Source organism: Paenibacillus sp. PK3_47, assembly GCF_023520895.1.
In the GTDB taxonomy this organism is placed as follows: Bacteria; Bacillota; Bacilli; order Paenibacillales; family Paenibacillaceae; genus Paenibacillus_AQ.
Map to the genome: position 1 here is coordinate 2,362,898 of NZ_CP026029.1, position 57,671 is coordinate 2,420,568.

Sequence of the window (57,671 nt, forward strand, 5' to 3'; positions counted from 1 at the left end):
AGCGCTTACCGAGGTATATGACGTAAAGGTCAGCATCGCCGTAGCCGATATCGCAGTCCGCGAAGAAGCGGAGCGGGCTGTAGTCTCGCTGCAGAATGACCTCGGGGCATTCGATGCGCTGATCAACAATGCCGGAATTGCCAAGTTCGGCACTCTGGTCGAAATGGACCCGGCGGAATGGGAACGCCATATGCAGGTCAACCTGTTCGGGACTTATTATGTGACCCGTGCCGCTCTGCCGGCGATGATCGAACGCAGCAGCGGGAATATCATCAATATCTCTTCCACCGCCGGAGAACGCGGCTTTGCCACCGGTTCGGCTTACTGCGCTTCCAAGTTCGCCCTGATGGGCATGACCGAAGCGCTGGCCCAGGAAGTGCGCAAGCACAACATCCGTGTCGTTGCACTGACGCCAAGCACGGTCAACACGGGACTGGCCGAGAATGCAGGGCTGAAAATCGGTGATGAAGACCGGATGATGCAGCCTGAGGATGTGGCAGAGCTGACACTGGCGGCACTCAAGCTGCCTGACCGTGTATTCCTGAAGACGGCAGGAATCTGGACGACCAACCCGCAATAACCTTAACTTTAATCCAGGGAGGGCACAGCATGCTGGTTGTTACCAACACCATCAGGGTCAAGGAAGGCCATGGCGAAGCCTTGGCCGGGCGTTTTGCAGGGGCCGGCGGCGTTCAGGACATGCCTGGCTTTGTACGTATGGAGGTCTGGCACGGCGAGGCCAAGGACGGCGCGGAAGAGCTGAAGATCTGTACGGTATGGGAGAACGAAGAGGCGTTCAAGGGCTGGACCGCCAGCCCTTCCTTCCGTGAATCGCACCGGGGAGCCGGCGGGAATGAGGCTATTCTCGGCGCTTCCCTCGACAAGTACCGGCTGCTGGTCAGCCGTACGCCGGGAGAATAATTGTATTTCATCACAAAAGGGACGTTCCTTTAAGCCATGCGGCTTAGAGGAACGTCCCTTCTTTTGCTGATATGCGCGCCGCCTAATGCTCTTCAGCAGCCTGCGGCTGAGACACTTCATGGTGCTTGCCGGGCCAGAAAGACCAGCGGCCGAGCAGCAGCGTTATCGCAGGCACCAGGAACGGGCGGACGACAAAGGTGTCAAGCAGCACACCGATTGCCGTAATAATCCCGAACTGCACCAGCACCTGAATCGGCAGAGTGGCCAGTACGGCAAAGGTTCCGGCCAGAATGAGGCCTGCGGACGTGATTACCGATCCGGTCTCATTCACCCCTTCGGCAATGGCCTGTTTCAGCGGCATCACCTTACGTTTTTTCCAGATGTTCGAGATCATAAAGATGTTGTAGTCCTCGCCCAGCGCAACCAGGAAGACGAAGGAATACAGCGGGATCGCACCCTGGATGGCGTCTGCACCAAGCACATAATGGATAATGATCCAGCCCAGCCCCAGCGCAGAGAAGAAGGACAGGATTACTGTTGCCACCAGATAGACGGTAGCGACCAGTGACCGCAGATAGATCAGCAGCAGCAGGGAAATCAGCCCGATTACCACCGGTATGATGAGATCCGTATCCCGCTCCCCGAGCTCTTTGGTATCATACTGGGTGGCAGTCTGTCCGCTGATCCAGACCCGTTCCTGCGGATTATCCAGACCTGCATCGGTCAACGCCTGCTCCACCGTGTTCTGAAGCGCCGGTATATGGCTCATCGCTTCAAGCGAATACGGATTATCCTTAAACTCGATATCGAATCCGATAATATCCTTGTTAACCGCCCCGGTCTGCGGATCAGAGACTGTATCCACGTAAGACAAGCCTCCGAGCACCACTTTGAAATCCCCGCCGTCAGCCTGGCCGCCGGTGTCGATCATCAGCTTGGCCGGTGCCAGCTCCCCGGGCGAGAACTGCGTACCGATCAGGTCAAAACCCTGCCGGGATTCCATATCCTCCGGGAAGGAGGACAGCAGGTCATAGGTGAACCTGATGCCGCTGGAGAAGGAAGCAAGTACACCCAACAATACAACCGTTACGCCCACAATGGCCCACGGGCGCGAAACGACGAATCCGCCGATGCCCTTTTTACGTGAAACCTTAACCTCAGGTACAGGCTTGCCCTTGGCTTTGGCCCGCTCGGCTTCCATTTGCGGCGTGCGCGGAATGAACGGAAAGAACGATTTACGGCCAAAGATCGCCAGCAGTGCCGGTACCAATGTCAGACTGGCAATACCCATAATGAGAATCGAAACGCTGAACGGAACCGCAAAGCGGTGATAAGCCCCGTACTTCGCCAGTAGCAGTGCGAACAAGGCCAGGACTACTGTAAATCCGCTCATTGCTATCGCGCCGGAGGAGTGGCTTATGGCGCTCAACAGCGCGCGGCCCTTGTTCTCTTCCACCTTCAGCATTTGTCTGAAGCGGGAGATCAGGAACAGGCAGTAATCCGTTCCGGCACCGAACAGCAGCACAGTCATAATTGAGATGGCCTGGGAATCCACCGTGATCCAGCCCTCCTGTGCCATTTTCCCGAGCAGCGGACTTGTTAATCCATAAGCGAATCCTACCGCCACCAGCGGGATTAAGGCCAGCACAGGAGAACGGTAAATCAGCAGCAGGAACACCAGCACGAGAATGACTGTCGCAATCAGCAGAGATACGTCCGCATCCTCAAATAGTCCTGTGGCATCGATTGAAATACCTACAGGTCCCGATACCCTCAGGCTCAGTTCGCTGCTCTCCACCTCAGCCGCCGCCGGGTCGGCTCCGGTCTCTGCGCTTACAAGCGCCTTCAGCTGCGTTACCGCTTCACCTAACTGGTCGCTGTCAGCCGTTTTCTCGAACAGCACCGGTGTAACCAGTGTGCTGCGGTCTTCCGACAGCGAGGCCTGCAGCGCCTGAGGCGGCAGCTGCCCCAGCGGCGGCACAAAGTTCTGGTGCTCCAGAGGCTGCTGCTCCAGCTTGCCGTACACGGCGATAATATGTATCAGATCTTCTTCGGACAACCCGCCCTCCCTGTGCCATACCAGCAGTGCCGGTGTGCCGCTGCCGCCCGGAAACTCCTGCTCTGCCACGGCCGCCGCCCGTACGGATTGGGCATCATCGGGGAGATTCTGCGCATTATTAAGCACCTGCGAATTTACAGAGGGCCAGACAAGCGTTAGCACACCTACAGCCACAATCCAGACCAGAAGTGTGATCCACTTCGTTTTGCGGCCTGCCACCCATTTTCCGTAGCCTGACATTTCTTTCATCCTCTCCTCATTAACGGCATTCATCCAAAAATGAGCCGCGGGTCATTTTCTATCCATATCATATATACCCTGAAATTTTTAATCAAATCTTTTTCTTATTATGGGTCCATACAAAATTTTCCGTTTACAGCTATTCCTCCGCTTCAGCGCAAAAAAACGCCTCTCTGTCCGCAGTATTACCTAGCTGCTGTAACAGAGAAGCGCTGAACTATTCTAGTATTCTTTTTACAAAGTTATTACTGCTCAGCCGACATCCGGCAGATCATCCCCCGAAAATTGGCTGTTATAGAGGTCGGCATAGAATCCGCCTTGCTCCAGCAATTCTACATGGGTCCCCTTCTCGATTACGGTACCCTGGTTCATGACCAGGATCAGATCCGCGTCACGGATGGTCGACAGACGGTGGGCAATGACAAAGCTGGTCCGGCCGGTCATCAGCGTGTTCATAGCCTTCTGGATCTGCACTTCGGTCCGGGTATCGACGCTGCTTGTCGCTTCATCCAGAATGAGAATGGAAGGATCAGCCAGAATGGCCCGGGCAATCGTAAGCAGCTGCTTCTGCCCCTGGGAGATATTCGAAGCTTCCTCATTCAGAATCGTGTCGTAACCGAGCGGAAGCGTCCGGATAAAGTGGTCGGCATGTGCAGCCTTCGCGGCGCGCACCACATCCGCTTCTGTGGATCCTTCGCGGCCGTAAGCGATATTATCGCGGATGGTGCCGTTGAAGAGCCAGGTATCCTGCAGCACCATGCCGAACTTGCTGCGCAGCTCGCTGCGCTTCATGCGGGTAATATCCACACCGTCAATCCGGATTTCACCGCCGTTAAGCTCGTAAAACCGCATGAGCAGGTTGATCAGTGTAGTCTTGCCGGCACCGGTTGGTCCAACGATGGCGATGGTCTGCCCCGGGCTGACTTCAATATTCATGTCTTCGATCAGGATGGCATCCTCTTTATAGCCGAATTTCACGTGACGGAATTCAACCGCACCCTCTTCAGCGCCAACTGCAGGTCTGAACTGGGAATCAGCAACTTCGGGAACTTCTTCCTCTTCATCCAGCAGCTCAAATACGCGCTCCGCAGAGGCAATGGTAGACTGGATAATGTTCGCAATATTGGCCGTCTGCGTGATCGGCATGGTGAACTGGCGCGAATATTGGATAAAGGCCTGGATGTCCCCGACCTCAATCGCTTTGCGGGTTACAAAAATCCCCCCGACCACACAGACAAGCACATACCCCAGGTTACCGATGAACATCATCAGCGGCATAATCATCCCGGACATGAACTGGGCACGCCAGCCGGAATTGTACAGATCCTCATTAATTTTGTTGAAGTCGCTGAGCGACTGCTTTTCCCGGCCGAAAGCCTTGATAATCCGGTGGCCGGTGTACATTTCCTCTACATGGCCGTTCAGCTCGCCCAGAGATTTCTGCTGCCCGATGAAATGGGACTGTGACCGTTTGGAAATTGCAATAATAACGACAAAGCTCAGCGGCAGCGTAGTGATCGTAATCAAGGTCAGCCAAGGGCTGATCGTTAGCATCATAATAATGACACCGATAATGGTTACGATCGACGTAATCAGCTGGGTCAAGCTCTGCTGCAGCGTGGTGCTGATATTATCCACATCATTGGTTGCCCGGCTGAGAATTTCCCCGTGTGTCCGGGAATCGAAATACTTCAGCGGCAGGCGCTCCAGCTTGCTGTTGATCTGCTCACGCATATCAAAGACAACCTTCTGGGCCACATCCGCCATCACGTACTGCTGTATATAACTGAACAGGGAGCTGAGCAGATAAAGGCCGGCCAGAATGAGCAGAATATTATTTACATATTGAAAATCGATTGCCGCTCCCTCAACCCCCGTGAGTATGCCGTAAGCACCTTCAAACAGCTTGGTCGTTGCTTTACCCATAACCTTCGGGCTGAAAATGCTGAACACTGTGCTGGCTATCGCCATAATGAAGACAATCAGCAGCTGGGTCTGACGCGGGCGCAAATACCGGATCAGCCGGCGGAGCGTGCCTTTGAAATCCTTGGCCTTCTGCACCGGCATACTCATTCCGGGCGGCCCGCCGGGTCCGCGGTGACCGCGCGGAGGCTTGGGCATTCTGTTCGTCTTGTTCATGTCACTCATGCTATCTCCTCCTCTGACAACTGCGAGGATACGATCTCGCGGTACACTTCACTGTTCTCCAGCAGCTCGCGGTGATTGCCGATTCCGGCAATCCGGCCTTCATCCAGCACAATAATCCGGTCAGCATCCATAACGGTGCTGACCCGCTGGGCGACAATGAGCACCGTCGACTCGGTGGTCTCCTCTTTGAGCGCAGCACGCAGCCTGGCATCGGTTTTGAAGTCGAGGGCCGAGAAGCTGTCATCGAACAGGTAGACTTCCGGCTTCCGGACCAGTGCGCGGGCGATCGACAGGCGCTGCTTCTGGCCGCCGGAGACATTGTTCCCGCCCTGGGCGATCCCGGAATTGAAGCCCTCTTTCATCGCGGAGACGAAGTCATAAGCCTGTGCCACCTTGGCCGCGTGGATAATCTCCTCATCCGTTGCATCCTCTTTGCCGTAGCGGATATTATCGTTGATCGTACCGGTGAACAACACGGCTTTTTGCGGGATATAACCGATCTTGCTCCGCAGTTCCTCCTGCGTCATGTCGCGCACATCCACGCCGTCTACCCGCACAGCGCCTTCCACAACATCATAGAATCTTGGGATCATGCTTAGGAGTGTGGATTTACCCGAGCCGGTACCGCCGATGATGGCAGTGACCTCACCGGGACGTGCGCTGAAGCTTATTCCCGACAGGGCGGGCTGCTCCGCTCCAGGATAAGAGAAGGAGACATTCTCGAATTCCACGAACCCGCGCATCGTGTCACGGCCGTCCCCACGGGTAGCTTCTGCAGTATTATGCAGCTCAGTGGGACCGGGATCCTTGATCTCAGGCTGCATATCCAGCACTTCATTGATCCGGACAGCAGAGGCAGAAGCCCGGGGAATCAGCACGAACATCATGGACACCATAATCAGGGAGAACATAATCTGCATGGCGTACTGGATAAAGGCCATCAGTGAACCTACCTGAAGATCGCCGTCGCCGATCCGGATGCCCCCGTAATACAGAATGGCTATCATTGAAAAGTTCATGACTAGCATCATCAGCGGCATCAGGCCGGCCATGATTTTATTGACCTTAATTGCTGTTGCCGTCAGATCTGTATTCGCTTCGGTGAACCGTCTGTTCTCATGCTCGATCCGGTTGAACGAACGGATAACCCGGATACCGGTTAAATGCTCACGCAGCACGCGGTTCAGGGTATCGAGCTTGACCTGGATCGCTTTGAACAGCGGAAGGCCTTTCATCCCGATAAGCAGAATAGCGCCCACAAGCACCGGAATCACGACCACAAAAATAAGGGACAGCTTGGCGTCCTCCGACACCGCCATAATAATCCCCCCGATCATCATCATCGGAGCGCTGATCATCATGCGCAGCATCATTGTCAGTACGGTCTGTACTTGCGTAATATCATTGGTGGTCCGTGTAATGAGCGAAGCTGTACCCAGCTTGTCAAACTCATGCAGCGTGAAGTTCTCAACATGATTGAACATCCGCGAGCGGACATTTTTGCCGAAGCCTGCAGCAACCTTAGCCGACAAATAGCTGGCAACGACGGAGAACAACGCTCCAAGGCCCGCAACCAGCAGCATGAAGCCGCCGATTTTCCAGATGTAGCTGCGGTCAGCCTGAACGATCCCTTTATCCACGATGTCGGACATAAGAGTAGGAAGATACAGGTCGCCCATGGACTGCAGAAACACAAGAATCAGTATCATGGCTACCGCCAGCTTGAAGGGCTTCAGTTCTTTCAATAATTTAATCAAGGTCATCATCTCCGTTCTTTTGTAACCGGTCCAGGTTAGGCGGGGGATTGTCTTCTATAAACGTATGCACCTTCAAAAGGAGCTCGGCAAGCCGGCTGCTGTCCTCTTCGCCCAGATAGTCTACCAGTTTGTTCAGGGAAGCATCCATGTGGGCCTTGGCTTTGCGCGTAATCGCCACCCCCTGCTCTGTCAGCTTGACCCGCACCACCCTCCGGTCAGAGGGATCCGCCTGTCTTACAACCATGTCCTTGGCTTCAAGGCTGTTGATAAGCTGGGTCACAGTCGGCGGCGTAATCTGCAGGCGGCGGCTGATCTCCGATACCTTAAGCCCCTCCTCTGAGGAATGAGCATGTTTGGCCAGACATATTAATAAAGTCATCTCACTTGGCTTATGGCCCTCCACGGTTTGCCTCAAATGGGCCCGCCGAAGCTGCCGGATCGCGGCAAAAAGCCTGTGACCGACTGGATTGTCATCATCTATCCCAATATCGTCCACCTCTTTTAGTTAGGCATGCAAATAATTAAACACAATATTAATTAGGCTCACTAATTATATTTTTGCTGCACCGATTTGTCAATTATTGAAAATCCGGACAAACTCAAAAAAGAAGAGCAGTCTGCTCTCCTTGGGTGTACATATCTGTTCTCTGGTACCGGCGGCTTATTGTCTCAGGGCTGCCTTGGTCCGCACTCTCTGAATCTTGGAGCCGTTACTGTAGACTGCAGCTCCGTTCTTGCGGCTGCGCATGCTCTCCATCATCTTGTTCTGGGCCATGACAATATAGCCGTCCAGCCGCTGGCTGAGCTCCACCACTCTGTCATCGCTGAGGCTGCGCTCCTGTGCCACCTCCAGCAGTTCGCTTCTAAGACTCTCTATAGTTATGAATAAGTCATCTTCTCTGTAATCTCTTCTATTCTCATGGGAAGTCCGGGAAAGGTTCACAATTAGTCACCTGCTCTCTATCAAGTTCCTCCCTATCATAAATCATGATGCCAAAAAAACATATTTTGAAAAAAAAGATAAATTTGGAGTGTAAATTTACACGGTTTCATCCCGGCCATCCTGTCCCGGCAAAACATAACGCTCTCCCAGCACGCTCATCGCAAAGGATATCCATTCACGTGCTGCAAAGGACAGATAGCGGTCCCGGCGCCAAATCATCCCGAGCTGCCATGGAATCACGGGCTCGGTCAATGGAATGACAGCAATTCTGGAACGGTCTATATCCCGGCAGATCGTCTGCGGCAGAAGCGCAATGCCCATGCCCGCCCCGACCATCTGGCTGATCAGATCCCATTGCGAGCTCTCATATACAACCTTGGGCTGGAAGCCCGCCTTAATGCATTCCGTGATAATCCGGTCATGCAGGGCAAAGTCCTCGCGGAACAGGACAAACTCCTCCTCTTCAAGCTCTTTAAGCACAACAGACTCCGCAACCGCCAGCCGGTGTGAAGCGGGCACCAGAAGCTCCAGCCGTTCCTCCACGAAGGTAAAGCAATGAAATTTGTCTGTACTTACAGGCAGCACGATCGCCCCGATATCGAGCAGGCCGGATTCCACATCATCCTCCACCTTTTTGGACCCGTCTTCGTGCAGGCGGATGGTGACCTCGGGATACCGCCTGTGGAATTCCCCGATGACAGCCGGAAAGAAGCTTGCCCCTACCATGGGCGGCAGCCCGATGCGGATATGGCCGCGCTGCAGATTGCGCAGGCTGTCCAGCTCCGAGGAGAGGCTGGCGAAGGACTCTACAATATTTTGCGCCTTGGACAGCAGAATCTCCCCCGCATCGGTCAGCCGGATGCTTTTGCCTTCCCGGTAAAAAAGGGCCGCTCCAAGCTCCTCCTCCAGATTGCGGATCATTTTGCTGATGGTGGGCTGGGTGATATAGAGCGATTCAGCCGCTTTGGAGAAGCTGTTCATTCTTGCCACCTGGACAAAATACTGCAGCTGACGGATATCCACGGACCACGCCTCCTATGTATAGATAAATGGAATGTCACTTATTCAATCTATTCATTTTACCTATGAAAATAATCGTTGTAAAATTTCATTACAATGAAAGGAGCGAAGCCTTATGAAAAAACTGACTGTAGGCTTGCTGCAGATTGCCGGTCTTACCTTGTTCGCCATGCTGGTTAATTTCCTGACCTCACTAATACATCTTCCTATTCCCGGAAGCATTATCGGGATGATTCTATTATTTCTGCTGCTGGAAACCGGCGCCGTCCGCCTGAACTGGGTCGAAGTCGGGGCATCCTGGCTGCTTGCCGAGCTGCTGCTGTTCTTTATCCCCTCTGCTATTGGCGTAATGAAATACTCCACTATGCTTGAAGCTGACGGACTTCAGGTGCTGGGCGTGGTCATTGTGGGCACCTTTGCCGTCATGGCCGGCTCGGGACTGCTTACCGGAGCCATTTATAAAGTAAAGGAGCGTAAAAACTCATGACTACAGGATTAGTACTGCTGGTGCTTACCCTCCTTGTCTATATGCTGTCCAAACGTATCTATGCCGCGAGCGGCAAGGTGTATGCTTCCCCGCTCATCGTCACACCGCTCGTTATGATCTGTGTTCTCCTTATAACAGGAATTCCTTATGAATCCTACAATGCGGGAGGCAAATGGCTTACGGATCTGCTGCAGCCGGCAACCGTCGCCTTTGCGATCCCACTTCATAAAAACTTCAAGGTGCTCAAAAAGCACGCCGCCGAAATTGCGGCAGGCGTGCTCTCCGGTACGGTCATTGCCGTGATGTCCTCCATGCTGCTGGCCAGATGGATGCATCTGAGCGGCGATCTGGCCACCAGCCTGGTCCCCCGCTCGGTGACCACACCGATAGCCATGAGCATCTCACAGAGCATTGGCGGCATCCCGAGCATTACGGCCGTATTCGTCATCCTCACCGGTATCCTCGGTACGATGATGGGCCCGTCCGTGCTGCGCCTCTTCCGCATTGACAATGAAATTGCGCGCGGTGTATCGCTGGGAACCGCAGCGCACGGTACGGGCACTTCCAAAGCCTTTGAGCTGAGTTCGCTGACCGGCACCATCTCCAGTATCGCGATGATTTTGACGGCCCTGTTCTCGTTGGGACTTGCGCCGGCGCTGCTCGCGGTTTTCCTCCACTAGGCCGTCCCGGCTTGGGCCGCAGACCTGCACATCCTTTCCTTGGATGCTTCAGGTCTTTTTTTATAGGCATACAGTACTGCAGCAGTTACAGCTTCACAGGCAATCCGCGCTGTGCTGACTCATAAGCCGCGCAGGTTACCTTCAGTGTCCTGTAGCCGTCCTCGTAATCACTGAGAATCCGCGAACGGTCACCTGTCCGTACGGCGTGCAGGAATGCTTCACTCTCTGTAACATACGGATTCCCCGTATTTGCGTATTCTTTAGTATCGCCGCTGCGCAGCTCAAGCAAACGCTCAGGGTTCCAGTCCAGCATGCCTTTATCATTATAGAAGCTGATTCCGGAACAGCCTACCCCGCCGGGCAGTACACAGGTATTGGAAATGTTCGCAATGATCCCGCTCTCGAGCTTCAGGGATACCGTTCCCACATCCGCCACCGTCACACCTTCATGCTTCTCGTGCATAACCCGGTTGCCGAACAGGCCGTAGACCTCGGTAACCTCACCAGCCAGATATCTGAGCAGATCAACGATATGGGTGGTTTGTTCCGTGAACTGGCCCCCGGACTGCTCCTGATTGCGCCACCAGGCCGCGCCCGGCATATCCCCCATCCACTGGCCGACAACCATGCCGATCTTGTCCCCGCTGAGCGCCTGCTTCAGCCGCTGGATATTCTCCTGGTAGCGGAAATGATACCCTACGGAAGTCAGCAGGTTATGCTCTTTGATATCCTGCAGCAGGCTTGCCGGAATTTCGGTGCTTGCGCCAAGCGGCTTTTCGATAAAAAAGGGAATATCCCGCCTGATCAGCGCGCGCTCGATCGCACCATGCGACTGCGGGGGTACGCAGATATAGACGGCATCCAGCTTCTGGCTGTCCAGCATTTCCGTGATCTCCCCGTAGCCCTCGGCTCCGTAAGGACGGGCCATATCCTCGCCCTTCTGCTTACTGCTGCCGCAGACTGCCTTAAGGGTGACATCCTCCATTCCCGCCAGCAAATCCGCATGCACTTTGGAGAACCAGCCGGTTCCTACAATTCCGATATTGAGTGCCATATTATTTCCCTCCTGTAGATTTCAATTGAATGCCTTTTCATAGAGTATACCCTGTCAGCCCATGACAAGGTAGTCCCGCCATTCATCCGGGAGCAGCCCCTGATACGGATACTGCAGGAAGCGGTCATCTGCCAGTACAATCCTTCCGCTGTCGCTTTCGCTGCGGATCAGCCTTCCGCCCGCCTGCAGCACCTTGCACATGCCCGGGTAGACATAGGCGTAATCAAAGCCGTTTTTGCCCCGGGACTGAAAATAACCCCGCAGCAGATTACGCTCCAGCCCGACCTGCGGCAGGCCGACACCTACCACCATTACACCGTTCAGCCGGTCCCCGGGCAGATCCACACCTTCCGAGAAGATCCCTCCGAGTACAGCGAAGCCTAGCAGCGTCCTTGGATTATCCGGCTGAAACGCAGCAAGAAACTCCACCCGCTCCGGCTCACTCATCCCGCTGCTCTGGACGATGGTCGGCACCTCCGGGTACTTCTCTGCAAACCGCTCATACACGTTCGCCAAATACACATAGGAAGGAAAGAAGACCAGATAGTTACCTTTCCGCGACGTCATGCCTTTGAGTGCATCCGTCAGCGGAAGCAGCGAATCTTCACGGTCACGGTAACGGGTGGATACAGGCAGCACAGATACCTGCCACTGCTCTTTATGAAAAGGCGACGGTACGCTGAGGCTGTAGTCCTCCTCCCCTGCGCCGATCATATCCCGGTAGTAAGAGAGCGGCGACAGTGTTGCGGAGAACAGAATCTGGCTGCGGAAGCTCCGGCCCATCTGCTGAAGCAGGTGGGAGGGGTCCAGATTGAACAGCTTCAGGAAGACATCACCGCGCTGAACCTCCGCGTAGGTGATATAGCGTTCGTCATAGGTTTTGAAGGTGCGTATCATACCCTGTACGGCATAATACGTATCAAGCAGGCTCTCCCCCTCTTCCTCACCTGCCGGAAGGATAACGGACGGTGGGCCCAGCAATTCCAGCTCTGCCTCCTGCACAAAATTCTCCAGCAGCGCCGGCAGCTCCTCCGGATAGTGCGCCCATTGTCCGTTTCCGTCTTCACCGCAGCTTTTGCGCAGGGCGATAAAAAAGGCATTCACTGCTTTGGCGGCGGCACTCAGATTCTTGTTCGCCGTCTTATATTGACGCTGCAGGGAGAGGAAAGGCGACTTTTTCAGGGCTGCCGAATACATTTCCCTTCCCCGGTCAACCAGATTATGCGCCTCATCGACCAGCAGCACCGTGCGCTTCTTCCGTTCTTCCGGCAGGCGTTTGAGGCTGATCCGGGGATCGTAAATATAATTGTAATCGCAGATGACGGCATCGCAGGCATAAGCAGCATCCAGCGAGAACTCGAAGGGACACACCTCATGCTTCCGGGCATACCGGGCAATGACCTCCTGCGTCATCAGTGTCTCATGCTCCAGCATGTCCAGCATTGCGGCATTGACCTTATCATAGTAGCCTTCGGTAAAGGGGCAGAACTCTTTGCTGCACAGCCCTTCTTCACGGAAGCAGGCCTTATCCTTGGCTGTAATCGTGATGGCATGCAGATGAAGCCCGCTTTGCAGCAGCATGGCTACCGCCTCCTGGGCTGCGATCCGGTTAACCGTTTTGGCGGTCAAATAGAACAGCCCTGCAGCTTTTCCCGCTTCCAGCGCTTTCAGCGCCGGGAACAGGGTGGACATCGTTTTGCCGATGCCGGTCGGTGCCTGGGCGAACAGGTTCACCCCTTCGGATACCGACTTATACACCGCTGCCGCAAAATGCCTCTGTCCCTGCCGGTAGGCCGGAAAAGGAAATTCCAGCCCCTGGATGCTGCTCATTTTCCGCGCCTCATGCCGCACCATCAGCTCCGCATAGGGGGCATACCGGGCCACCGTTTCAGCCGCAAACTGCTCCAGCTCACCGGAGGTTACCTGCCTGTACAGGCTCCGCTGCTCTCCGCTGCCCCTGTGGACATAGGTAAGCTTCACCTCTATACCGGACAGCTGATGGTCCAGTGACAGGATATAAGCGTACATCAATGCCTGGGCCCAGTGTACTTCACGGCCCTCAAAATCACTTTCCAGGTGGCCGCCCGTAGATTTAATCTCCTCCACGGTGAGGCTTCCGTCTTCGCCGAGAAGAAGCCCGTCACAGCGCCCGTCAATGACAAAAAGAAGGTCCCCGCACGGAATTTCCGTTTTGAGGTAGACCTCTTTGCGGTCCCCTTCCTTATACTGCTTCTGGATCTGCTGGTGAATCCGGGTACCCTCCGCCAATGCTGCTCCGCTGCGGAAGCCGGGCTCGATACTGCCGCTGCTGTAGGCGTATTCTACAAGGGCTCTGACCGACAGCGAGATCTGTGCCTTGTCCATGTTATGTCCACCTCCACCCGTTTCCGGGCCTATTTTTAACACCGGCTGTCATATTCGTAATTTTTTCACGATATAATCCCCTCTGGCGGCAATTATAAGTGATTCATTCAGGTTCCTATGGCTTTACTTATTCCAATAAAGGTATACGGCATTTCTGGTTTTTGACAATCTGCTGCCAGCGCTGCATAATAAGTTCTGTTAACATAGGATTCTCTTGTCTTGACGCTGTCTCCTCCCAGCCGGGAAATAGCGCTTTATCATGTGGAAAGAGGGCGAAGCTGTGTCATTCTTTAATGTAAAAAAGTGGTTAATCAAGCCATTTGTATTCTTTTCGATTATTTTTATCCTTAAAAGCACCTTGGCCTGGGGTGTAATCTTTGAGGACCCGCAGCCGCTAAAATCCGTTCTGACGGAAATCCCGTTTGTCTGGGCGCTCTTTTGCCTGATTGAACGGTTTGCCTCCAAACGGAAGCTCGGCTATTACATGACCGTCAATCTTATTGTCACCGCCATCTTTTTTGCCGCGATTATGTACTTCAAGTACTACGGAGTTATTGTCACTTACCATGCCGCCGAGCAGGTGAATCAGGTTACCGCTGTGAGCAACAGTGTATTTTCACTGATGGACCCGTATTATCTGCTGATCTTTGGCGATATTATTATTCTTGGCATTTATTTCTTCTTTAACAAGAAGGGACGCAGCTATAAAAAAATCAATATCAATCTCCGTAACGGAAGACCCGTCTACATCGTCCTGTTCGCGGTATCGCTCGGGCTCTGCCTGTTTAATATCCTGCCTAACAAAGCCAGCATGAATGAAATCAAAAAGGCACAGGAAATGGGCATTCTCAATTATGAAGCTTACACCATCTTTGCCGACAACAGACCGGAGCAGGTCAATGCCAGTGAAATTACCCAGGATGTGATCAATGAACTGAAGGGAATTGACACAACCGCCGTCTCCCCTGTCCAGGGAATTGCCAAAGGCAAAAATCTGATTATCATTCAGCTGGAATCTTTTCAGAGCTTTCTCCTCGGGCTCAATGTTGACGGACAGGAAATTACGCCTAACCTCAACCGGCTGATGGAGGATAGCCTGTACTTTAATAACTTCTACCAAATGGTCGGCCAGGGTAACACATCAGATGCCGAATTTGTTGTGAACTCATCTTACTATATTCCGCCGCAGGGTGCGGCAACAATGTCTTATGTCGACAAGGTGCTGCCAAGCCTTCCGCGCCTCCTGAAGGAGAACGGTTATCAGACAGCCACCTTCCACACGAATGTCGTGGAGTTCTGGAACCGCGGAGAGCTGTACAGCTCCCTGGGCTTTGACCACTATTACGACCAGAAATTTTTCGGAGATGAGGATGCCTTCTTCTTCGGGCCTTCGGACGAAACACTCTACCGCAAGACTTCCGAAAAGCTGAAGGAAATGGATGAGGACAGCAAACCGTTCTATGCTCAGGTCATTTCGATGTCTGCGCACCATCCGTTCACCATTCCGGCCGAGAAATACAAGATGAAGCTGCCGGAGCGTTATGAAGGCACCTTCGTCGGTGACTATATCCGCTCCCAGAATTACGCCGACTATGCCTTCGGACAATTTGTCGATGAGCTTAAGGCTAACGGGGTATGGGACAACAGCCTGATCATGGTGTACGGAGACCACATGGGGCTGCCGATCTATTCCCTGGACCATGATGATAAAGAACTGATGAGCGAAATCTACGGTCATGATTATGAATATGCGCACATGCTCAATATTCCGCTGATTATCCACCAGGGCGGCAGCCTGAAGCCGCAGACGCTGGAGCAGGTCGGCGGGGAAGTCGATATTATGCCGACCGCAGCCAGCCTCCTGGGCATCTCCATGGATAACAATATCCACTTCGGCCAGGATCTGCTGAGCCAGACCTACAATCTGCTGCCGCAGCGCTACTATCTGCCGACCGGATCCTTCATATCAAGCTCCGGACTGCTGATCCCGGGCAACAGCTTCGAGGACAACACGCAGTATAATCTGGCCTCCGGCGGAAAGGCTCCAGCCGGAACGGAAGAGGAGTATAACCGGGCGCTGCGATTGCGCCAGCTGTCGGACAGCTATGTTACACAGCTGCCTGACAAGAACCCTGCAGCAGAATAAGCTGCCGCTTTATACAAACAGCCGCACTTCCGGAAATCGGAATGCGGCTGTTTTTTTAACATAGCAGAACACATATATTTGGTCCCCCGCAAAGTACCTGAATACGCATCGGGGCAAAGCCCCACCTTGCGGGGATATGTTATATCCAGGCAAATGTGCTTAACGCTCCTGTTTCTCGAGCATCATGTAGTATTCAGCGAATTTCTGCAGTTCCTCCGGCTTAAGTATGGCCAGGTGTTCGGTAAGGAGCAGCAAAGACCGGTACTGGGCTTCGGCGAGCACGCCTTTGCCTTTCTCGGTAATCGTTACGATCACGGCTCTGCGGTCATTCTCGTCAGGCTCCCGTTTGCTGAGGCCCAGCAGCTCCAGGCGGTCCAGCATCACCGTAACTGCACTGGACTTCACCTCCATCTTGTCTGCCAGCTGAATCACCCTTGATTCCTGCTCCTGGGCAATCATCCGCAGCAGCCCGAATTGGGGAACCGTCAGCCCAATCTCTTTGGGCAATGACATTTGCGACATAATTTTACGCTGTACTCTCCACATCGATAATCCCAAAGCTTCTACTAACGGATCGATTTGTTGCGACATTTCCTTTCAGCTCCCAGTCCGTTTGTCCTGCTTCAAGCGTACCATTTTATCAGAGGTTGATTCAATGATTATCTCGCTTGAACATGATCAGAGTCATTGAAATCGTGATTTTTTTTAGAAATTTCTGCAAATTTCGACACAGAAAAACTATATTCTAGCTAATGATCTGTGTTCAGCGATGCGCTATAATCGTAGCAGTGATAAGGAATCACGGAAAACAACAGTCAGGGCTGGTGATGCTAAACATGAAATTGGCAACAAAATTAACTTGGATGATGCTCGTTGTTTTACTGCTCGTCGGATCATCCATCGGGTTCTTCGGATACCGGGCCGCCTTCAAGCAGGTAGATGAAGCTGCCGGTATTGAACTGGTCGGCTGTGCCAACATTACGACCGGCCTCATAGACCCCGCTGACATAGCGGCACTGGCTGCAGGGGATAACAGCAAGCTGGCTGCCATTGAAGACCGGATCGGCTGGATTATCGGACATAAGCCTGTGTTTAAGGAAGCGTTCATTCTCTCGCTGGACGGCAAGGTACTCGCCGCAGACGCAAGCTTCAAAGCAAGGGGTTATGCAGCAGGAGACCCCTTTTATTTCAATGAAGAAGATAAAGACATGATTACTACCATGAAGCATTCCGCATACTCGAAAGTTTATACATACGATGGTACCTCCCTCAAAACCGGTTACGGCCCCATTTACCAGGATCATGACCCCACCAAACCGATTGTCGCACTTATGGCTATCAGCTTTGACGGCCCCCTAATCCAGGAACGGACGATGGACATTATTGTTCAGCCTTTCATTATCAGTGCTATGATTCTGATTGTGGCAATTATTGGCGCCTATCTGCTCATCCGGCGTATGGTAAGCCCGCTAACCAAGCTGTCAGGTTCCGTTAACAACGTGGCTAAGGGAGATCTTACACATAAACCGCTGCTGCTCAGCAGCAAAGACGAAATCGGCACGCTGGCCCGTGACTTTAACGAGATGACGGCAAGTCTGAGTCACCTGATTACCCAGGTCAACGAGACATCCATGCTTGTGGCCTCCTCCTCCCAGGAGCTGTCCGCCAGCGCACAGGAGACGAACCGTGCAGGGGAGCATAGTGTCAATGTCACTCTTGAGCTTGCCGACGGCGCACATACCCAGCTGCAGAACCTGGAGGGCAGTTACAAGTCCGTTCAGGACATGTCCCGGTTTATCACCGAGATTGCCGGCAATGCGGACAACGCAATGGATACAGCAGCCAGTAATGCCCTAAAAGCCCGCAGCGGCCGGGAATCCATGGATTCTACCACCAGACAGATGGAGGTAGTGGGCAGCAGTATTTCCGATCTCTCCGGCATTATTGATGCGCTGGGCAGCCATTCCAAGGAAATCGAGAACATCGTCGGCACGATTTCCAGCATTGCCGAAGAGACTAACCTGCTGTCTCTGAATGCAGCGATAGAAGCCGCCCGTGCCGGTGAAGAAGGGCGCGGGTTCGCAGTGGTTGCCGGCTCCGTGCGCAAGCTGGCGGAGCGTTCGGCGGGCTCAGCCGCTCAGATCGGCGAGCTGGTCAGTCTGATTGTGAGCCAGATGGATATGGCCGGGGAAACGATGCGGCGTTCGACCGGGGAAATGCTGCATGGCCGGGAGATGATCGTGTCAGCAGGCCAGGCCTTCTCCGAGATCGAAACCTCTGTCTCCGATATGTCTGCCCAGAGCCAGCAGATTTCGGCAACCGTCCGTGAACTGGCGCTAATCTCCGGCAGTCTGGTCGAAGCGATTCAGAACATTGTCGCGGTATCCAATCAGACGGTGGAAGGTGCAGAGACCCTCTCCGCCTCCTCACAGCAGCAGCTTGCCGCAATGGAGGAGGTCGAGGCTTCGGCGGCGTTCTTGTCTTCTTTGGCGGAGAAGCTGCATATAATGGTGGAGCGGTTTAAAATTTAATATTTTTATGATATTACTCAAAAAACTGTTATCAGGCAGTGGCCGCAACTCCGGTGAACGTTGGACTTCCGGCCGCTGTTGTCCCCAGATTTCTTTAATTAATCCGCTCTGCGCGGTTGAAATCCGGGGACAAAGGCGGACGCTGACGCTCCTACAGTTCCAAACTTCCCCTCCGTTACTTTTACCTTTGATTTTTTAGGTTAAATTACATAAAGATCTTTCCCTATAAACCTTTGGGGAGCAGGACAACAAAGCAGCCAAGTCCCGGAAACGGACTTGGCTGCTGTTGTAACAAATGAAGAGGCTGACCTGCCGTGGGATGCTCACGGACAGGACAGCCTCTTGTAATTACGCTGTACGTCAACGTATGGATACAACTTGTGATTTTGCAGAAGCGGACAAATGATGGCGACGAGCCAGAGTTTTTGAGCATTAGCTCCGGCAGGAAGGGGCTATGGCGTTCTAATGTATTTTGTGCAGCAGAATATCCTAAAAACCGTCATAAAGTTGAATCTAATGCAGTGGGTACAGCAGAATCACCAAGTTCCGGTTGTGTTTGGCATGAATTCTGTTGCACAATGTACACTCACGACACATCACTTCTTAGCTTGCCGGCGATCAGGGACTGATATTTTAAGATCGGTATATGCTAGTTGGAATTTGTCCATCTAAATCCACGATTTATTATAATTTGCAGACGTTAGGCGGATTTTCTCCACTTATTCCGGTTCATTTATCACTTTGGCGCTGAAATCCAGGGGATTAGATGGAGATTTTCCAGCTAGTCTCCGGATGCTCCGGTTGGGGAGCAAATCAGCTGGAGAAATTCCACTTGAGTGCATGATGACACTGACACAGCGCATACTGCAAACCGTCTCCCCGACAGAAGGCTCACCAAGCCAAAATGGGCTGCAGCATACTTGTTATGTATGAATTAAGCAGTATTTTCATTAAGCAGTATTCTCTATAAACCATTGGCCCAGTTCATTCACCGGCATCGGCCGGCCGTAATAAAAGCCCTGCATCACCCGGCAGCCCAGGGACTGCAGCAGTTCGATCTGCTCCGGGGTCTCTACCCCTTCGGCGACAACCTCCATATTGAGATTGCTGGCGATCGCAATGATATTGCTGATAATGGCTTTCTTGGAATGCATCTTGCTCTTGCGGATGAATACCTGGTCAATCTTTAGCGTATTTACCGGAATTTCATCCAGGTTACCCAATGAAGAAAAGCCTGTACCGAAGTCATCCAGCGATACCCGTACCCCCAGATTCCGCAGCTTGGAGAGCTGTGCCACCGTCTCTTCCATGTTGTTCATGGCAATAGACTCTGTAATTTCAAGCTCCAGGAAATGCGGTTCCAGTCCGGAACGCGTTAACGCCTCTTCCACTACATCGTACAGATTGCTGCCCTCGAACATCCGGGCTGACATATTGATCGATACAGGAACATTCGCCACTCCTGTCTTATGCCAGAGCACATTCTGTCCGCATACATCATGCAGCATCCAGTAGGTTATCGGAACAATTAATCCCGTCTCTTCGGCGATCGGAATGAACTCCGCCGGAGAGATGATTCCGTGTTCAGGATGCCTCCACCGCAGCAGTGCTTCAAGCCCTACCGTAACGTTCATTAACGAATCCCATTTAGGCTGGTAGACTACCATGAACTCGGAACGGGCCAGCGCCTTGCGCAGATCCTTCTCAAGCGACATCCGCCGCAGCTGCTGGCGGTTCATCTCCTGGTCGTACACACTGTATTTGTTCTTCCCTGAATCCTTGGAAGTGTACAGGGCAGTATCTGCTGCCCTCATCAGCGCAGACCGGTCGGTTCCATGCGCCGGAGCCATACTGATTCCGACACTTGCCGTCACATACAGCTCGTTACCCTCAATGCTGTAATATCTCTTAAGCTCCCGTAGTATGTACTGTGCCGTTTCCTGGGCATCCTCTACACTGCATTCCGGCAGGGCTATTAAAAATTCGTCACCGCCCAGCCTGAAGACTTTACCTTTACTGCCCACACAGTGCTTTAATCTGTCTGCTACCTCCTGCAGCAGCAAATCCCCGATATCATGCCCGAGCGTGTCGTTGATCGACTTGAACCGGTCCAGATCCACAAAGAACACTGCGCCGGAGGCCAGTTCAAAGAACTCCTCCTTGAAGTATCTTTCCAGTCCATGGCGGTTCGGCAGATCCGTTAACGGATCATTATAGGCCATACGCTCCAGAACATGCCGGTCCAGAAAAACAGCCCCTCCGGAAATAGCGAGCATAAACAGGGTCACCAGCGAAACCCCTGTCAGCAGAATAACATCCGTTCCCATTAGAACAGAATCTGCCCCGGCTACACTGGCGGATTCCAAATGGCTTGGTCTAAGACTGGTATAATGCATCCCGGTAACTGCGAAACCGATAAACAGCGAAGAGTAAAGCTTCCAGCGGCTGTATCCGGTATGATCCCTGAATTTGCGGAACAGAAACACACCGATATAGGATGCCAGCAGGGCAACAATAATGGAGAGTCCTTGAGCCATCGGCTGGTATGCGATCCGCCCTTCGATGTCCATGGAAGCCATCCCGGCATAATGCATTGCTGAAATTCCGCCGCCCAGAATCATGCTGCTCATAAAGAGATCGCGGAACCTTTGCCGGGTTGATACCGCAATCCACAGGGCCAGATAGCTTGCAGCAATGCTGATCAGGAGCGACAGAACTGCCAAGCCCAGGTGATATCCTGCGCGGAACGACCATTCACTGGCCATAATCCCGACAAAATGCATTGCCCACATGCCGCTGCCCAGCACACATGCTCCGGATAAAAGCCACAGCCTGCGGATTCGGCCGGAGGCCTGCCCGGCATGAGAAATCAGATTGAGCGCTGAATACGCCGCCGCCGCCGCGAGCGCAAAAGATAGTAAAACAATCCAAGTATTATAGTGGACTCCCATTTGATCCATAGTTGACCTCTTCACCGGTTATATTATCATTATCGCTTCCGTGCATTCTCAAGTTATAAATAATTACGAATATCAGATAAAGCGAAGAGATATGTGTGAGATTCATAGGTATCCCCGAGAAATAACTTTAGGTGTATTCTACCTTGTATTTAGCAGCCTGTCTAAGTAAATACTGGAACTTGCACCCTTTTTTAATACATGGCAAAAAATGTACATATTTGTCGGTATTTTCAGACGTCCAGCGCCGGACTTTTCCCGTCCCGCCGGGATGTCCGGGGGAAGGATACACGCCAATACCAGACATTTGCAATTACCAGAACTGCCAGACAGATGTAAATCCCTCCAGGGAACAGGGTGAAGACAAAATGCAGACCGCCCATTCCCCCTAAAATAAACAGAAGCATAAATGAAAAGCCCTTGAATTCAGACTGCTTTGCCGCTTCATATTTCTCCGAGAACGGCAGCATCCGCGGCATCGTGCGGAAGCATATAACGGCATACAGCAGCAGAGAGGTCAGCACCACGGCGAGGTCCGGCATAATACGCATACCGAAGAGCCAGACGAACACTGCAGCTTCCAGAACAAACAAGGGAAGCATCAGTCTCAGCAGCACCGCTTTCAGCATACCGGAATACACATCAGACTCGTTCGGTAATGGAATCGCTTTATAGATCCAGGCTCCTTTGTAGCTTGCCGAGTAACGCAGCATCTGCACAACAGTCATCAGCAGCATTCCACAGAAATAAATGAGCAGATAGGCCTTGGAGTTCCTCATGCTTTCCAAATCGCCGCTCCAGACTTGGTTAAACATAAAAATAAACGGAAAGACCAGCGACAGGCCGATGGACGGGTACACCTTCAGCTTGAAGTCCCGTTCGTTCTTCATCATGGACCAGGTGAACCGGAAGAACATGCCCTCTTCACTGCTCCGGCAAAAAATTCCCGCAAGCCGTCGTGCCAGCCGGCCGCTGTCTTTTCCCGCCGCCTCCTGCGACGCCAGCTTCTGCAGACTCCGTTCAAACGCAGGCATCAGCATCACATAAGCTGCAAGCAGCACCAGCGGAACAACAAACGCAAGTATGGAAAGCACAACCAGGCGGGTGTCCCGCGCGCCGCCGATCAGCACATCAAACGGGGCTGCGAACCAGACCGGCGCAATGAGAAAATTCCACCAGTCTGCGCTAAAGGTAATTCCCCATTCACTGATGTTGAAGAGGCGGGAAACCAGCTGGGAACCGATCACTACCCCCACGGACAGAATAATCTGTACATAGTTAATCATGTCCTTCAGCTTTTCGCCGTCAAAAAACTTGAGGATCAGCAAATATAGCAGCGCGGTAACGACAAGTATGAAGCAGTCCATGAGGACGATCTCCGCCGCATACACAAGGAAGAACACCAACCCGTGCCTGAACAGGGAGAAGATAAGCGACGGGCCTGTAAAGGTCAGCGTTACTGTAATCAGATAAATGAGGATATGTATGCTCTTGGCCATATTCAGGGTCCGGCGGTTCACCGGCCTGACGAACAGGATGCTTTTATCCCTTAAATCCAGCATGACTGAAGAAAAGTCGGAGATCAGCGTAGTCGTAATCATGAACATCACCACACTGAACAGCAGGCTCATCATCAGCATATGATTGTCCTTGGGGAACACAAGCGCGATCATCATCAGTCCAAAAATCAAATACAGCCACTGCACCTGAAGCGGTGAACCCTCATTATTCTTCTGAGCGTTCCGTCCCCCTGAGAGCACAGTAGGTGTTCTTCTCCCGTCCATGGTGAGCTTGACCTGAAGAATAGTGCGCAGCAGCTCATAGTCTACACCGATTTTAACGAATCCGCCCCGGAAAAAATCCAGCAGTCTCAGCACATAGAAATTATTCATGCGCCCCACCTTCTTCAATGACAGCCACGAACTCCCCTGCAATATCCCGGTACTTGTCAAAGCCCGTCAGCCGGTTAAAAATTTCTTCAAGCGAGCCTTCCCGGCTTCTCTCTTTCAGTTCAACAAAGCTTCCGTCCGCAACGATATCTCCGCCGTCGATCAGAATGATCCGGCTGCTGATTTTCTCGACGACATCCATAATATGCGAGGAATAAAAAATCGTCTTGCCCCTTGCCGCCAGGGAAGCAAAAATCTCCTTCACCACCATGACGCTGTTCGCATCCAGCCCGCTGAGCGGCTCATCCAGGAACAGGATATCGGGATCATGCAGCATGCTGGAAATGAGCAGCACCTTCTGCTTCATCCCTTTGGAAAAGGAGGCGATCCGCATGTCGTAAGCATGCTCCAGATTCAGCAGCCTCATCAGCCGTTCGGCTTTGATGCCGGCATCACTCTGCTTCATGCCGTACAGCTCGCCGATAAAGGTCAGATATTCGCGGGCTGTCAGACTGTCATACAGCTCGGCAACCTCCGGCACATAGCCGATCCGCCGCTTGTATGCGGTATCTCCATCCGCAATATCTTTGCCGAAAATTTTCACCGTACCGTTATATCCCTCCACCAGACCAAGCATGATCTTAACCGTCGTACTCTTGCCTGCCCCGTTGGGGCCGATGTATCCGATAATCTGCCCCCTGTGCACCTCGAGATCAATCCCGCGCAAAACCATCCTGTCACTGTAATTCATCCATAAGCCTGAAATCGATATTACCGGCTCTCCTGCCGAACCCATAGTTACATTCCCCTTTCGGACCAAATAGTAAATGTATCCATCTGCGAAATGATTTCCAGTACAATTCCTATTCTATCAAATTTTAGAACTGTCCTCCTGTGAGTAATCGCATCACCCCCCGCTGCACAATGTCCAGCCGCAAGGAAAAAGAGGCGGCTGAGAGGGCCGCCCCTTTTGTGCAGAGTATTCTTTACAGTTCAATTCTTACCCGCCGGCGGGCAGAATCAAGACAAGTTTCAATCAGAGTCATATTTAGCACCGGGTCATCCCCGGCCATTAAAGGTTTGCCCCCAAAGACAGCAGCGGCAAAATTATCGGCCTGACAGACATACGGATTGGCACCGGTAGCCTCGAACTGCTTCGCTTCACCACCCTTATGCACAATAAACCCGGCATCCTCAAATCTGGCATTGAACGGCATCGGGACTTCGATCATGCCTTCAGTGCCCAGGATCTCCAGCAGCTGGCGGTTGTAGGCCCACATACCGCAGTCGAAGATCAGGCTTGTCCCGCCCGGAAATTCCACCAGCCCGGAAGCCATCATATCCACATTGTCATGCTCCGGCGAGAAAATCGCCTGCACCGTCACAGCCTCCGGTTCTGCACCGAACAAAAGCCGCGCTGCACTGAGCGGATAACAGCCTACATCGTACAGCGAGCCGCCTCCCCAGGCCGACTTGAAGCGTATATTGGAGGTGTCTGCGGCATCATTATATGTAAAGGTTCCACGGATCGAGCGGAGCTCACCGATTTCTCCCCTTGCAATAATGTCCTGCAGCTCGGCAATCCTCGGGTGGTGCCGGTACATATACGCCTCGGCAAAATGCACGCCCGCCTTCCTGCAGGCCTCCACCATTTCCGCTGTCTCACGGCTGTTCAGTGCAACCGGCTTTTCGCACAGCACATGTTTGCCTGCTTCGGCTGCCCGGATCACCCATTCTCGGTGAAGATGATTGGGAAGCGGGATATACACAGCGTCGATATCCTTATCCTCCAGCAGCTCTTCATAGCTTCCGTAAGCCTTGCCTATGCCGAATTCTTCCGCTACGGCGCTGCTTTTATCCAGCCCCCGGCTCGCCACCGCTCCGATCACACCGGATTCTGATTCCTGAATGGCCGGCATTACCGAATTTGTCGCAATCTGTGCGCAGCCCATAATTCCCCAACGAAGCTTCTCTGCCATAGATGCACATCCTCCTTGTACTCTATTGTCCACTGCTATACAAATGATACCTAAGGACACCTTATCACAGAATCATAGATATCTCTAAGGACTTATTAAGCTGGTCCGGCAAAAAAGAAGCAGCACCCGCGGATATCATCCGGCAGGTGCCGCTTGTAGAAAGCTCATAACCTTACAAAATATTCAATGACTCCAGCAGTACAGCCAGCCCCAACACAGCAACCCGTGCCAGGCTTATCAGCACGAAATTTTTGACCGACAAAATAAAGGTCGTCGCCTTCTCCTGCTTCTCCTGAAACAGCGCAATGTTGTGCCGCAGTGGAACCAGAGTGATCAGCAGCAGCACGACCAGCACCGGATTCACACCAAGCAGCAGCAGCACAATCAGATCCAGATAAGAGACATAATAGAGCAGCTTGAACAGCAAAAGGGCATTCTTGCGTCCGATATATACGGGAAGTGTATACCGGCGGTTCTCCACGTCATCTTCAATGTCACAGATGTTATTGGCCAGCATAATTCCGGCAATGCCGAGAATCGCCGGTACCGAGAACCAGAAGAGATACAGCACCTCAAGGATATTGATATGAAGATCAATCCAGCCGTTCTGCAGCAGGAGCGTCACGACACTCTGGTCGGAGTGGATATAGGCCGAGATGAAGATGATCACAAAGCCCATAAACAGTCCGGAGAACAGCTCGCCGAGCGGCATCCGCGAGATCGGGATCGGACCGAAAGAATAAAGAATCCCAATCAGGAACGACAGGCCTCCGAGCAAAAAAACAAGCAAGCCGACCTGTGTGACCAGGGCAATTCCGCCGCCCGCCGCCAGCAGCAGCAGAATAATGATCGTCGCCACCACAGTGGTTTCCTTAAGCTTGTAGTGGACGATGGCATTATGCGTCTCGTAGCCGTAGCCATGCGTTTTGGATGCTTTTTTGTAATCATAATAATTGTTGATCGCCGTTGTGGCCATGTCGAAGCTTAGCAGGGACACGAACATAAGTGCAAAGCGCAGAATATAAAAATCCTCGAACCGGTACAGGGCATACAGTGAACCCATCAGGAACGGAATTACACTGGCTACCTTCGTCGGCAGCTCTACAAATCTCAGAAAGCTTCTTACATTCAAGGCGCTCCATCCTTATCTCTATTAATTAGGCATATTATTGTTCGGATGTAGTGATGGTCAGCGGAGACCATTCTGCAATAACCGTCTGGCCGTGCGCAGATACGCTGCCCTCCGGTGTCAGATCCTTCTCTGTCATAATGCCCAGCGCGACCGTAAAGCTGTTCAGCTTGACCGGCACATTCCGTTCGCGGCGCACCTCTTTGCCGTTCACATAGAAGACAGCCTCATCGTTACCGCGGTGGTAAGTGATTTTGTACGTATTGAATTCACGCGGCTTGAAGTCGGTATCTTCTGTAAAAATGCAGAAATATTTCGTACCGCCGGTATCCGGAACCTTAACACCCGGGAAGGGAAGCACACCGTAAACACTGGCATATTTGTCGTTGCCTGCAAAAAAATCAAGCGCCGCACCGGTTGTGAAATCGAGCAGGTTCAGCGAGACATAGCCATCGTACAGATCGTTCGGTGCAGTCCCTTGCGTGCGTGCCCGGATCTGCAACTCAAAGCTGATCTCTCCGTTCTCCGGTACTTCTACCGGCTGGGCCGAATAATACATATGCTTCGCATTGTCGAGGATCTGCACCTGGTTGTTCTGGCGGCTGATTTGTGCCCGCACATACAGAATGCCGTTCCGTACAATGACTACAGCTTCAGGTTCCCGGTAAGCCCAAAAGGTACCGTCAGGCAGCGTAAAGCCGCCGGTCTTCCAGACCTTTCCCTCTTCCAGTATCGTATGGAAATCACCCAGCACCGTCTGCTTGACGGATGCGGCCTTTGTCTCTTCACCGGGAGTTGTATGTTTGTCCATGGGATCACTCTCTTTCCGCAAAGTATGATTTGAAATCCAGCAGTGTTACATAAAGCTTTGAATCAGCAGAGCAGCAGCCATAATGGCGCCGCAGCGTACAGAAGCCTGCTGTGAAGCGCCCATCAGCGGCAGATAAGCGGCTGGCGCATTCAGCGGCTGCAGGCCGCGGTAGATATGCACAGGTGCGGCTGCGGTAAGCAGCGCAAGCAGCGCGTAAACCGGAAGCACGCCGGACAGCACACAGATGACCAGGGACGCGTAAGAAACGTAGAGCAGTATGCGGGAGAAGACCAGTGCACGGCGTTCCCCCCACACAACAACCAGCGTACGCTTGCCGGCCTGCTTGTCTGCCTTCCAGTGCAGGAAGTGATGATTGAACAGCAGCAGAGTCGTCAACAGGCCGACCGGCAGCGACAGCAGCACCGGCTTCAGGCTGAATCCGCCGGTCTGTACGAAATAGGAGCCCAGCACCGGCATAATGCCGAAGGCCGCAAAGATGGCAAATTCACTGTAGCCTTTTCCCCGGTACCCGAAACGCAGCGGGGGTGCAACATAGAAATAAGCGATCAGGGCCCCGGCAAGCACAAACCAGAGAATCTGCCAGCCGCTATAAATGCTGAGCACCGCCCCGCAGATGACAGCTACCGCAAGCAGGCCCCAGGTCATCGCCCCAAACAGCGATTCAGACATCAGCCCGCGTGACAAAAACCCCGAGTTCGTAGAAATCATCTCCGGATTATTGTGTGCCTCCGTATCGGTCCCGTTGCGGAAATCCCATAAATCATTAATCATGTTGGAGAACAGATGAGCGCTAACCGCCCCAACAATCGTTATAACAAATAAAAACGGATGGAATTCCCCCTCCCATACGTACGCCCCGATGCTTCCCAGGACAACAGGTATGAGCATTACCGGAAAAGTTCCAAACCGTGTAGCCTTCTTAAATAATGTCCATCTGTTCATGCCATAATTTATCTCCTTCAATATATTATTTGATGATAATGATTATCGATAATATTATACATCAAATTTCGACACTTTGGGGATAAAAGCTCTGCAAAATATTCCCCCGCCATGGTACACTGTATTAGTTGGCACATATTACCTTTTAAGTCTAAATATAAAAGGAGAACACCATGAAGCTCCGCAAAAAAATAGTGATCTTCATTTGTACGATTGCCCTCCTGGGCCTGGGCAGCACTTACCTGTTCCTGCATCTTCTGCTGCTGAACCGGTTTGAGCGTCTTGACGAAACGGCATTGCAGGCCATTTCAGTATTCCGGGTCACTTTTTTCGCCATTACAATCCTGATGTGCCTCGCCAGCCTGGTCTTTATCAACCGTTTTCTGCTTGGACCGATGTCCTCCCTGATCCGGAATATCCGGAATATCGGCAACAGCAAAGATTTGTCCATCCGGATCAAAAGCTCCAGCAGGGATGAATTCAGTGAAGTTGAATTTGAGTTCAACCGGATGATCGATTCCCTGGAACAGGCCCAGGAGGAGCTGCGCCAGCAGGCAATGCTTGACCCGCTGACCCAGCTGCCTAACCGCTCGCTTTTTTTTGCAAAGCTTAATGAAGCCATTGCTTCCGCCAAAGGCACCAGCCGGCAGATTGTCCTCGTATTTATCGACCTGGATCATTTCAAGACCGTGAATGACACCCTCGGACATGACTTCGGGGATGACATACTTAGGGATATCGCCTCCCGTTTGTCCCAGGTTATCGGCGGCAATGATGTAATTTCCCGTCTCGGCGGGGATGAATTCACCATTCTGCTGTCGGACATTACCGATTCCGGCAGTATTGAGGCACAGCTCAAAAAGATTCAGGAGGTCCTGACCGAGCCGCATCTGATCCAGGGGCATCTCCTTTATAATACCGCCAGCATCGGCGTCAGCATCTATCCCCAGAACGGAGAAGACGCAGACTACCTGGTCAAACAAGCCGATCTGGCCATGCTTCATGTGAAAGAGACCGGCCGCAATAATATCTTCCAATATTCAGAAGTCCTTGAAGAGAGTATCCGCCGCAAAAAGATTCTGTCCCAACAGCTGCTGTCCGCCGCAGCCAATCAGGAATTTGAAATCCATTATCAGCCGATCCTAAGCTCGGGCAGCCTGCAGGTATCCAAGCTTGAAGCTCTGCTGCGCTGGACCAGCCCGACCTACGGGCCGGTCTCTCCCGGTGAATTCATCCCGCTTGCCGAAAGCAGCGGAGCCATCATCCACATAGGCAGCTGGGTGCTGCGCCAGGTCTGCTCCGATCTGTGCAGCTTCCGGGAGAGCGGCCTGCAGCTGTCTGCGGCAGTCAATATATCCGCCATGCAGCTGATGCAGCCCGGCCTCCAGGAGCTCCTTCTGGGACTGCTGGATGAATACGAACTGGCCAGCACAAGCATTGAGCTCGAAATTACAGAGAGTGTCCTCGCTTCCGGTGACATCATCTCCGGCTCTGTGCGCCAGCTCCGGGAGCACGGATTCCGCATATCCCTGGATGACTTCGGGACAGGCTTTTCTTCCCTCAGCTACCTCCGCCGCTTTCCTGTGGACGTGGTCAAGATTGACCGTTCCTTCGTAGCCGAGATGACTCCGGATTCGCAGGGGGATATCCTGGTCAAGGCCATCATTGATTTGAGCCACAACCTCGGCCTGCGGGTAGTCTCCGAAGGGGTAGAGCTGAAGGAGCAGTTTGATCTGCTGCGCCAATTGGGCAGTGATGAGCTGCAGGGATACTTTATCAGCCGGCCGGTCCAGGCTTCGGCGGTATATTCCTTTTTAACCAAAGAAAACCCTGGATTTGACAAGAAATGAGCATTTATGTTATAGGCAAGCCCTTGGCGATATGATATGATAGGCAAGCTGATAACAGCACCCGGTCCGGGTGCTGTTATCCTATGCGAACAATTATGAAAACTGGAGGCTTTAATTGTTATGTCAGCGCAACCGCAGTCAACCCAATCTGTCAAAATCGTCACCGCCGACCCCAGCGCCATCGGCCTGTTCGGATTGGCTATCGTCACCCTGGTCGCTTCTTCACAAAAACTCGAAATTACAACAGGCCTGAGCTACTGTATTCCGTGGGCTATCTTCCTCGGTGCTTTCGCCCAGCTGTTCGCTTCCATCCAGGATGCCAAGCACAACAATACCTTCGGCATGACCGCTTTTGGCGCCTACGCTTTTTTCTGGTTCGGCATGGCCGGAAGCTGGCTGATCAAACTCGGCGTCTTTGGAGCAACACTGGCAGAAGGGGTAGATCCCAAGCAGCTCGGTTTTGTTTTCCTCGGATATCTGGTCTTTACTTTATTCATGACCATCGGCGCAGTTGAAGCCAACAGAGTTCTGCTGATCATCTTCATCCTGATCGACTTCCTGTTCCTTGGACTGACCATGGATTCCTTCGGAATTGCCGCCGAGTTCTTCCACAAGATGGCTGCCGTTGCCGAACTGGCTATCGGTATCGTATCCCTGTACGGCTGCGGCGCAGCTGTGCTGAATGCCCATTTCGGCCGCACCTTCCTTCCAGTCGGCGCACCGCTCGGCATCTTCAAGAAATAGACAGCGGAATCTGCATAATTTCAGTTAATACAATAATGTCTTAAGCAACGGATAAGTACATTGACCCGCAGGGGCAGCGTATTTATCCGTTTTAGTTTGTTATGAATCATCCTGTCTGAATTCCGCTGTTTGAAGCCTGCAAGTAAACGGTCCATGTCTATTAGGTTTTTAGTTGCACTAAGCGGATAAAAATGACATGCTATAGTGACACCTACGACATATCTCGACATTTTTCCGCGGCCCGGGCCGGTTCTAGTGAATCATATTAATAAATGTTGAATTTTTTCAATATCGGAGGCACGTCATGGCTTTCATCAATAAAAAGCCTTTAACGATCATCCTCGGCTTCTTAGTCGTACTGCAGCTCTCTCTCTTCTATTACTACACTTTGTCGGTCAACCGGGAATACCGTGCTGAAACAGCCGATCTGTCCTCACTCGCAGTTATGCTGACCTCGAACATTGAAGAGAAGGTCTCGATTGTCAAAGGCGTAAGTTCGTTTATCCAAACTGTCGGCTTTGATGCCGATCCAGCCGTTATCAATCAATATTTAAGGCAAGCCTATAACAATTCCGGCAAGGTTACGAATATAATTGTTGCTCCTGACGGACTGATCCGCTATCTCTATCCGCTCCGCGGCAACACCACAATTATGGGCAAAAGCCTTCTGCTCGATCCCGGCCTGTCCACGCCCGGTCTGGTCGAGGAGGCAATCCGCTCCCGCAGCATTACGATAGACGGTCCGCGCACACTCGCCCAGGGAGACTACGGACTGGTGATCAGGCAGGCCATCTATAGCGGCAATACATTCAAAGGCATCGTCTCCGTAACCCTGCTCATTGACGATGTTGTGGACCATCTGCTTCAGGATGACTCCCCTGCCTTTGTAACCGCACAGGATAATGCTTTTCTGTTCGGGCATCCGGCAGATCAATCAGAAGAGCAGATCTCTGTACCGATTCAGATTTATAATCAGCAGTGGCAGATGAAGACCCCCTTCTCATCACACAAAAAATGGGGAATTTTGCGCAGCATCATCTGGATTGATATCGCCTTTTTGCTTGTGGCCCTGTTTGCCCTGTATATTTTTTGGCATCAGAACCGGTTCAACCGTGAACTGGAACGTGTGGTCAGCATCCGCACCCGCGATCTCCGTGTATCCAAACGGCTGTACGAAAAGCTGGCTCATTACGACAGTCTTACCGGGATTCCCAACCGCCGTTACTTTATGGATGAATTTGAACGGCTGCTGCAGTCTGCAGAACCGACGGATACATATACCCTGTTCTTTTTTGACTTGAACAAATTTAAGGAAATCAACGACACGCTCGGCCATTCCACAGGCGACCAGGTCATTAAGACGCTGGCGAACCGTCTGCGGAGCGGAAATCTTCCTTACAAGCTGTTCGCACGTACCGGAGGCGACGAGTTTGTAATGATTTTCGCCAGCCTGCCGCAGGAGCAAATCCCTGTAATAGCGCAGCGGATCAGCCTGCTGATTTCCGGCAATCTGTCCATTGCAGGTGCACTTTTGAGCTTGTCGACGAGCATCGGCATCTCTCTGTATCCGGAGCATTCACTGGCTAAAGAGGATCTGCTGGTCTTCGCCGATATGTCGATGTACCAGGCCAAGTCGCAGGACAACTGCAATTACTGTGTGTTCGACTGGGCGCTGCGCGAGAAGCTGGAGCAGAAAACAATGATCGCAAAATATCTCCACTCCGCACTGCAGAATGAGGAATTTGTACTGCATTACCAGCCTCAGATCAATGCTGCTACCGGACAAATGGTCGGTATGGAGGCGCTGATCCGCTGGAACCATCCGGAAAAGGGACTGATCGGGCCGGGCACTTTCATCACCGCCGTGGAGGAAGCCGGGCTGATGATCCAGCTCACCGACTGGGTACTGCGTGAAGTATGCCGTCAGCTCTGCGAGTGGCAGAAGCAGGGGATGCCTCTGCTGCGTACATCGATCAACATCTCCAGCAGCTGGTTTTACAACCGCAATCTGATGGAGAATCTGTTAGCGGTTCTTGAAGAATACGGCCTGGAGAGCAAGGTGCTGGAATTTGAAATTACCGAGAGCACCGCTCTGCTGGAAGAGCATTATCCGCTGCTGCAGCAGATGCGTGATCACGGCATTATGGTTTCGATAGACGATTTCGGCACAAAGTATTCCTCACTCAATTATTTGAAGCATTTTCCTGTGAACAAAATCAAAATCGACCGCACCTTCATAACAGGCATTGGCGTAAGCTCCATTGATGAAACCATCATTAAATCGATCGTGTATGTGGCCTCGCAGCTCGGCTATGACCTGATAGCAGAAGGGGTGGAGACACCGGAGCAGGCCGAGTTTCTGATTCAGCATAACTGCCCTTATATTCAGGGATTTCTGTATTTCCCTCCGCTGCCTGCCGCGGAAATCCTTAAGCTCGCTTCCTGAAAAGTGCATCCTCTCCCGGGGGTGTACTTTTTGTGTTTCTGTGACAAGAGGCATACTTCTCCTTCCGGCAACCATACTAATGACATTCTTGGCTATGACGGAGGTATGCTGAAATGGATAAAAAAATAAATCTGCTGATGTTCAGCGGAGAGTATGACAAGGCAATGGCCGGACTGATCCTGGCCAATACTGCACGTGATATTGATGTGGAGGTTACGATGTTTTTTGCTTTCTGGGGATTGTTTCTCGTCCGTGATCCCGAGAAAATGACCTTGGAGGATAAAACCGTCTACGAAAAGCTGATGGATGTGCTGACGCCTAAGGGCCCGCAGCATCTGCCGCTCTCCCGGATGAATTTCAGCGGCCTGGGACGGATGATGCTCGAGGAGATGATGGAGGATCAGGGTGCGCCGAAGCTGATTCATTTCCTGAAAGGTGCCCGCAAAAAAAACATCAAGTTCTACGCCTGCAAGCTCTCTGTGGAAATTATGGGCTTCAAGCCGGAGGAATTCCTGCCCGAGGTGGAGATCATTGATGCCGCCGCCTATCTGAAGGATGCACTGGAGAGCGATATGCAGCTCTTTATATAAACCTGTAGGTATAGGCATTAACCTATCTGCCCTGCACGGCATATACTGAGCCCAGAAGTGACGGCTTCAGGATGGCTGGCCAGAGCGGGCTTCACACGCCGGATTCAGGACCTCCAATGCCCGTCATACTGGATATTACCGGGCTGGGGGGATTGTCTGTGCTGAGCATCAACCACGCTTCTTCTGCGGAAGAGCCTGCTTCACTGCAAGAGCATTTTGCAACATTCCGGGAGCATACAATCGGCATACGCCACCATATAACAACTCCGTACGGCCGGCAGCCGCTGCTGTATGCCGACTGGACTGCCAGCGGACGGCTGTATGAGCCGATTGAACGGAAAGTGCAGGAAGTGTTTGGCCCCTATGTCAGCAATCCGCATACCGAATCGAATACAACCGGACTTACGATGACACTGGCTTATGCCGAAGCGAGAAATATCATCAAGCGGCACGTGAATGCCGGACCGGAAGATGTCCTGCTCTTCTGCGGCAACGGTACAACCGGTGCCATTAACAAGCTGCTGCGGATGATGGGCATGAGGCTTCCGGAATGGCTGCGGAAGGATCAATTCTTCAGTCCGGAGGAACGGCCTGTCATCTTCATCAGCCATATGGAACATCACTCCAATATCCTCCCTTGGCAGGAAGGAATCGGCGATGTAGTCACTGTTCCGGCGGATGCGGAGGGGAACATTGATCCCCGCCAGCTGGAGGAGCTGCTGAGGCGGTACCGGAACCGGCGCTGGAAAATCGGTTCATTCACCGCCTGCTCTAACGTTACCGGAATTCAGACTCCTTACCATAAACTCGCTGCTGTTATGCACCGTTACGGGGGCGTATGCTTCGTTGATTTTGCCGCGAATGCACCATACGAAGCTATAAATATGCACCCTGCTGCAGCTGCCGAGAAGCTGGATGCCATTTTCTTCTCCCCCCATAAATTTCTGGGGGGGCCGGGCACAGGCGGTGTGCTTGTTTTCGATGCCGCGCTGTGCGGAGGTGCTCTGCCTGACGAGCCGGGCGGCGGCACGGTCGTCTGGGTAAATCCCTGGGGGGAACGCCGTTACATAGATGCCTTGGAAATCCGCGAGGATGGCGGCACACCAGGATTCCTGCAGGCTTTCCGGACGGCGCTGTGCCTCAAGCTGAAGGAGCAGATGAATGGCGGCGGGCAGCGGATGATTCTCAGGGAGCAGGAGCTGTGCGGACAGCTCTTAAGCGGACTCCGCACCATACTCGGATGCTCCGTTCTGGCCGGCAGTCATACTCTTCGGCACGGCATTGTCTCTTTCACACTTAAGGATATTCATTATAATTTGGCTGTCCAGCTTCTGAATGACCGTTATGGTATCCAGGCCCGCGGAGGCTGCTCTTGCGCCGGACCCTACGGCCACTATCTGCTTGATCTTGACGCAAGCCTCTCCCATCAATTCATACAGGCGATCAATACCGGCGACCAGTCACTGAAACCGGGCTGGATCCGTGTCTCCCTCCATCCCATCATGACCGGCGGCGAAGTGGAACGCATCGTCTCCGCCGTGCGGAGCATCGTCAGCCATATTACAGCGTGGAGTGCGGATTACCGCTACAACCCTTCTACGAACAGCTGGCATCATATCAGCGGAAAAGACGGAGGACCCGCCGTCAGCAGCCTATTTACCCTGTAACGGCCCTTCCGGCGCAAGCCGCTCCTCCCGTTCGCGTGCTGCCCGGGCAAACCGGGCTTCAATCGCCTTTACACACCATAAAGACACTCCGATGAAGACCGCCACATAAATCAGTTCCGCCGGACGGCGGATAAACCGTTCCACATCATTGCCGATGTACGACACCGCAAACACCATAATAGCTTTGCCTGCGCACACTGCAAGCAGAAAAGATCGCAGCCGCATACCGGCAAGCCCGGCAGCCATGTTAATGACCACGAACGGCCCGACCGGAAACAGGCTGAGCAGGAAGACATAACTGAATCCGCTTTGACGGACCCATTTCATGCTTCTCGCCACTTTTGGCCGCCGGGCCCATTTCTGCAGATGGCGCTGTGAGGCAATCTTGCGGATAATCAGAAACGTAACCAGGCAACCGCCGACAAGTCCGATCCAGGAATACAAAAAGCCCAGCCATAAACCGTAAACCGCCCCGTTTAAGCCCACAATACCTATCGTCGGCAGCGGCGGCACAAAGGATTTCATAAAGCTGAGCAGGATCCCCGGCAGGGGACCCAGCGAGCGGTACTGCTCCAGCAGGAGCAGCAGACGCTCCTCTGTCAGCCAAGACATAATGTCCAGTGGATACATATAATTAAGCTCTCCTCCACTCAAATTGAGGCAACTGCGCCTCAATTATACAACACTTTGTTCTATTTAAATTCAAAATGAAGCATGGCTCACGGAATGTTCACGGGTTGCTCCCGCTTTGGCTGGACAAGCCGAAGCTGCTGCGGCTATGATAAATTGATATGAGTTTGGCCTAAAGTGAGGATTACATGAAACCATTTGATTATAGACTGCTGGTCAAGAGAGCCTTGGGTCTGCTGTGCATCTTCCTCCTCGCGGCTGCCGCGCTGGTCCCGCTGCTGGACAGCCCCGATGCCCCCTGTGCCCGGCAGAATGCCGGTATTGCCGATTTATCCTCCTGCACCTTTGACGGGGAATCCACCTTCGAGCTTGATGGTAAATGGCAGTTCTACTGGAACCGGCTCCTGGAACCGCAGACTCCGCCAGCCGGGAAAGACGGCCAGCAGAAGTTCATTTCAGTACCCTCTGACTGGACACCTCCGCTTCGGGGCACGGAATATGAACGTTACGGGTTTGCCACTTACCGGTTAACCCTGATATTGCCGGAGAATATCCCTGCTTTTGCGCTCAAAGTGAATAATATACGCAATGCCAGCACGCTGTACATTAACGGCCGGATAGCCGGTTCAAGCGGGCTCACCGGCACAGACAAGCAGAGCAGTGAGCCGCGCAATCAGCCTTATTCGGTGTCCTTCAGCAGCAGCCACGGAAGGGCTGAGCTCCTGATTCATGTCTCCAATTTCAGCTATGCCAGCGGCGGGATTGCCGAGCCCCTGCGCATCGGAACGCCTGAAGCGATAGAGGCACATGAGCAGCGCAGCAGCAGCTTCGACCTCTTTATGGTTGCAGGATTTAGCTTTATCGGCGTTTATCTGTTCGGGCAAGGGCTGCACCGGAGGGAGGACAGCTCTTCGCTTCACCTCGCCATGTACTGCTTCACCATTGCGGTGTACATGCTGACGCACAGCGAAAAGCTTCTGTTTCAGTTCTTCCCTTCCATTTCCTACGAGTGGTTCAGCAAACTGCAGCTGCTGTCGGGAGTAGCCGGGCTGTATTTCGTTTCAAGATACACCCGTTCCTTATTTCCTGCACTGTATTCACGCACCTTCGGCCGGATTACCTTTGCCTATTCGTTCGGGTTCGGCGTCATTACCCTGGCCAGTTCTGTGGAGGTCTATTCCCGGGCGGCAGGCATAGTGTTCATTTTCAGCTTTTTATCGGTCTGCTATACCTTCTATGTGATGGCCAGGGCTGCCTGGCAGAGAGAAACCGGAAGCTATTATCTGCTGATTGGCGTAATCGCAGCTATCATGTTCACTCTTACGTTAGCCTCCAATCTATTCCTGGGCACGTATTTCTACGCGATTCCTCCGGTAGCCGGCCCTATATTTGTGCTGGCGGAAGGCCTGTTTTTGTCAGCCAGGCAGGCCCATGCTTACGATACGATCAAACAGCTGTCCGAACAGCTGGAGCGCAGGGACAGAGACAAGGACGAGTTCCTGCTCAAGACCGCCAATGAGCTGCGCACTCCCCTGGGTGCCATTAATAATATTTCATTGTCATTATATGAAGGAGCCGGGGGAACACTCAGCCCCTCCCAGCGTGAAGATATGCGGCTTATCCTCGGAACGGGCAGGCGCCTCGCTTTTATGGTCAGGGACATTCTGGATTATGAACAAATCAAACGCCAGCTGATCACCCTTCACCTGAAGCCTGTCGATATTCAGGCCGTCGCCAATATTGTTATTGAGGTCTTTCAGCTCCTGAATAAGCGCGGCAAGGTCCGCATCAGGAACCGTATAGCTCCCGGCGAATATCTGGTCCCGGCCGATGAGCACAGGCTCATGCAGATTCTCTATAACCTGCTCGACAATGCGCTTAAGTTCACCGACAGGGGCAGCGTTGTATTCGAGGCGGCGCTGGACGGTGAGTTTGTATCCGTCACCGTCACGGATACCGGCCGCGGGATTCCGGAAGAACAGCTGGAGAGTATATTCCGGGACTATGAGCAGGCCAATGACGGGGACTTGCCGGAAAGCGGAGGACTGGGACTTGGCCTCCCTATTACCCGGAAGCTGGTGGAACTTCATGGAGGAAGTATCGCGGTATCTTCTGCACCCGGCCGGGGCAGCAGCTTCAAGTTCACCATTCCGCTAAGGGAGGGCGTGGACATGGCCGGCGAGCCTCAGGAGTGCGAGCTGCTGCCAGCTCCGGTCCAGCACCCTCCTGCGGCCCGGGATGATGAGTGGAAGTACCGCAGCAATCCGGTACATCAGCCAGCCGCAGCGACCGCCGGGACAGCCCCGCGGATTCTGATTGTCGATGATGATTATGCAGGACTGAAGTCGCTGACCAATCTGCTCTCTCTGGAGAACTATTCCATCACCAGTATGCGCAGCGGCAGGGAAGCCCTTGCGCTTTTGACGGAAGACCGGAATTTCGATCTCTGCATCATTGATGTCATGATGCCGGAGATGTCCGGCCTGGAACTCTGCAGACTGATCCGCAGAACCTATACCCCGCTCGACCTGCCCATACTTATGGCCACAGCCGGGCAGCAGCTTCACTTTAATGAATCGGCATTTCTGGCAGGGGCAAACGACTTCATTCATAAACCCTATGCCTGGAGTGATCTTAAGGGGCGGGTGAAGACACTGGTTCAGCTCAGAAGATCGGTAACGGACAGGCTCAGCTCGGAAATTGCCATGCTCCGCGCGCAGATCAAGCCGCATTTTCTGTATAACGCCATCAATACGATTATCTGGATGAGCACACGGGATAATGAGAAGACACGGCAGCTGCTGTACGATCTGAGCCAGTTTTTACGGGGCAGCTTTGACTTCAGTAACCAGGAGACAGCAATCCCCTTTGAGAAAGAGCTTGAACTGATCGAAGCTTATCTGTCACTGGAGCAGGCCAGGTTCGGCAAGCGGCTGAATGCCCGGTACAACATCGAAGTCTCCGACTTTGCGCTGCCGCCGCTGATTGTGCAGCCTATTATAGAGAATGCCGTACGCCATGGCTTAATGGAAAAAATCGGCGGAGGCACAGTGGTCCTCTCCACCCGGCAGGAAGCGGACGCCATCCTGATTACTGTCTCCGACGACGGCAAAGGAATGAACAGCGAACAGCTCTCCTCCTGGATGAGAGACGATTATATTTCTCCCGGCGGCCAAGGCACCGGGATCGGACTGAGGAACATCAACCGCAGACTGCTGAAGCAGTTCGGGCATCCGCTGCGGCTTACACAGAGAGCAGACGGCGGAATCGAGGTTCAGATCACAATTCCATGGAAGGAGGAGGCCTCCTGAGTTATTCAGTAATGATAGTTGATGATGAATGGCCGGCACTGGATCAGATGCGCGGGCTGCTGCAGCAGTGTGACAGCATCTCCGCAATCCATGCCTATGATAATCCCCGTGAAGCTTTGCAGGCAGCCGCCGGACTGAAGCCGGATATTCTGTTCCTTGATATACAGATGCCGGAGCTGTCCGGGCTGGCGTTTGCCGAGAAGCTTTTGCCGCTTTCGCCCGGTACGGATATCGTATTCGTAACCGCCTACCGGAATTACGCTGTAGAGGCCTTTGATCTGTCGGCAGTGGATTATCTGCTGAAGCCTGTGGTCCCTTCCCGGCTGCATCAGACTTGGAACAAGCTCATGTCCAAACGGACCCTCTCCGGCCCGTCCGGACAACCGGGCAGCGAGGTTCAGTTCCAGTTCCTCGGCGGCTACCAGCTGACAGGTCCCCAGGGCACTATAAAATGGAGCACGCATAAGGCAGAGGAATTGTTTGCTTATCTGTGGATTCACAGGCAGGGCAGCGTAAGCGTGATTCTCAGTGAAGTCTTTCCGCAATGGAATTACGAGAAAGGCAAACAGTATCTGCATACGACCGTCTATCAGATCCGCAAAACCCTCAAAAAAGCCGATCTTGGAGATCAAATCGAGCTCTCGTTCGACAGGGAAAACTACCGTCTGGAGTCGCAGGGAATTGAAGGGGATAACGACGTTTTTCAAGAAGCGGCAGCGCTGGCACTGCAAGATAACCATGTGGACAATCTGCGCGCTGCAGCCGCCCTCTATAAAGGCGACCTGCTGCAGTCCCTGGACAGCCTCTGGGTATACTCCAGCCGGGACAGATTCCGGCGGATATACCTGAGGCTTCTGGAGCAGCTGACCCAGGGGTTAATCCAGGCCGGCCGGCATTATGAGGCAGAGGAATACGCTGTACGTCTGGCGGAGCTGGAGCCGCTGGAAGAGGATTATGCGCTGCAGCTGATTTCCTTATATTATGCCATCGGCAGGCCCCTGCGGGCGCAGCGCAGATTTACCCAATTCAGAGAATCGTACCTCTCGGAGATGGGCGGAGATTTGCCTGACTGGTTCCTGGACGCTTACCGGGGTTTTGCTAAATAGCCTTCTATATAAAGACCCTGCATCTTCCATGCAGGGTTGTTTTTCATTCCTCCGTTTCTGTAAACGAAATATTTTATGAAATTTCCGCCACAATTCGACTTTTATCACCATTTATCAGCGGTTTATCAGCGGCAAATGATACCATGAATATACACACCATGACTTTGCGCCTAGATGTATTCTGATAGACTCGGGGGAAGTAACACATGAACAGAATGTCCATTTTTAAAAAATATTTCAAAGGCTCAAGATTTCTCACCTTGATGTTCTCCATGATGCGTGAAGTGACCGTTGACAGCACATCTCCGGCCATGACCGCCACCGTAAAAACAGACAAAACATTCTATGTACCGGGAGAGGAAGTAACCGTCCAGGTGCTGCTGCAGGACTTTGCTCCGGATGATCAGGGCTACAGCTTCTTCAACTTTATTGTCCAGTATGACAGCCAGGTTTTCGACAACTCGGAATATCTGGAGCAATCGGTATACAAAGAAACAGGGTTCACCCCAGGGAGTGAAGTCAGTAACGCTTTTCAGTTCAATTTCCTGAGTCCGGCGGACGGCAGCATCTCCTTTGGAGCGGATACCACGATGCGCGGAATCGACCTTCAAGTTGAAGCCAACAGCAAGCACATCTGCATACCCGCCGTTAATCAGACCCTCGTCACATTTAAGCTGCGTGTGAAAGAACATACGCTTGCCTCCTCATCCGTCATCAGCCTGGCCAATGAATTCACCAGAATCAGAGCTTGTGAAGCCAACAACAACTTTTATTTGTATTCACCGGATATTACAGCATTACCGTCAGAACCGGTCGCTATTGCGGCCGCACCTTCTGTTTCCGTTTTCTCTGCCGGAGCGTAATTCAAGCCGCCTTGTACAGAGTCCGCAACAGCATATTAAGGCTCACCTCCGGTCAGAAAAATCTAACGGCAGGTGAGCCTTTTTGCATTGGCAGGCCAGAGGATTCACTTGTACTGTACTTGTAATTGTTTTACCTGCTGATTTACTGAGGAGCTGCAGAGTCTAGTCGGAAATCCTCCACCTAATTCGCTCTTTTATCTTCATTTATGAGATTTAGTTGGAAATTCTCCAGCTGTTCTGGCGGATAAAAGCCTTTAGAGACTCATTCCGTACATTTAAGTGGATTTTTTCCAACAAACTTTGTAATACTGATATTTATCAGAAGATTAAATGGAGAAATTCCACTTAGCTTTTTTTTAAACCCTCCCTAAGAACACTTTCCAACACGGCTAATCAGCAATGCTGCCCTTTGTGCAGCAGAACCTGATTTAGAGTCATCCAGTCATCCGGCAATCTTTCTGCTGCATAAAGTGCAATCACAACAACTCTGTCTTACACAAATATCCGGGAATACAGCTTAAATATGACTTTCTATCGGGGCCTGCGGCCTGTTTCCGGCTACCAGCACGGTCGTGACATGCTTGCGTGCATCGGCAGTCAGCAGCAGCAGTTCCACGTCGTTTTTGTCCGGATCAGGACTTGTGAATCTCACCTTGGCGCCGTCGAGGTCCTCCTCAATGCCCACAATGGAATAGCCCTCCCGCACCAGACTGTCAATCTCCTGCCGTTCCAGGTCAAACTCATCAAATGCCGACATCCTAGACCACTCCTCCGCTGATTTCCACCGGGGCCGGATGCGGCGCTTCCGCCTCAAACCGTTTGCGGTGCAGATATTTGCCCGAGCCGGCCTGCCCGACGAACTGCTTGTCACGGATGACAAATTGTCCCCGGCTGAGCACAGATACCGGTTCACCTGTTACCTCCAGGCCTTCAAATGCATTGTAGTCCACCTTCATATGATGGGTATCAGCGGAAATCGTTCTCTTTACAGCAGGGTCAAAAATGACAATGTCCGCATCGCTCCCCACGGCAATGGTGCCCTTTTGCGGGAACAGGCCAAACAGCCTGGCGCTGGAAGTAGAGATAATATCCACGAATTTATTAAGCGAAATGCGCCCCTTCTGCACCCCTTCGGAGTAGAGAATACTGAACCGGTCTTCTATGGTCGGCCCGCCGTTCGGAATCTTCGAGAAGTCACCCCTGCCCAGCTCCTTCTGGCCCTTAAAATCAAAGGAACACTGGTCGGATCCGATCGTCTGCAGCGTGCCGCTCCAAAGCGCATCCCATAGCACGTCCTGGTTCCACTGCTCCCGCAGCGGAGGCGACCAGACGTATTTGGCGCCTTCAAAATCCGGCTTCTCCAGCGCGGACTGGTCAAGCACCAGATACTGCGGGCAGGTTTCACCGTAGACACGGAGACCTTTTTTGCGCGCTTCGGCAATTTTCCAGGCCGCTTCCGCACAGGTCACATGCACAACATACAATTGCGAGTCCGTCAGCCCTGTCAAATAAGCGGCCCGGCCGGTGGCCTCGCCCTCCAGCTCCGGCGGCCGGGTCAGCGCATGGTAAATCGGATCCGTATGGCCAGCGGCCAGCGCCTGCTCTACAAGATGCTCGATGACATCACCGTTCTCGGCATGCACCATCACAAGCGCACCTTCGCGCTTTGCGGCCTGCAGGGTTTTATATAACGTGCCGTCATCCGCCTGGAAAGTATTCTTGTAGGCCATGAACACCTTCAGCGAGGTGATGCCTTCCTGCTCAATAATCGCGGGAAGCTCCTCAAGCACCTTGTCGTTCAGGTCGGAAACCATTAGATGAAAGCTGTAGTCGATAACCGCTTTTTCTCTGGATTTGTGATGCCAGGTATCTACGGCCTGCTGCAGCGGCTGTCCCTTGGAGGTCAGGCAGAAATCGATAACCGTGGTCGTTCCGCCGTAAGCGGCAGCAATGGTGCCGGTCTCGAAATCATCAGCGGTAACCGTTCCGCCAAAAGGCATATCCAGATGGGTATGAGGGTCGATCCCGCCCGGAAAGATGTAACAGCCGGATGCATCAATAATCTCCGCACCGGTTGCCTCCAGATTCAGGCCGATTGCGTTAATCTTTCCGTCCTCAACCAGAACATCTCCGGCATAAGTATCTGCTGCCGTCACGATAATACCGTTCTTGATGATCTTTTTCATCTCATACCACCTCCGCTTGGGAATAGGAGCCCTTCAAGCCGCTGATCACCTTCTGCCGCTGGTTCCAGGTCAGCGGCAGCGCGCCGCTGTCCAGAGCGACCATATCGATGGCCCCGTCAGCAGGACAGACAATCGAACAGAGATTGCAGCCGACACAATCCTCCTCACGCACCTGCAGCACGCCTTTGCCATCCGCGTTCGTCAGCATATCGATGCATTGATGCGAAGCATCCTCGCAGGCAATATGGCATTTATTGCAGTTGATGCAGTTGTCCTGATTGATCCGCGCAACCACTTTATAATTGAGGTCCAGGTCGCCCCAGTTGGAGTATTTCGGCACGGATTTGCCGATCAGGTCCGTAACTGAAGCGAGACCTTTGTCATCCAGATAATTGTTCAATCCGTCGATCATTTCTTCAACGATCCGGAAACCGTGATGCATGACCGCTGTACAGACTTGTATTCCTGTGGAGCCCATGAGCATAAATTCGACTACATCCTGCCAGGTCGAAATGCCGCCGATCCCGGAGATCGGTACGCCGACAGCGCGGTCACGCGCACATTCGGCCACCATGCTCAGGGCAATCGGTTTGACCGCAGGGCCGCAATAGCCGCCGTGCGCCCCCTGTCCGCCGACATTCGGAATGGTGTTCCAGCTGTGAATGTCCACACCGGCCAGACTGTTGATTGTATTGATCAGACTGATGGCATCTGCCCCGCCTTTGACGGCATGCCGGGCGACTACGGTAATGTCGGTAATATTCGGCGTCAGCTTCACGATCACCGGTGTTGTTGCCACTTCTTTGACCCAGGTGGTCTGCGCCTGCACCAGATCCGGCTGCTGGCCGGAAGCTGCACCCATCCCGCGCTCGGCCATCCCGTGCGGACAACCGAAGTTCAGCTCCAAACCGTCTACACCGACGGCTTCTACGCGCTTGACGATTTCATGCCACTTCTCCTGCTTCGGCTCGACCATCAGGGAGGCAATAATCGCCCGGTCCGGGAATTTCTTCTTCGTCTCGTATATTTCCTTCAGATTGACCTCCAGCGGACGGTCAGTAATCAGCTCGATGTTATTGAATCCCGCTACACGCTGGCCATTGAAATGCACGGCGGCGAAACGGGAAGAGGTATTGATAACCGGCTCGCCCAGCGTCTTCCACACCGCACCTCCCCAGCCTGCTTCGAACGCCCTCTGCACCTGATATCCTGTATTGGTAGGCGGCGCCGAGGCCAGCCAGAACGGATTCGGTGACTTGATACCTGCAAGATCAATACTTAAATCTGCCATAGATATTCCCTCCCTGTCATATGTAGTCCGGTCAGACCGCCGGGCTTGTGTTCTCTGACTGTACTTGCGTTACACCGCTGAGCCGATCACACTGTCCTGCCGCCCGGACATCTGCTTCACAATCGCATAAGCGGCATCCTTACCCTGCTGGGCCGCCGATACAACCATCGCTTCACCCTTGCCTGAACCGAATACGATATCACCTGCGGCATAGATTTGCGGATCGGAGGTCCGGCCGGTTTTCTTATCGATTTTGACCACACCCCATTCATGCTCAAGACCAAGGTATTCAATAAGATCGATCCGCCGTTTCTGTCCGATCGCCACTACAACGGCATCGACAGGCATCAGGAATTCGGAACCTTCAATGGGAACAGGGGTTAACCGGCCATCTCTGCCTGTCTCTCCGGTCAGCTTCATCTGCACACACTCCAGTCCGGTTACATTGCCAAGACTGTCGCCTACGATGCGCTTGGGCAGGGTCAGCCAGCTGAATTCCACACCTTCCTGCTTGGCAAATTCATATTCAAAATCATAAGCCGTCATCTCCTCACGGGTACGGCGGTATACCATCTTAACATTCGATGCTCCCAGCCGCGCCGAGCAGGTGGCTGCATCAATAGCCGTGTTACCGGCACCGATCACAGCGACACGCTGGCCCATCAGCTCCAGTGTGGGGATACCTGTCTTAGTCGTCTCCACCAGCTCTATCGCATCATATACACCCGACAGCTTCTCACCTTCGATCCCCAGCGGCGGGACATAACCCATGCCGGCAGCCAGTACAATTGCGTCGTAACCCGCTTTGAGCTCCTCAACAGATACATCGACGCCGACTTTCATACCCGTCCGGATTTCTACACCAAGCTTCTCGACCTGCTCCACTTCCCAGAGCGAGATGGACTGCGGCAGCCGGAATGAGACAATCCCGTGCGTATCCAGTCCGCCGGCAAGCTGCTTCGCTTCGTACACCACGACGGCAAACCCTTCCCGGGCCAATTCTCTGGCTGCAGACAATCCTGCCGGACCTGCACCGATAACAGCAACCTTTCTGCCGTTTGGAGCACCAGCCCTGAACAGCTGAACACCGCTGTTAACCGCCCAGTCCGTTGCGTAACGCTGCAGCAGTCCGATCCGGATCGGTTCAGAGGCATCGTTCAGTACACAAGCCCCTTCACACAGCTCCTCTGTAGGACAGACGCGGGCGCAGCTGGCCCCGACAGGATTGGATTCCATAATGGTCATGGCAGAGCCCTTCAAATTATCGGTCGCAATCCGTTTGATAAAGGAAGGAATATTGATGCCGGTCGGGCAGGCCTTGATGCACGGCGCATCATAACAATAAAGACAGCGGTTGGATTCTTCCATGGCGCCTTTGCGGGTAAGTCCCGGCTCAGCCTCGGCGAAATTGCGCATGAACATGTCAGGTGTAAATGCAGTTAACGGAGAATTGTGCTCCATCAATTATCCCTCCTTCTGTACAGTTCCGGTTTCCGGATCATTTAAATGTCATATAAAATAACACAATTGCGGAAATCGCCTCAAAATTTTACTTACTTATCAGGTGTAATGTAGTAAAATAAGCTTTAACGCATTACTTTTCACATTTCCCTATCCGCTTTGGTTATGTTATCTGACATATTATATTCAAACTATAGTCATTTCGGTTTTTCGTTACATTAGACACATTGTCTAATTTCAAAAGTGTATTTTTTACCCGAAAGCAGTCACCCGTGCCGCTCTATCGCGGTACTTCAAATGATGCAGTTTCGTTATTTCAGGACAGAACACGCCAAAGGAGCTTATGTCATACGACATAGACGAGGGGGAAGCTTATGGATTGGGAGCTTGTATTTACGGTCCGCGATGCGCTGGGGCGGCCATTATTCGGTGAAGCGGAGATGATCGGGGGAAAGAACGGCCTGAACCGCGCCATCCGCTGGGTGCATGTACTGGAGAGCGCCAGCTTTGACAGTCTCATCCACGGGGAGGAGATGATTCTGACCACCGGAATGGGCGTCAGCGTGGATTTGCCCTCATCCCTGTCCTTTATGCAGAACTTGATCGACAAGAATGCCGCCTGCCTGTGTATTGAGCTCGGAGCTTATTTCAGCCGGATTCCGCAGGAGATGATCGACCTTGCGAACAAGCATGACTTTCCGCTGATTATATTCACCCGGACCGTCCGTTTTGTGGACATCACCCTTGACCTGCATTCCCTCATCATCAACCGTCATCACCGCATGCTGCAGGAGCTGGAGAGCATTTCCCGCGAATTCCACCGTCTGACACTGACCTCCCAGGGAACCATCAAAGTGCTGCAGCTTTTATGCAAAAGCACCCGCACACAGATTGTCTATCTGCAGCCGCAGGGTAAACCCCTGTTCTTTCCGGCGGTGCCTCCTGAAGAGCAGACCCCGCTGCTGAACTTCTTCGATTCTTTCAGCGAAGAAATGGAGGGCCTCCAGCCGGACGCCGCACCTTATCTCCGCGAATACGGGCACAAGACAGCTGCTTTGAAGCCTGTCGGCGCCCTGGACCAGACCTGGGCCTACATTCTGATGATCTGCCGCCACAAGCCGCAGGAATTTGACTGTCTGCTGCTCGATTCCGCCTCCCTATCCATTGCCCAGGAGCTGCTGCGCACACGTTATATGGAGGAGCGGAAGCTGTTCTCCGAAAATTTGTGGGTCGATGAGCTGGTGGGCGGACGCATTGAGGATGATAACCGGGTCAAGGGACTGGCCGGCCCTGATTTCAATATCGTAAATGAGCTTCCCTACCGCGTATGCCTGATTGAGATCGAGAACCCGCGTGACGTCAAATGGAACAGCTCCGAGAACGAATGGGAGTCGATTACCTTCCATTTGTCGCTCATTCTGAGATCCATTTTTGAGAAATATTCGCTGCGCCCGCTGATCACGCTCAAGAACAACCGCCTGACCGTCATCGCCCTCGACATCCAGTCCAAGCTGCCCGGCAAGCTGCGGCTGCAGCAGGCGCTTGATGCGCTGCAGCATATCCGCTCTGATGAGAAACTAAAGGACCTGCAGCTCGTCATCGGAGTCAGCAAGTCCCGCAAAGGCCTGAGGCATGCCCATGCCGGCTATCAGGAAGCCGTCCAGGCATTGTCACTCTATTCCTGTTATCAGAAGCCCGTTCTGTTCTATGAGGAGCTCGGAGTATTCCAGCTGCTGCTGAATCTGAATGACGGCAGCACGCTGGAAAATTTCATCCGCAGCTATCTCGGCCCGCTGATCGACCATGACCAGTCCAAGGGCAGCGAGCTGCTGCTGACGCTGCGCGTCTTCCTGGATCATGACGGCTCCAAGCAAATCGCAGCGCGCAGCCTGTTCATCGTCAGACAATCCCTCTACTACCGCCTGGACAAAATCACCGAGCTGCTCGGTGAGGACTTCATGCTGCCGGAGAACCGCATCTCTATTCAGGTCGCACTGCGCGCCTACCAGCTGCTGTATCCCGACAAGCTTACTTTGCCCAGCTCCCGTTCAGCACAGCTGTAAGTGTGTCGATAATGAACTGCACATCCTCGTCTGTCGAGGATAACGGCGGCGCAAGCGTAAGCACATTATTGTAGCCTGCGACCGTGTCCCCGTTCTTGCCGATAATGAGCCCCTTCGATTTGCATTCGGCAATAATGCCTTTGACAACCGGCAGTTCGGCAGGCTGCTTCGTAATTTTATCCGCCACCAGCTCTATGCCGATTACCAGCCCGAAGCTGCGGATATCGCCCACCAGCCTGTGCTCCAGCAGCCCGGCCAGCCCGCTGTGCAGCCTTTGCCCCAGGATGGCGGCACGTTCCACAAGTTGATCCTGCTCCAGGATTTCCAGATTGCGCAGCGCGAGCGCACAGGCTGCAGGATTGCCGCCGAAGGTGTTAATGTGGCGGAAATGGCCGTAATCATCGCTGTTATCCTTGAACGCTTCATAAATATCCTTGCGCACCGCCGTTGCCGACAGAGGAAGATAGGCGCTGGTCAGCCCCTTCGCCATCGTAACGATATCCGGCTTGATGCCAAAATTATGATGTCCGAACTTCCGCCCGGAACGCCCGAAGCCGCAGATCACCTCGTCAATGATCAGCAGCAGGCCATGCTTCCGGCAAATTTCCTGCACCCGGTCCAGGTAGACCTGATGCGGCACTATAACCCCGCCGCCTGTAATAACCGGCTCCATAATGACCGCCGCTACCGTCTCTGCACCCTCCCAGATGATCGTATCCTCGATGGCCTGCGCGCACTGGAGATTGAATGCCTCGGCCGTCATTCCGTCAGGCCGGCGGTAGCTGTCAGGCGGAGCTACATGCAGGAACCCGCCGCTAAGCGGCTCATACTTATATTTGCGCTGCGCCTGGCCGGTAGCCGAGAGCGCCCCGAGCGAACTCCCGTGATAACCGCGGTAGCGGGCGATGAACTTATGCCGGTAATGCTGGCCGGTCTGCTGCTGGTACTGGCGGGCGATTTTGAAGGCTGCTTCGTTGGCCTCAGAGCCGCTGTTGGAGAAGAAAATGACATAATCATCCTCCAGCCACTCATTCAGCTTCTCGGCGAGCGCAATAGCCGGCATATGGCTTTGGGTCAGCGGAAAGTAAGGCAGGCTGAGCAGCTGCTGATAGGCGGCGTCCGCCAGCTCTTTTCGTCCGTAGCCGACATTTACACACCAAAGTCCGGACATTCCGTCCAGAAATTTGTTCCCATCGATATCCGTAACCCATGATCCGCTTGCGGCTGCAGCAATCATCGGCGGGCTGGTCTCACTGTAAGGCGTAATATTATGCCATAAATACTGCTGGTCCTTTTTAATGGCCAGTTCACTTTCTTTGCCCAGGCTCTGCACAGCACTCTCTCCTCTCACACTTCCATAATGGTCAATAACGTGCCGTAAGCATTTTTTTGCGGGTATAGAATTCAACACCGTCACGTCCATTGGCATGCAGATCCCCGTAGAACGACTTCTTGTAGCCGGAGAACGGAAAAAAGGCCATCGGCGCAGGCACGCCCAGATTCACACCCAGCATTCCCGCATCAATTTCCTCACGGAACTCCCTGACCGCTTTGGCACTATCCGTATAAATGCAGGCTCCATTGGCAAAAGAGGACTCATTCGTCACGGTAATGGCTTCCGCAAGATCCTTGACACGGACTACGGACAGCACCGGCGCAAAAATTTCGTCACGCCAGATTGTCATTCCCGGCTCCACCCGGTCGAAGATGGTCGGCCCAAGAAAATATCCCGCACCGGAAGCCGCTGCATCCTTGCGCCCGTCACGCACCAGCTCGGCATTCTCCCTCACACCTGTTTCAATGTAAGCTGCCGTACGGTCTTTATTCGACTGGCGGATTACAGGACCGAGGAATACCCCCTCTTCACTGCCGTTTCCGATCCTCAGTTCATCCGCTGCTTCAATCAGGCGGCCCACCAGCTCATCCGCGATATCCTCATGTACCACAACTACAGAACAGGCCATACAGCGTTCACCTGCTGAGCCAAAGGCAGCAGCAGTAATATTCTTTACGGCATTGTCCAGGTCGGCATCCGGAAGCACAATTGAGTGATTTTTGGCGCCGGCCAGTGCCTGCACCCGCTTGCCGTGCGCCGTTCCATGCTTATACACATATTCCGCTACCGGCTGGGAACCGACGAAGGATATTGCCTTCACCTCTTCATGCTCAAGCAGCCCGTTCACGACCTCATGCGCGCCGTGGACTACATTGAGCACGCCGGGCGGAAACCCTGCCTCCGCGAACAGCTCGGCCAGCCGGTTCATCAATAGCGGCGTGCGTTCGGACGGTTTCAGCACAAACGTATTGCCGCAGGCAACCGCCAGCGGGAACATCCAGCAGGGCACCATCATCGGAAAATTGAACGGTGCGATCCCGCCAATGACGCCAAGCGGATAGCGGTACATGCCGGATTCAATGCCTGTGGCAATGTCGGGGAGCTGGCTTCCCATCATCAGCGTGGGGATGCCCGAAGCAAACTCGACGCACTCAATGCCGCGCTGCACCTCCCCCATAGCCTCCTCCGTGCTTTTGCCGTTCTCCAGCGTAATCAGTCCGGCCAGCTCAGTCCAGTGCTGCACCAGCAGCTGCTGATACTGGAAGAAATACCTGGCCCGGCGCGGAACGGCAACCTTTTTCCACAGCTTATAAGCCTCAGCCGCCGCCCGGACCGCCTGATCCGTCTCCTCCCGGCTGGAGATCGGCACATAAGCGATAATTTCTCCGGTGGCCGGATTGAAGACCTCCTCCTGAACTCCGGAAGAGGAATCTGTCCAGACACCATTCACATAATTTCTGACTTTCTCTGTCTGCTTTATTAGCAGAGACATGGCCCGCACCTCTTTCCTGTCGTCCCGCATGCCGGTTATAATGGATGACCGCCATCCCCGGCGGCCATCTCAGCTATTCATATCTGAACAAATTATTCCGCGGCCATCTCCACAATCTCATTCGTGTAGGCTTCTTCTATATTCGCCGCTTCCTTGATTACGCCGAACTTCAGGGCAATATCTGCCGTCTGCCGGAAGGCAGCCTCATCGGTATATCCCATCCTGGCGGCATCAAAGCCTTCCGGCTGGATCAGCTTTGCCACCTCTGTCATCATAGTCAGCTGATGTTCCCTTGTCGTGCTGCCTTCCTCTGTAAGCTTCATCACACTGTCTACGGCCGCTTCCGGATCGGCAATGGCATCCTTCCAGCCCTTCAGGGAAGCACGGACGAATTTCGCCGCCGTTTCCTTGTTGTCTTCAAGCCACTCACTGTTGGCAAACAGATTATCTTCAAGCATGGCCACGCCTTCCTCATTCATATCGATGACGTTCAGCTCTTCAGGCTTAACTCCCGACTCCAGCACCACCTGATACTCGTTGTAAGTCATTGCCGAGGCCGCATCGATTTCTCCGCCGAGGAACTGGTCCATCGTAAAGCCCTGCTTTGTGAAATTCAGATCCTTGTTCGGGTCGAGCTGGTACTTGTCGAACAGGGCCAGAATTTCAAATTCATTGCCGCCCATCCAGTTGCCTACCTTTTTGCCCTTCAGGTCAGCCGGCCCGCTGATTCCAGCCTCTTTCTTGGAGACGAGCACAAGTCCGCTCTTCTGGTAAATCTGCGCAATCTGTACAAGCGGCATCTCCTGCTCCTGGCTGGTCAGCAGACTGGCTACCCAATCCACGCCGATATCAGCCGAGCCGCCGGCCACCTGCTGCTCAGGTACAATATCCGGTCCGCCCGGCAGAATTTCAACCTTAAGCCCCTCTTCCGCATAGTATCCCTTGTCCTGGGCCAGAAAGTACCCGGCGAACTGCGCCTGGGGCACCCATTTCAGCTGCAGCTTCACTGTAACCGGCTCTGCTGCGGGTTCTGCCGCTGCTGTATCCGGCGCTGCCGATGCCCCCGCCGCCGCTGTCGCTTCCGCTGCCGGAGCAGCATTATTGCCCCCGCCGCACCCGGCAAGCAAAGACATCCCAAGCATCACCGAAGCCAGCAACAGCCCGCTGCGGAATTTGTTTTCTGTACCTTTCATCAGACCACTCCCCCTACCATTAGATTTTGTAAAATCAGGAAACACAGCATGGTTACCATCGTGGTGCTATATGCATACGCCCCGGCCGGAGGATTCTCTGTCTTCCTTCCCTGACAGGACGGATGTATCGGGCTGAAGGCATTATGAACGCTGGGAGGGATGCCATTTGATGAACATTTTCTCCAGCCGCTCAACAACCAGGTAAAAGACAACGCCGACGACCGCCGCAAGCACAATGCATGACCAGCCCAGCGGCATTTTGGCTACCTTGATCGAGTTGGAGAGCAGATAGCCCAGCCCGCGGGAGGAGAAGAAAAACTCACCGACGATAGCCCCGATCATGCTCGCTGTGGCATTGATCTTGAGTGCCGTGAAGACGTAAGGCAAGCTGTTCCGGATGCGCAGATAGCGGAATACCGACGGCTTGCCCGCCGCATAAGAATGCATCAGATCCAGAGCCAGCGGATCAACGGCAGCCATACCTTTGTAAGCATTGATCGCCATGGCTGCCATTGTGGTTGCTGTTACGATGGCAGCCCGCGAGCCGATGCCGTCCCCGAACCAGAGATTCATGATCGGAGCAAGCGCCACAATCGGAACAGCATTCAGGGCAGCTACCAGCGTGAGGCTGCCGCCGCCCCAGCGGGGCCAGGCGGTTGCCGCCAGGGCAACCAGAAATCCGCAGGCCGAACCGATCAGCATTCCAAGCACAGCTTCGGCAAGGGTATATCCGGTGTAGGACAGCAGCAGGCTGAAGTTATCCCGCATCGACTCCCAGATGGCAGAAGGCAGCGGCAGCTGATATTTTTTGAGATCAAACAGCCTGTGAAAAACCTCGTACTCCCACAGCAGCAGGAACAGCACACCTGCTGACAGCGGTAAGATCACCGCCGGATTCAGCCATTTCATGGACCGGCGGTTCCTTTTTTGCTGGTCGGCCGGGTTTAGGACTGCTCTTTCTTTCGTTGTTATACGAGATGACGCCGGCCCTTCATTACCTGAAGGAGACATAAATGCCGTTTCCCGCACTGAATTACTGTCCATCAGCGGCCGCCTCCCTTCGGACGGAATTCCGGCTGCCATGGTGCCGCAAAGCGTTCAATCAGGCTCATCAGCCAGTAGCTCGCAATACCAAGCAGCGCCCCTACAAGCACAGTGGACCAGAACATATAAGTATGAGAGGGGCCATAGTACAGATTACGGAGCATAATGACACCGATGCCGTGCTGGGCACCCATCAGCTCCACCAGAATCGCTCCCGTAACCGCTAGCGGGGCAGCAATCTTTAGTCCGCTGAACAGTCCGGGCAAGGCTGCCGGAAAGCGCAGCTTGAAGTACACTGCCCAGGGCTTCGCGGCATAAGAATGCATCAGCTCCACTGCTGACAGATCCACGCTGCGGAGGCCGCGCAGCATATTGAGCGCCACCGGAAAGAAGGTGATATAGCCGGAAATAATAATCCGCGATATCTGCTCATCCCGCACAATTCCGTAAATAATCGGCGCAAGCCCCAGAATAGGGATCATCTGCGAGGCAATCGCATACGGGAAGGCCAGCTGCTCAATGATCTTCGACAGACTCATCAGCACGGCGAGCAGAATACCGGCCGCCGCCCCGATCAGGAATCCGATCCCGGCATTGCCGAAGGTGGCCCCACCCTCTTTCAGCAGGGTACCGCTATATTTCCACAAGGTCGCCGCCACTTCATGGACATACGGCAGCTTTGACTGGGCAAGCGGTGTCTTCACCACATGAAGCAGCATCCAGGAGACAGCCTCCCACACCACCAGCAGGCCAAAGATCCAGACGAACAGCGGCAGCAGTCTGCTGCGCAGGAGTGTACCGTTCCCTTTCATCTCTACACCCCTTCAAAGCTGTCGCGGATGTGGGCAACCAGTTCAAAAAATTGCGGGCTGTTTCTCATCTCCGCCGTACGCGGACGCGGCAGCGGAATATCAACCACTGCAGACAACCTCCCCGGATGCGGAGATAGCACAAACACCCGGTCGGACAGGAAAATGGATTCAGGGATACTGTGAGTGACGAAAACAACGGTGCTCTTCACTTTGTTCCAGACGGAGAGCAGTTCCTCATTAAGCCGTTCGCGGGTGAATTCATCCAGCGCGGAAAACGGCTCATCCATAAGCAGAATTTCCGGTTCCATGGCCAGCGCTCTGGCAATAGCTACCCGCTGCTGCATGCCTCCGCTCAGCTGCCAGGGGTATTTGTCCGCGAAGCCCTGCAGGCCCACCAGCTCCAGAAGCTCCTGCGCCTTCTCCTCACGGGCAGGCTTTTTCACCCCCATCAGCTCCAGCGGAAGCGTAATGTTATGCTTCACCTTCCGCCAGTCATACAGCACAGGACTTTGAAATACGATTCCGTATTTTTGCGCCAGCCGGGCTTCCTTGGCGGTTTTTCCGGCCACTGTCACATTTCCGCCAGTCGGTGTTATAAGATCTGCCATCAGCCTGAGCAGAGTTGTTTTGCCGCAGCCGGACGGCCCCAGAAGGGAGACAAACTCTCCCCGGGCAATGTCCAGGCTGACCTGATGCAGCGCAAGCACATCGGCCGCCTCCGTCTTATAGCGCATCTCCACATTTTGCAGCTGGATTTCAGGAATTTTTGCCGCTACCAATGACATCTCCGCTTCCCCCTTCATTCCTGAATCGGAATTACAAATGTTAAATAACATAACACATTAAGTGGTATTAGAATACTGCTTCCTATACCGTGTAGGATTAACTAACATGTTACACTGTGCCAGGAAAACACTCACTAGACAAAAAGTAAAATGGAGCTGATAAAATTCCGTCACTTTGTCTAGGCAGCTGTATACATTGCAAAAAATCAAAGGGGATGCCGATAAATAGGAGAGGGTAATTTTCACTGAATCCCTATTCATTGCCGAATGTGATCCGGACAAATCTGTGATACTATCAATCTTATATCCTTGCCAAAAAATACGGGAGACCATCCACTGATGCTCAATGCTGCTTTTAATAAGGCCCGGGGGGCCTTTGCCCTGCATATTCAGCCCCCGTGTCCTGTCTGTACAAGTCTTAATGCATGGAGGCCGGAACGATGGATTCCATGATCTCAAGTTATATCGTGATAGTAGCCATCTCCGGTGTGCTCAGTGCACTGCTGGCGCTGTTTGCCTACTATAAAAAGAACACTGATTTTGCCGGAATCAAAGCTTTCATAATCAGCTCGGCCGCTTCCGCCATCTACACCTTCGGCTTTGCTCTGGAGCTGTCGGGAAACACGATGCAGGAAATCAGCTTCTGGATCAAGGTTGAGTATTTGGGAATGCCCTATATCGCTCCCTCCAGCCTTATTATGGTCATGCATTTTGTAGGCCTGGACAGGCTGATCAAAAAGAAACTGCTGTCCGTGTTATACGCAGTCCCGCTGATCTCCACGGTGCTCGTATGGACGAATGAATATCACCACCTGTTCTACCAGTCGATACATTTCCGGGAAGATGCCCCCAGACCCCTGGTCGATGTCGTAATGGGTCCATGGTATATCGTGCAGGGCAGTATGACCTTCGGCTGCATGCTCGCGGGGATGTGCCTGATTCTCTGGCAGTGGGGCCGGATGAAGCGGGTCTACCGCCGGCAGCTGACCACCATTTTTATCGGGCAGTTTCTGCCGGCTCTGGGCGCTTTTCTGTATTTAATGGGAGCGACCCCTTACGGCATGGATCCTGTACCGGTAATTATGAGCGTAACCTCAACCCTCTATATATGGGCCATCCTCTCCAGAGGCATGCTGACCGCCGCCCCGATTGCCCGCGAGAACCTGTTCGAGAGCATGCGTGACGGAGTCCTTGTAACAGACCGCTCAGATATGCTCGTTGATTACAACCGTGCTGCTACGCAGATGCTGCAGGGGCTGGATGCATCAGCAGTCGGCAGGCCGCTGGCCCAGCTGTTCCTGCATGCCGGAAAAGAAGCGGTGGATTATGTAATGAATGTGGACCCCCAGATCAGTGAGGAACGGGAGCTTGCCTGGAATAAAGACGGTGAGGTCTGCTATTACCAGGTCAGATCCTCTCCGGTCCAAAAAAAGGACGGCCACCTGGCAGGCCGGATGATCATGCTGATCGATGTCACCGAACGGGTGCTGCTTCAGGAAAAGCTGCTTCAGCTCGCCACGATTGACAGCCTGACCGGCATTTATAACCGTATGCACTTCATGTCCATGAGCCGTTCCCTGCTGGAAGCTGCGGTAGCCAACCGGACTCCTGTTTCCATTATTCTGCTCGATATTGACTACTTCAAAAACATCAATGACCGGTATGGGCATCAATACGGGGACATGGCGCTCCAGCATGTTGTCGGCGTATGCCGCAGGCATCTGCAGGAAGGTGACATTTTCGGGCGGTACGGAGGCGAGGAATTCGTGATCTGTCTGCCCGGCACCTCTCTTAGCCAGGCCGCTGAGACAGCGGAGGCTATCCGCGAGGACATTGAGCAGAGCACCATAATTACACCTGTCGGCCTGATCCGCGTCACCTCCAGCTTCGGAGTGGTCGATGCGCACCGCCAGAACATTACGCTGGAAGAGCTTCTGTCCGAGGCGGATCATGCACTTTATACATCTAAAAGGAGCGGCCGCAACGCTGTCCATTTCTCTAATGGCGTATGTATCACCCAATTTTCTCCTGCTCTGAAATAGACAGCACTGCTCAGGTTTCATTGATATGCTAACAGCCCTGTTCCCTGGCGTAAGCCGTAAGGAACAGGGCTGCTGTCTATGGCAGCGCATCTGCTATCGTTATGAATAATGATTTCCTGCCATAAAATAGTCCACACCCCTCAGCAGATCGCCGGGCAGCTCCTCTGTCTGCAGCCAGACCTTTAACTCCTGTATCACCTGCTCCCGCTGATCTCCGGCGGTCTCCACAATCCGGGCCAGCTGCACCCAGGGTGCCAGATCATCCCGGAATTCCTGCTCATTCATAGGCAGTCCGTGGGATTCCACATAACACTCTGCCTGATAACTGCCCACCTGATCCATCAGCTGCAAAAAATTCTTGCTGTTGTACCTCCGTGGACCCCCGTACACTGCGGGCCCCAGTGCATCACCGAGGAAGAGCACACGCTCCTCTTTTATGTAGAGCAGGCAGGAGTCAGCCGAATGGTCCCCGCCGACATGGCTCAGCTCGCAGGTTATCCCGCCCAAATCAATTGTAAGGGTACCGGTAAAGGCAATATCCGGCTTATTGACTGCAACAGCCCTGGAGTCACCGTATTCCAGCCGGATATGCTCCACACTCTCCTCACTGATTGTTCCGGCTTGTATAAGCTCCTCCATGCCTGCATCCGTCCATTCCCGGCCCGATAATTCCGCCAGCAT

General features: G+C 53.2%; 44 protein-coding genes (2 of these 44 running past the window's edge). 16 read left to right on the forward strand and 28 right to left on the reverse strand.

Features of this window, described 5'->3' with window-relative positions; translation table 11 throughout:
• Both C2I18_RS10630 and C2I18_RS10635 read left to right on the forward strand, forming a co-directional pair.
• Window positions 1–580: the 3' portion of a 3-ketoacyl-ACP reductase gene (locus C2I18_RS10630; RefSeq protein ID WP_249901150.1), read on the forward strand. 140 nt of this gene lie to the left of the window's left edge; the window shows 580 of its 720 coding nt (coding positions 141–720); its start codon lies off the left edge, out of view; the stop codon is at window positions 578–580.
• Window positions 581–609: 29 nt separating this feature from the next.
• Window positions 610–921, forward strand: a complete 312-nt coding sequence (locus C2I18_RS10635) for an antibiotic biosynthesis monooxygenase (RefSeq protein WP_249901151.1) — start codon at window positions 610–612, stop codon at window positions 919–921.
• Window positions 922–1,003: 82 nt separating this feature from the next.
• Here the strand turns inward: C2I18_RS10635 and C2I18_RS10640 are convergent, their stop codons facing one another.
• The 6 genes from C2I18_RS10640 to cidR all read right to left on the reverse strand — a co-directional run bounded on the left by C2I18_RS10640 (window position 1,004) and on the right by cidR (window position 9,091).
• Complete coding sequence (locus C2I18_RS10640) at window positions 1,004–3,229, reverse strand: MMPL family transporter (RefSeq protein ID WP_249901152.1); 2,226 nt, start codon at window positions 3,227–3,229, stop codon at window positions 1,004–1,006.
• 243 nt (window positions 3,230–3,472) lie between these two features.
• Entirely contained in the window at window positions 3,473–5,359 is a 1,887-nt protein-coding gene (locus C2I18_RS10645; RefSeq protein ID WP_275100991.1) for an ABC transporter ATP-binding protein, read from the reverse strand.
• Between the two features lie 5 nt (window positions 5,360–5,364).
• On the reverse strand, window positions 5,365–7,125 hold the full coding sequence (locus tag C2I18_RS10650; protein WP_249901153.1) for an ABC transporter ATP-binding protein: 1,761 nt from the start codon (window positions 7,123–7,125) through the stop codon (window positions 5,365–5,367).
• Window positions 7,118–7,504: a MarR family winged helix-turn-helix transcriptional regulator gene (locus C2I18_RS10655; protein WP_249901154.1), complete on the reverse strand. Its 387-nt coding sequence runs from the start codon at window positions 7,502–7,504 to the stop codon at window positions 7,118–7,120. The genes C2I18_RS10650 and C2I18_RS10655 overlap by 8 nt, the downstream gene beginning before the upstream one ends.
• A gap of 282 nt (window positions 7,505–7,786) precedes the next feature.
• Window positions 7,787–8,068, reverse strand: coding sequence for an aspartyl-phosphate phosphatase Spo0E family protein (locus tag C2I18_RS10660; protein WP_249901155.1), 282 nt, complete (start codon window positions 8,066–8,068; stop codon window positions 7,787–7,789).
• A 96-nt stretch (window positions 8,069–8,164) separates the two neighbouring features.
• Window positions 8,165–9,091 carry a cidABC operon transcriptional activator CidR gene (cidR, locus tag C2I18_RS10665; protein WP_249901156.1) on the reverse strand — a complete coding sequence of 309 codons (927 nt, stop codon included), beginning with the start codon at window positions 9,089–9,091 and terminating at the stop codon, window positions 8,165–8,167.
• A 112-nt stretch (window positions 9,092–9,203) separates the two neighbouring features.
• Here cidR and C2I18_RS10670 point away from each other — a divergent pair, with 112 nt between their 5' ends.
• The gene (locus tag C2I18_RS10670) at window positions 9,204–9,575 is read left to right on the forward strand and encodes a CidA/LrgA family protein (RefSeq protein ID WP_249901157.1); all 372 of its coding nucleotides are present in this window, start codon (window positions 9,204–9,206) and stop codon (window positions 9,573–9,575) included.
• Window positions 9,572–10,255, forward strand: a complete 684-nt coding sequence (locus C2I18_RS10675; RefSeq protein ID WP_249901158.1) for a CidB/LrgB family autolysis modulator — start codon at window positions 9,572–9,574, stop codon at window positions 10,253–10,255. Before C2I18_RS10670 ends, C2I18_RS10675 begins: the two co-directional genes overlap by 4 nt.
• 85 nt (window positions 10,256–10,340) lie before the next feature.
• Here the strand turns inward: C2I18_RS10675 and C2I18_RS10680 are convergent, their stop codons facing one another.
• Window positions 10,341–11,309, reverse strand: coding sequence for a Gfo/Idh/MocA family protein (locus tag C2I18_RS10680; RefSeq protein WP_249901159.1), 969 nt, complete (start codon window positions 11,307–11,309; stop codon window positions 10,341–10,343).
• 54 nt (window positions 11,310–11,363) lie between these two features.
• A complete protein-coding gene (locus C2I18_RS10685) occupies window positions 11,364–13,673 on the reverse strand; it encodes a helicase C-terminal domain-containing protein (protein ID WP_249901160.1) in 2,310 nt (769 codons plus the stop codon).
• 259 nt (window positions 13,674–13,932) lie between these two features.
• Here C2I18_RS10685 and C2I18_RS10690 point away from each other — a divergent pair, with 259 nt between their 5' ends.
• The gene (locus tag C2I18_RS10690) at window positions 13,933–15,819 is read left to right on the forward strand and encodes an LTA synthase family protein (protein WP_249901161.1); all 1,887 of its coding nucleotides are present in this window, start codon (window positions 13,933–13,935) and stop codon (window positions 15,817–15,819) included.
• Between the two features lie 159 nt (window positions 15,820–15,978).
• Here the strand turns inward: C2I18_RS10690 and C2I18_RS10695 are convergent, their stop codons facing one another.
• Window positions 15,979–16,410: a MarR family winged helix-turn-helix transcriptional regulator gene (locus tag C2I18_RS10695; RefSeq protein WP_249901162.1), complete on the reverse strand. Its 432-nt coding sequence runs from the start codon at window positions 16,408–16,410 to the stop codon at window positions 15,979–15,981.
• A 245-nt stretch (window positions 16,411–16,655) separates the two neighbouring features.
• Here C2I18_RS10695 and C2I18_RS10700 point away from each other — a divergent pair, with 245 nt between their 5' ends.
• Complete coding sequence (locus C2I18_RS10700; protein ID WP_249901163.1) at window positions 16,656–18,350, forward strand: methyl-accepting chemotaxis protein; 1,695 nt, start codon at window positions 16,656–16,658, stop codon at window positions 18,348–18,350.
• A gap of 950 nt (window positions 18,351–19,300) precedes the next feature.
• On the opposite strand, the gene C2I18_RS10705 is transcribed toward C2I18_RS10700, so the two are convergent.
• From C2I18_RS10705 to C2I18_RS10735, 7 genes are all read right to left on the reverse strand, one after another.
• A complete protein-coding gene (locus C2I18_RS10705; RefSeq protein WP_249901164.1) occupies window positions 19,301–21,310 on the reverse strand; it encodes a putative bifunctional diguanylate cyclase/phosphodiesterase in 2,010 nt (669 codons plus the stop codon).
• Window positions 21,311–21,540: 230 nt separating this feature from the next.
• Window positions 21,541–23,199 carry a hypothetical protein gene (locus C2I18_RS10710; RefSeq protein ID WP_249901165.1) on the reverse strand — a complete coding sequence of 553 codons (1,659 nt, stop codon included), beginning with the start codon at window positions 23,197–23,199 and terminating at the stop codon, window positions 21,541–21,543.
• Entirely contained in the window at window positions 23,192–23,992 is an 801-nt protein-coding gene (locus tag C2I18_RS10715) for an ABC transporter ATP-binding protein (RefSeq protein ID WP_249901166.1), read from the reverse strand. The genes C2I18_RS10710 and C2I18_RS10715 overlap by 8 nt, the downstream gene beginning before the upstream one ends.
• Window positions 23,993–24,182: 190 nt before the next feature.
• The gene (locus tag C2I18_RS10720; protein ID WP_249901167.1) at window positions 24,183–25,175 is read right to left on the reverse strand and encodes a Gfo/Idh/MocA family protein; all 993 of its coding nucleotides are present in this window, start codon (window positions 25,173–25,175) and stop codon (window positions 24,183–24,185) included.
• A gap of 172 nt (window positions 25,176–25,347) precedes the next feature.
• Window positions 25,348–26,307 (reverse strand): 1,4-dihydroxy-2-naphthoate polyprenyltransferase, encoded by a 960-nt coding sequence (locus C2I18_RS10725; protein ID WP_249901168.1) that lies wholly within the window; start codon window positions 26,305–26,307, stop codon window positions 25,348–25,350.
• Window positions 26,308–26,341: 34 nt separating this feature from the next.
• Window positions 26,342–27,115, reverse strand: coding sequence for a DUF6081 family protein (locus C2I18_RS10730; protein ID WP_249901169.1), 774 nt, complete (start codon window positions 27,113–27,115; stop codon window positions 26,342–26,344).
• Window positions 27,116–27,160: 45 nt separating this feature from the next.
• Window positions 27,161–28,078 carry a prenyltransferase gene (locus C2I18_RS10735; protein WP_249901170.1) on the reverse strand — a complete coding sequence of 306 codons (918 nt, stop codon included), beginning with the start codon at window positions 28,076–28,078 and terminating at the stop codon, window positions 27,161–27,163.
• A 173-nt stretch (window positions 28,079–28,251) separates the two neighbouring features.
• On the opposite strand from C2I18_RS10735, the gene C2I18_RS10740 reads away from it, so the two are divergent.
• The 5 genes from C2I18_RS10740 (at window position 28,252) to C2I18_RS10760 (ending at window position 35,375) form a co-directional block, all read left to right on the forward strand.
• Window positions 28,252–29,928: a putative bifunctional diguanylate cyclase/phosphodiesterase gene (locus C2I18_RS10740; RefSeq protein ID WP_249901171.1), complete on the forward strand. Its 1,677-nt coding sequence runs from the start codon at window positions 28,252–28,254 to the stop codon at window positions 29,926–29,928.
• Window positions 29,929–30,048: 120 nt separating this feature from the next.
• A complete protein-coding gene (locus C2I18_RS10745) occupies window positions 30,049–30,672 on the forward strand; it encodes an acetate uptake transporter (RefSeq protein WP_249901172.1) in 624 nt (207 codons plus the stop codon).
• 304 nt (window positions 30,673–30,976) lie between these two features.
• Entirely contained in the window at window positions 30,977–33,118 is a 2,142-nt protein-coding gene (locus C2I18_RS10750) for a putative bifunctional diguanylate cyclase/phosphodiesterase (protein WP_249901173.1), read from the forward strand.
• A 113-nt stretch (window positions 33,119–33,231) separates the two neighbouring features.
• A complete protein-coding gene (locus C2I18_RS10755) occupies window positions 33,232–33,708 on the forward strand; it encodes a DsrE/DsrF/DrsH-like family protein (RefSeq protein WP_249901174.1) in 477 nt (158 codons plus the stop codon).
• Between the two features lie 116 nt (window positions 33,709–33,824).
• Window positions 33,825–35,375 carry an aminotransferase class V-fold PLP-dependent enzyme gene (locus C2I18_RS10760; RefSeq protein WP_249901175.1) on the forward strand — a complete coding sequence of 517 codons (1,551 nt, stop codon included), beginning with the start codon at window positions 33,825–33,827 and terminating at the stop codon, window positions 35,373–35,375.
• On the opposite strand, the gene C2I18_RS10765 is transcribed toward C2I18_RS10760, so the two are convergent.
• On the reverse strand, window positions 35,361–36,005 hold the full coding sequence (locus tag C2I18_RS10765; protein ID WP_249901176.1) for a TVP38/TMEM64 family protein: 645 nt from the start codon (window positions 36,003–36,005) through the stop codon (window positions 35,361–35,363). The two genes, C2I18_RS10760 and C2I18_RS10765, sit on opposite strands and share 15 nt — an antisense overlap.
• A 188-nt stretch (window positions 36,006–36,193) precedes the next feature.
• Here C2I18_RS10765 and C2I18_RS10770 point away from each other — a divergent pair, with 188 nt between their 5' ends.
• The 3 genes from C2I18_RS10770 (at window position 36,194) to C2I18_RS10780 (ending at window position 41,285) form a co-directional block, all read left to right on the forward strand.
• Window positions 36,194–39,316 (forward strand): ATP-binding protein, encoded by a 3,123-nt coding sequence (locus tag C2I18_RS10770; protein WP_249901177.1) that lies wholly within the window; start codon window positions 36,194–36,196, stop codon window positions 39,314–39,316.
• An 11-nt stretch (window positions 39,317–39,327) separates the two neighbouring features.
• Window positions 39,328–40,422: a response regulator gene (locus C2I18_RS10775; protein WP_249901178.1), complete on the forward strand. Its 1,095-nt coding sequence runs from the start codon at window positions 39,328–39,330 to the stop codon at window positions 40,420–40,422.
• A 206-nt stretch (window positions 40,423–40,628) separates the two neighbouring features.
• Window positions 40,629–41,285 carry a hypothetical protein gene (locus C2I18_RS10780; RefSeq protein WP_249901179.1) on the forward strand — a complete coding sequence of 219 codons (657 nt, stop codon included), beginning with the start codon at window positions 40,629–40,631 and terminating at the stop codon, window positions 41,283–41,285.
• A gap of 517 nt (window positions 41,286–41,802) precedes the next feature.
• Here the strand turns inward: C2I18_RS10780 and C2I18_RS10785 are convergent.
• The 4 genes from C2I18_RS10785 to C2I18_RS10800 all read right to left on the reverse strand — a co-directional run bounded on the left by C2I18_RS10785 (window position 41,803) and on the right by C2I18_RS10800 (window position 46,223).
• Window positions 41,803–42,042 carry a hypothetical protein gene (locus tag C2I18_RS10785; RefSeq protein WP_249901180.1) on the reverse strand — a complete coding sequence of 80 codons (240 nt, stop codon included), beginning with the start codon at window positions 42,040–42,042 and terminating at the stop codon, window positions 41,803–41,805.
• Window position 42,043: 1 nt separating this feature from the next.
• Window positions 42,044–43,471: a dihydropyrimidinase gene (gene hydA / locus C2I18_RS10790; RefSeq protein WP_249901181.1), complete on the reverse strand. Its 1,428-nt coding sequence runs from the start codon at window positions 43,469–43,471 to the stop codon at window positions 42,044–42,046.
• A 1-nt stretch (window position 43,472) separates the two neighbouring features.
• Window positions 43,473–44,762, reverse strand: coding sequence for an NAD-dependent dihydropyrimidine dehydrogenase subunit PreA (gene preA, locus C2I18_RS10795; protein WP_249901182.1), 1,290 nt, complete (start codon window positions 44,760–44,762; stop codon window positions 43,473–43,475).
• A 69-nt stretch (window positions 44,763–44,831) separates the two neighbouring features.
• Entirely contained in the window at window positions 44,832–46,223 is a 1,392-nt protein-coding gene (locus tag C2I18_RS10800; protein WP_249901183.1) for an NAD(P)-dependent oxidoreductase, read from the reverse strand.
• A gap of 374 nt (window positions 46,224–46,597) precedes the next feature.
• On the opposite strand from C2I18_RS10800, the gene C2I18_RS10805 reads away from it, so the two are divergent.
• The gene (locus tag C2I18_RS10805; protein ID WP_249901184.1) at window positions 46,598–48,286 is read left to right on the forward strand and encodes a PucR family transcriptional regulator; all 1,689 of its coding nucleotides are present in this window, start codon (window positions 46,598–46,600) and stop codon (window positions 48,284–48,286) included.
• Here the strand turns inward: C2I18_RS10805 and C2I18_RS10810 are convergent.
• The 6 genes from C2I18_RS10810 to C2I18_RS10835 form a co-directional block, all read right to left on the reverse strand.
• Entirely contained in the window at window positions 48,252–49,619 is a 1,368-nt protein-coding gene (locus C2I18_RS10810; RefSeq protein WP_249901185.1) for an aspartate aminotransferase family protein, read from the reverse strand. The two genes, C2I18_RS10805 and C2I18_RS10810, sit on opposite strands and share 35 nt — an antisense overlap.
• Before the next feature lie 31 nt (window positions 49,620–49,650).
• Window positions 49,651–51,114: a CoA-acylating methylmalonate-semialdehyde dehydrogenase gene (locus C2I18_RS10815; protein WP_249901186.1), complete on the reverse strand. Its 1,464-nt coding sequence runs from the start codon at window positions 51,112–51,114 to the stop codon at window positions 49,651–49,653.
• A gap of 92 nt (window positions 51,115–51,206) precedes the next feature.
• On the reverse strand, window positions 51,207–52,307 hold the full coding sequence (locus C2I18_RS10820; RefSeq protein WP_249901187.1) for an ABC transporter substrate-binding protein: 1,101 nt from the start codon (window positions 52,305–52,307) through the stop codon (window positions 51,207–51,209).
• A 141-nt stretch (window positions 52,308–52,448) separates the two neighbouring features.
• Window positions 52,449–53,216, reverse strand: coding sequence for an ABC transporter permease (locus C2I18_RS10825; RefSeq protein WP_249901188.1), 768 nt, complete (start codon window positions 53,214–53,216; stop codon window positions 52,449–52,451).
• A gap of 134 nt (window positions 53,217–53,350) precedes the next feature.
• Window positions 53,351–54,163 (reverse strand): ABC transporter permease, encoded by an 813-nt coding sequence (locus C2I18_RS10830; protein ID WP_249901189.1) that lies wholly within the window; start codon window positions 54,161–54,163, stop codon window positions 53,351–53,353.
• Between the two features lie 2 nt (window positions 54,164–54,165).
• Window positions 54,166–54,948 carry an ABC transporter ATP-binding protein gene (locus C2I18_RS10835; RefSeq protein WP_249901190.1) on the reverse strand — a complete coding sequence of 261 codons (783 nt, stop codon included), beginning with the start codon at window positions 54,946–54,948 and terminating at the stop codon, window positions 54,166–54,168.
• Window positions 54,949–55,388: 440 nt separating this feature from the next.
• Here C2I18_RS10835 and C2I18_RS10840 point away from each other — a divergent pair, with 440 nt between their 5' ends.
• Window positions 55,389–56,990: a histidine kinase N-terminal 7TM domain-containing diguanylate cyclase gene (locus C2I18_RS10840; RefSeq protein ID WP_249901191.1), complete on the forward strand. Its 1,602-nt coding sequence runs from the start codon at window positions 55,389–55,391 to the stop codon at window positions 56,988–56,990.
• 99 nt (window positions 56,991–57,089) lie between these two features.
• Here the strand turns inward: C2I18_RS10840 and C2I18_RS10845 are convergent, their stop codons facing one another.
• Window positions 57,090–57,671 carry the 3' portion of an MBL fold metallo-hydrolase gene (locus tag C2I18_RS10845; RefSeq protein ID WP_249901192.1) on the reverse strand. The gene runs 282 nt beyond the window's last position, so only the last 582 of its 864 coding nucleotides appear in the window; its start codon lies off the right edge, out of view — the gene reads right to left on this strand; the stop codon is at window positions 57,090–57,092.

Excerpts from the sequence above, each read along its gene's own strand:
- C2I18_RS10765 (WP_249901176.1), bottom strand. The coding sequence starts at position 36,005 with ATGTATCCACTGGACATTATGTCTTGGCTGACAGAGGAGCGTCTGCTG.
- C2I18_RS10740 (WP_249901171.1), top strand. The coding sequence starts at position 28,252 with ATGAAGCTCCGCAAAAAAATAGTGATCTTCATTTGTACGATTGCCCTC.
- C2I18_RS10820 (WP_249901187.1), bottom strand. The coding sequence starts at position 52,307 with ATGAAAGGTACAGAAAACAAATTCCGCAGCGGGCTGTTGCTGGCTTCG.
- C2I18_RS10705 (WP_249901164.1), bottom strand. The coding sequence starts at position 21,310 with ATGGATCAAATGGGAGTCCACTATAATACTTGGATTGTTTTACTATCT.
- C2I18_RS10805 (WP_249901184.1), top strand. The coding sequence starts at position 46,598 with ATGGATTGGGAGCTTGTATTTACGGTCCGCGATGCGCTGGGGCGGCCA.
- C2I18_RS10770 (WP_249901177.1), top strand. The coding sequence starts at position 36,194 with ATGAAACCATTTGATTATAGACTGCTGGTCAAGAGAGCCTTGGGTCTG.
- C2I18_RS10830 (WP_249901189.1), bottom strand. The coding sequence starts at position 54,163 with ATGAAAGGGAACGGTACACTCCTGCGCAGCAGACTGCTGCCGCTGTTC.
- C2I18_RS10700 (WP_249901163.1), top strand. The coding sequence starts at position 16,656 with ATGAAATTGGCAACAAAATTAACTTGGATGATGCTCGTTGTTTTACTG.
- hydA (WP_249901181.1), bottom strand. The coding sequence starts at position 43,471 with ATGAAAAAGATCATCAAGAACGGTATTATCGTGACGGCAGCAGATACT.
- C2I18_RS10645 (WP_275100991.1), bottom strand. The coding sequence starts at position 5,359 with ATGAACAAGACGAACAGAATGCCCAAGCCTCCGCGCGGTCACCGCGGA.
- C2I18_RS10715 (WP_249901166.1), bottom strand. The coding sequence starts at position 23,992 with ATGGGTTCGGCAGGAGAGCCGGTAATATCGATTTCAGGCTTATGGATG.
- C2I18_RS10635 (WP_249901151.1), top strand. The coding sequence starts at position 610 with ATGCTGGTTGTTACCAACACCATCAGGGTCAAGGAAGGCCATGGCGAA.
- C2I18_RS10800 (WP_249901183.1), bottom strand. The coding sequence starts at position 46,223 with ATGGAGCACAATTCTCCGTTAACTGCATTTACACCTGACATGTTCATG.
- C2I18_RS10815 (WP_249901186.1), bottom strand. The coding sequence starts at position 51,114 with ATGTCTCTGCTAATAAAGCAGACAGAGAAAGTCAGAAATTATGTGAAT.
- C2I18_RS10680 (WP_249901159.1), bottom strand. The coding sequence starts at position 11,309 with ATGGCACTCAATATCGGAATTGTAGGAACCGGCTGGTTCTCCAAAGTG.
- C2I18_RS10640 (WP_249901152.1), bottom strand. The coding sequence starts at position 3,229 with ATGAAAGAAATGTCAGGCTACGGAAAATGGGTGGCAGGCCGCAAAACG.
- C2I18_RS10695 (WP_249901162.1), bottom strand. The coding sequence starts at position 16,410 with ATGTCGCAACAAATCGATCCGTTAGTAGAAGCTTTGGGATTATCGATG.
- C2I18_RS10840 (WP_249901191.1), top strand. The coding sequence starts at position 55,389 with ATGGATTCCATGATCTCAAGTTATATCGTGATAGTAGCCATCTCCGGT.
- C2I18_RS10690 (WP_249901161.1), top strand. The coding sequence starts at position 13,933 with ATGTGGAAAGAGGGCGAAGCTGTGTCATTCTTTAATGTAAAAAAGTGG.
- C2I18_RS10670 (WP_249901157.1), top strand. The coding sequence starts at position 9,204 with ATGAAAAAACTGACTGTAGGCTTGCTGCAGATTGCCGGTCTTACCTTG.
- C2I18_RS10675 (WP_249901158.1), top strand. The coding sequence starts at position 9,572 with ATGACTACAGGATTAGTACTGCTGGTGCTTACCCTCCTTGTCTATATG.
- C2I18_RS10780 (WP_249901179.1), top strand. The coding sequence starts at position 40,629 with ATGAACAGAATGTCCATTTTTAAAAAATATTTCAAAGGCTCAAGATTT.
- C2I18_RS10735 (WP_249901170.1), bottom strand. The coding sequence starts at position 28,078 with ATGAACAGATGGACATTATTTAAGAAGGCTACACGGTTTGGAACTTTT.
- C2I18_RS10785 (WP_249901180.1), bottom strand. The coding sequence starts at position 42,042 with ATGTCGGCATTTGATGAGTTTGACCTGGAACGGCAGGAGATTGACAGT.
- C2I18_RS10685 (WP_249901160.1), bottom strand. The coding sequence starts at position 13,673 with ATGGACAAGGCACAGATCTCGCTGTCGGTCAGAGCCCTTGTAGAATAC.
- C2I18_RS10750 (WP_249901173.1), top strand. The coding sequence starts at position 30,977 with ATGGCTTTCATCAATAAAAAGCCTTTAACGATCATCCTCGGCTTCTTA.
- preA (WP_249901182.1), bottom strand. The coding sequence starts at position 44,762 with ATGGCAGATTTAAGTATTGATCTTGCAGGTATCAAGTCACCGAATCCG.
- C2I18_RS10775 (WP_249901178.1), top strand. The coding sequence starts at position 39,328 with ATGATAGTTGATGATGAATGGCCGGCACTGGATCAGATGCGCGGGCTG.
- C2I18_RS10710 (WP_249901165.1), bottom strand. The coding sequence starts at position 23,199 with ATGAATAATTTCTATGTGCTGAGACTGCTGGATTTTTTCCGGGGCGGA.
- C2I18_RS10730 (WP_249901169.1), bottom strand. The coding sequence starts at position 27,115 with ATGGACAAACATACAACTCCCGGTGAAGAGACAAAGGCCGCATCCGTC.
- C2I18_RS10825 (WP_249901188.1), bottom strand. The coding sequence starts at position 53,216 with ATGAAATGGCTGAATCCGGCGGTGATCTTACCGCTGTCAGCAGGTGTG.
- C2I18_RS10835 (WP_249901190.1), bottom strand. The coding sequence starts at position 54,948 with ATGTCATTGGTAGCGGCAAAAATTCCTGAAATCCAGCTGCAAAATGTG.
- C2I18_RS10755 (WP_249901174.1), top strand. The coding sequence starts at position 33,232 with ATGGATAAAAAAATAAATCTGCTGATGTTCAGCGGAGAGTATGACAAG.
- C2I18_RS10720 (WP_249901167.1), bottom strand. The coding sequence starts at position 25,175 with ATGGCAGAGAAGCTTCGTTGGGGAATTATGGGCTGCGCACAGATTGCG.
- C2I18_RS10745 (WP_249901172.1), top strand. The coding sequence starts at position 30,049 with ATGTCAGCGCAACCGCAGTCAACCCAATCTGTCAAAATCGTCACCGCC.
- C2I18_RS10760 (WP_249901175.1), top strand. The coding sequence starts at position 33,825 with ATGCCCGTCATACTGGATATTACCGGGCTGGGGGGATTGTCTGTGCTG.
- C2I18_RS10655 (WP_249901154.1), bottom strand. The coding sequence starts at position 7,504 with ATGACTTTATTAATATGTCTGGCCAAACATGCTCATTCCTCAGAGGAG.